Annotated in this window: 61 protein-coding genes (2 of these 61 only partly in view); 16 read left to right on the plus strand and 45 right to left on the minus strand. The window is 68.0% G+C overall.

Going from position 1 to position 55008, the window contains the following annotated elements:
• The 4 genes from AC6EKW_RS08445 to groL form a co-directional block, all read right to left on the minus strand.
• A protein-coding gene (locus AC6EKW_RS08445) for a 4Fe-4S dicluster-binding protein (RefSeq protein WP_498514155.1) crosses the window boundary here: on the minus strand, nucleotides 1-170 show its start. The gene continues 1015 nt to the left of window position 1, outside the view; the window shows 170 of its 1185 coding nt (coding positions 1-170); it begins with the start codon at nucleotides 168-170; its stop codon lies off the left edge, out of view.
• Between the two features lie 107 nt (nucleotides 171-277).
• Nucleotides 278-589: a helix-turn-helix domain-containing protein gene (locus AC6EKW_RS08450; RefSeq protein WP_498514156.1), complete on the minus strand. Its 312-nt coding sequence runs from the start codon at nucleotides 587-589 to the stop codon at nucleotides 278-280.
• Nucleotides 590-620: 31 nt separating this feature from the next.
• Entirely contained in the window at nucleotides 621-1166 is a 546-nt protein-coding gene (locus AC6EKW_RS08455) for a universal stress protein (protein WP_498514157.1), read from the minus strand.
• A gap of 136 nt (nucleotides 1167-1302) precedes the next feature.
• Nucleotides 1303-2919 (minus strand): chaperonin GroEL, encoded by a 1617-nt coding sequence (gene groL, locus AC6EKW_RS08460; protein ID WP_273888612.1) that lies wholly within the window; start codon nucleotides 2917-2919, stop codon nucleotides 1303-1305.
• A gap of 112 nt (nucleotides 2920-3031) precedes the next feature.
• Here groL and AC6EKW_RS08465 point away from each other — a divergent pair, with 112 nt between their 5' ends.
• Nucleotides 3032-3292 carry a hypothetical protein gene (locus tag AC6EKW_RS08465; protein WP_498514158.1) on the plus strand — a complete coding sequence of 87 codons (261 nt, stop codon included), beginning with the start codon at nucleotides 3032-3034 and terminating at the stop codon, nucleotides 3290-3292.
• A gap of 46 nt (nucleotides 3293-3338) precedes the next feature.
• Here the strand turns inward: AC6EKW_RS08465 and AC6EKW_RS08470 are convergent, their stop codons facing one another.
• Both AC6EKW_RS08470 and tsaD read right to left on the minus strand, forming a co-directional pair.
• Entirely contained in the window at nucleotides 3339-4694 is a 1356-nt protein-coding gene (locus AC6EKW_RS08470) for a S53 family peptidase (protein WP_273888610.1), read from the minus strand.
• Between the two features lie 209 nt (nucleotides 4695-4903).
• On the minus strand, nucleotides 4904-5893 hold the full coding sequence (gene tsaD, locus AC6EKW_RS08475) for a tRNA (adenosine(37)-N6)-threonylcarbamoyltransferase complex transferase subunit TsaD (protein WP_498514159.1): 990 nt from the start codon (nucleotides 5891-5893) through the stop codon (nucleotides 4904-4906).
• A gap of 47 nt (nucleotides 5894-5940) precedes the next feature.
• Here tsaD and AC6EKW_RS08480 point away from each other — a divergent pair, with 47 nt between their 5' ends.
• Nucleotides 5941-6189, plus strand: coding sequence for a hypothetical protein (locus AC6EKW_RS08480; protein WP_273841423.1), 249 nt, complete (start codon nucleotides 5941-5943; stop codon nucleotides 6187-6189).
• Here the strand turns inward: AC6EKW_RS08480 and rimI are convergent.
• From rimI to alr, 8 genes are read right to left on the minus strand one after another with little or no spacing between them, the layout of a single operon-like run.
• Nucleotides 6164-6601, minus strand: a complete 438-nt coding sequence (gene rimI / locus AC6EKW_RS08485) for a ribosomal protein S18-alanine N-acetyltransferase (protein WP_273888608.1) — start codon at nucleotides 6599-6601, stop codon at nucleotides 6164-6166. The two genes, AC6EKW_RS08480 and rimI, sit on opposite strands and share 26 nt — an antisense overlap.
• Nucleotides 6598-7284, minus strand: coding sequence for a tRNA (adenosine(37)-N6)-threonylcarbamoyltransferase complex dimerization subunit type 1 TsaB (tsaB, locus tag AC6EKW_RS08490; RefSeq protein ID WP_498514160.1), 687 nt, complete (start codon nucleotides 7282-7284; stop codon nucleotides 6598-6600). The genes rimI and tsaB overlap by 4 nt, the downstream gene beginning before the upstream one ends.
• Nucleotides 7278-7727 carry a tRNA (adenosine(37)-N6)-threonylcarbamoyltransferase complex ATPase subunit type 1 TsaE gene (tsaE, locus tag AC6EKW_RS08495; protein ID WP_273888606.1) on the minus strand — a complete coding sequence of 150 codons (450 nt, stop codon included), beginning with the start codon at nucleotides 7725-7727 and terminating at the stop codon, nucleotides 7278-7280. The genes tsaB and tsaE overlap by 7 nt, the downstream gene beginning before the upstream one ends.
• 20 nt (nucleotides 7728-7747) lie before the next feature.
• A complete protein-coding gene (locus AC6EKW_RS08500; RefSeq protein WP_273888605.1) occupies nucleotides 7748-8380 on the minus strand; it encodes a uracil-DNA glycosylase in 633 nt (210 codons plus the stop codon).
• 11 nt (nucleotides 8381-8391) lie between these two features.
• On the minus strand, nucleotides 8392-8592 hold the full coding sequence (locus AC6EKW_RS08505; protein ID WP_273888604.1) for a PspC domain-containing protein: 201 nt from the start codon (nucleotides 8590-8592) through the stop codon (nucleotides 8392-8394).
• 60 nt (nucleotides 8593-8652) lie between these two features.
• Complete coding sequence (locus AC6EKW_RS08510; protein ID WP_498514161.1) at nucleotides 8653-9414, minus strand: HD domain-containing protein; 762 nt, start codon at nucleotides 9412-9414, stop codon at nucleotides 8653-8655.
• A 22-nt stretch (nucleotides 9415-9436) separates the two neighbouring features.
• Nucleotides 9437-9778, minus strand: coding sequence for a hypothetical protein (locus AC6EKW_RS08515; RefSeq protein WP_273888602.1), 342 nt, complete (start codon nucleotides 9776-9778; stop codon nucleotides 9437-9439).
• A complete protein-coding gene (gene alr, locus AC6EKW_RS08520) occupies nucleotides 9771-10868 on the minus strand; it encodes an alanine racemase (RefSeq protein ID WP_498514162.1) in 1098 nt (365 codons plus the stop codon). The genes AC6EKW_RS08515 and alr overlap by 8 nt, the downstream gene beginning before the upstream one ends.
• A gap of 228 nt (nucleotides 10869-11096) precedes the next feature.
• On the opposite strand from alr, the gene AC6EKW_RS08525 reads away from it, so the two are divergent.
• Nucleotides 11097-12008: an SCO4651 family lipoprotein gene (locus tag AC6EKW_RS08525; RefSeq protein WP_498514163.1), complete on the plus strand. Its 912-nt coding sequence runs from the start codon at nucleotides 11097-11099 to the stop codon at nucleotides 12006-12008.
• A gap of 1 nt (nucleotide 12009) precedes the next feature.
• Nucleotides 12010-13089, plus strand: a complete 1080-nt coding sequence (locus tag AC6EKW_RS08530) for an AbrB family transcriptional regulator (protein WP_498514164.1) — start codon at nucleotides 12010-12012, stop codon at nucleotides 13087-13089.
• 4 nt (nucleotides 13090-13093) lie between these two features.
• Here AC6EKW_RS08530 and AC6EKW_RS08535 read toward each other — a convergent pair whose 3' ends face one another.
• Genes AC6EKW_RS08535 through AC6EKW_RS08550 form a run of 4 tightly spaced genes read right to left on the minus strand, consistent with a single transcriptional unit; the run spans nucleotide 13094 to nucleotide 17638 of the window.
• Entirely contained in the window at nucleotides 13094-14038 is a 945-nt protein-coding gene (locus tag AC6EKW_RS08535; protein ID WP_498514165.1) for an amidohydrolase family protein, read from the minus strand.
• Entirely contained in the window at nucleotides 14035-14508 is a 474-nt protein-coding gene (locus tag AC6EKW_RS08540; RefSeq protein ID WP_273888596.1) for a (2Fe-2S)-binding protein, read from the minus strand. Before AC6EKW_RS08540 ends, AC6EKW_RS08535 begins: the two co-directional genes overlap by 4 nt.
• Entirely contained in the window at nucleotides 14505-15377 is an 873-nt protein-coding gene (locus AC6EKW_RS08545; protein ID WP_498514166.1) for an FAD binding domain-containing protein, read from the minus strand. Before AC6EKW_RS08545 ends, AC6EKW_RS08540 begins: the two co-directional genes overlap by 4 nt.
• Nucleotides 15374-17638: a xanthine dehydrogenase family protein molybdopterin-binding subunit gene (locus tag AC6EKW_RS08550; RefSeq protein WP_498514167.1), complete on the minus strand. Its 2265-nt coding sequence runs from the start codon at nucleotides 17636-17638 to the stop codon at nucleotides 15374-15376. The genes AC6EKW_RS08545 and AC6EKW_RS08550 overlap by 4 nt, the downstream gene beginning before the upstream one ends.
• A gap of 178 nt (nucleotides 17639-17816) precedes the next feature.
• On the opposite strand from AC6EKW_RS08550, the gene AC6EKW_RS08555 reads away from it, so the two are divergent.
• Nucleotides 17817-18044, plus strand: coding sequence for a hypothetical protein (locus AC6EKW_RS08555; protein WP_273888593.1), 228 nt, complete (start codon nucleotides 17817-17819; stop codon nucleotides 18042-18044).
• A 4-nt stretch (nucleotides 18045-18048) separates the two neighbouring features.
• Here the strand turns inward: AC6EKW_RS08555 and AC6EKW_RS08560 are convergent, their stop codons facing one another.
• Genes AC6EKW_RS08560 through acpS form a run of 5 tightly spaced genes read right to left on the minus strand, consistent with a single transcriptional unit; the run spans nucleotide 18049 to nucleotide 22408 of the window.
• The gene (locus AC6EKW_RS08560) at nucleotides 18049-18690 is read right to left on the minus strand and encodes a pyroglutamyl-peptidase I (protein WP_498514168.1); all 642 of its coding nucleotides are present in this window, start codon (nucleotides 18688-18690) and stop codon (nucleotides 18049-18051) included.
• On the minus strand, nucleotides 18690-19925 hold the full coding sequence (locus AC6EKW_RS08565) for a CynX/NimT family MFS transporter (RefSeq protein ID WP_498514169.1): 1236 nt from the start codon (nucleotides 19923-19925) through the stop codon (nucleotides 18690-18692). The genes AC6EKW_RS08560 and AC6EKW_RS08565 overlap by 1 nt, the downstream gene beginning before the upstream one ends.
• 16 nt (nucleotides 19926-19941) lie before the next feature.
• Nucleotides 19942-20439 carry a CBS domain-containing protein gene (locus AC6EKW_RS08570; RefSeq protein WP_498514170.1) on the minus strand — a complete coding sequence of 166 codons (498 nt, stop codon included), beginning with the start codon at nucleotides 20437-20439 and terminating at the stop codon, nucleotides 19942-19944.
• A 50-nt stretch (nucleotides 20440-20489) separates the two neighbouring features.
• A complete protein-coding gene (locus AC6EKW_RS08575; protein WP_498514171.1) occupies nucleotides 20490-21995 on the minus strand; it encodes an NAD(P)H-hydrate dehydratase in 1506 nt (501 codons plus the stop codon).
• Entirely contained in the window at nucleotides 21992-22408 is a 417-nt protein-coding gene (gene acpS / locus AC6EKW_RS08580) for a holo-ACP synthase (protein WP_273888588.1), read from the minus strand. Before acpS ends, AC6EKW_RS08575 begins: the two co-directional genes overlap by 4 nt.
• 53 nt (nucleotides 22409-22461) lie before the next feature.
• Here acpS and AC6EKW_RS08585 point away from each other — a divergent pair, with 53 nt between their 5' ends.
• On the plus strand, nucleotides 22462-23358 hold the full coding sequence (locus AC6EKW_RS08585; RefSeq protein WP_498514172.1) for a diacylglycerol/lipid kinase family protein: 897 nt from the start codon (nucleotides 22462-22464) through the stop codon (nucleotides 23356-23358).
• 3 nt (nucleotides 23359-23361) lie between these two features.
• Here the strand turns inward: AC6EKW_RS08585 and glmS are convergent, their stop codons facing one another.
• On the minus strand, nucleotides 23362-25200 hold the full coding sequence (gene glmS / locus AC6EKW_RS08590; RefSeq protein ID WP_498514173.1) for a glutamine--fructose-6-phosphate transaminase (isomerizing): 1839 nt from the start codon (nucleotides 25198-25200) through the stop codon (nucleotides 23362-23364).
• 428 nt (nucleotides 25201-25628) lie between these two features.
• Here glmS and AC6EKW_RS08595 point away from each other — a divergent pair, with 428 nt between their 5' ends.
• The gene (locus tag AC6EKW_RS08595) at nucleotides 25629-26120 is read left to right on the plus strand and encodes a GNAT family N-acetyltransferase (protein ID WP_498514174.1); all 492 of its coding nucleotides are present in this window, start codon (nucleotides 25629-25631) and stop codon (nucleotides 26118-26120) included.
• Here AC6EKW_RS08595 and AC6EKW_RS08600 read toward each other — a convergent pair.
• From AC6EKW_RS08600 to AC6EKW_RS08615, 4 genes are read right to left on the minus strand one after another with little or no spacing between them, the layout of a single operon-like run.
• Nucleotides 26099-26563, minus strand: a complete 465-nt coding sequence (locus AC6EKW_RS08600) for a GNAT family N-acetyltransferase (protein WP_498514175.1) — start codon at nucleotides 26561-26563, stop codon at nucleotides 26099-26101. The genes AC6EKW_RS08595 and AC6EKW_RS08600 overlap by 22 nt on opposite strands.
• Nucleotides 26553-27572 carry a low-specificity L-threonine aldolase gene (ltaE, locus tag AC6EKW_RS08605; protein WP_498514176.1) on the minus strand — a complete coding sequence of 340 codons (1020 nt, stop codon included), beginning with the start codon at nucleotides 27570-27572 and terminating at the stop codon, nucleotides 26553-26555. Before ltaE ends, AC6EKW_RS08600 begins: the two co-directional genes overlap by 11 nt.
• On the minus strand, nucleotides 27569-28480 hold the full coding sequence (locus AC6EKW_RS08610; protein ID WP_273888580.1) for a ribonuclease H family protein: 912 nt from the start codon (nucleotides 28478-28480) through the stop codon (nucleotides 27569-27571). Before AC6EKW_RS08610 ends, ltaE begins: the two co-directional genes overlap by 4 nt.
• Nucleotides 28477-28758, minus strand: coding sequence for an acylphosphatase (locus AC6EKW_RS08615; protein WP_498514177.1), 282 nt, complete (start codon nucleotides 28756-28758; stop codon nucleotides 28477-28479). The genes AC6EKW_RS08610 and AC6EKW_RS08615 overlap by 4 nt, the downstream gene beginning before the upstream one ends.
• Nucleotides 28759-28832: 74 nt before the next feature.
• Between AC6EKW_RS08615 and AC6EKW_RS08620 the strand changes: the two genes are divergently transcribed.
• The 5 genes from AC6EKW_RS08620 (at nucleotide 28833) to AC6EKW_RS08640 (ending at nucleotide 34574) form a co-directional block, all read left to right on the plus strand.
• Nucleotides 28833-30404 (plus strand): glycosyltransferase, encoded by a 1572-nt coding sequence (locus AC6EKW_RS08620; RefSeq protein ID WP_498514245.1) that lies wholly within the window; start codon nucleotides 28833-28835, stop codon nucleotides 30402-30404.
• A 430-nt stretch (nucleotides 30405-30834) separates the two neighbouring features.
• A complete protein-coding gene (locus tag AC6EKW_RS08625) occupies nucleotides 30835-31917 on the plus strand; it encodes a type IV pilus twitching motility protein PilT (RefSeq protein WP_273888578.1) in 1083 nt (360 codons plus the stop codon).
• A 108-nt stretch (nucleotides 31918-32025) separates the two neighbouring features.
• Nucleotides 32026-32991: a lipid II:glycine glycyltransferase FemX gene (locus AC6EKW_RS08630; RefSeq protein ID WP_498514178.1), complete on the plus strand. Its 966-nt coding sequence runs from the start codon at nucleotides 32026-32028 to the stop codon at nucleotides 32989-32991.
• 28 nt (nucleotides 32992-33019) lie between these two features.
• Entirely contained in the window at nucleotides 33020-33847 is an 828-nt protein-coding gene (locus tag AC6EKW_RS08635) for an SAM hydrolase/SAM-dependent halogenase family protein (RefSeq protein ID WP_273888576.1), read from the plus strand.
• Nucleotides 33831-34574, plus strand: a complete 744-nt coding sequence (locus AC6EKW_RS08640) for a hypothetical protein (protein ID WP_498514179.1) — start codon at nucleotides 33831-33833, stop codon at nucleotides 34572-34574. Before AC6EKW_RS08635 ends, AC6EKW_RS08640 begins: the two co-directional genes overlap by 17 nt.
• 6 nt (nucleotides 34575-34580) lie before the next feature.
• On the opposite strand, the gene AC6EKW_RS08645 is transcribed toward AC6EKW_RS08640, so the two are convergent.
• The 6 genes from AC6EKW_RS08645 to dnaK all read right to left on the minus strand — a co-directional run bounded on the left by AC6EKW_RS08645 (nucleotide 34581) and on the right by dnaK (nucleotide 39914).
• Nucleotides 34581-35111: a hypothetical protein gene (locus AC6EKW_RS08645; RefSeq protein ID WP_273888574.1), complete on the minus strand. Its 531-nt coding sequence runs from the start codon at nucleotides 35109-35111 to the stop codon at nucleotides 34581-34583.
• A 175-nt stretch (nucleotides 35112-35286) separates the two neighbouring features.
• Nucleotides 35287-35772 carry a B-box zinc finger protein gene (locus AC6EKW_RS08650; RefSeq protein WP_273888573.1) on the minus strand — a complete coding sequence of 162 codons (486 nt, stop codon included), beginning with the start codon at nucleotides 35770-35772 and terminating at the stop codon, nucleotides 35287-35289.
• Nucleotides 35769-36170 (minus strand): heat shock protein transcriptional repressor HspR, encoded by a 402-nt coding sequence (locus AC6EKW_RS08655; protein WP_498514180.1) that lies wholly within the window; start codon nucleotides 36168-36170, stop codon nucleotides 35769-35771. The genes AC6EKW_RS08650 and AC6EKW_RS08655 overlap by 4 nt, the downstream gene beginning before the upstream one ends.
• Nucleotides 36171-36185: 15 nt before the next feature.
• Nucleotides 36186-37289: a molecular chaperone DnaJ gene (gene dnaJ / locus AC6EKW_RS08660; protein WP_498514181.1), complete on the minus strand. Its 1104-nt coding sequence runs from the start codon at nucleotides 37287-37289 to the stop codon at nucleotides 36186-36188.
• A gap of 12 nt (nucleotides 37290-37301) precedes the next feature.
• Nucleotides 37302-37946, minus strand: coding sequence for a nucleotide exchange factor GrpE (locus tag AC6EKW_RS08665; RefSeq protein ID WP_498514182.1), 645 nt, complete (start codon nucleotides 37944-37946; stop codon nucleotides 37302-37304).
• Nucleotides 37947-38003: 57 nt separating this feature from the next.
• On the minus strand, nucleotides 38004-39914 hold the full coding sequence (dnaK, locus tag AC6EKW_RS08670; RefSeq protein ID WP_498514183.1) for a molecular chaperone DnaK: 1911 nt from the start codon (nucleotides 39912-39914) through the stop codon (nucleotides 38004-38006).
• Nucleotides 39915-40121: 207 nt separating this feature from the next.
• Here dnaK and AC6EKW_RS08675 point away from each other — a divergent pair, with 207 nt between their 5' ends.
• On the plus strand, nucleotides 40122-40829 hold the full coding sequence (locus AC6EKW_RS08675) for a response regulator (RefSeq protein ID WP_273888567.1): 708 nt from the start codon (nucleotides 40122-40124) through the stop codon (nucleotides 40827-40829).
• Nucleotides 40830-40840: 11 nt separating this feature from the next.
• Complete coding sequence (locus AC6EKW_RS08680) at nucleotides 40841-42730, plus strand: ATP-binding protein (RefSeq protein ID WP_498514184.1); 1890 nt, start codon at nucleotides 40841-40843, stop codon at nucleotides 42728-42730.
• Here the strand turns inward: AC6EKW_RS08680 and AC6EKW_RS08685 are convergent.
• The 5 genes from AC6EKW_RS08685 to AC6EKW_RS08705 are packed head-to-tail and all read right to left on the minus strand — an operon-like array spanning nucleotide 42718 to nucleotide 46809.
• Entirely contained in the window at nucleotides 42718-43386 is a 669-nt protein-coding gene (locus tag AC6EKW_RS08685) for a hypothetical protein (RefSeq protein ID WP_498514185.1), read from the minus strand. The genes AC6EKW_RS08680 and AC6EKW_RS08685 overlap by 13 nt on opposite strands.
• 2 nt (nucleotides 43387-43388) lie before the next feature.
• Nucleotides 43389-43727 carry a YtxH domain-containing protein gene (locus AC6EKW_RS08690; RefSeq protein ID WP_273888564.1) on the minus strand — a complete coding sequence of 113 codons (339 nt, stop codon included), beginning with the start codon at nucleotides 43725-43727 and terminating at the stop codon, nucleotides 43389-43391.
• A 60-nt stretch (nucleotides 43728-43787) separates the two neighbouring features.
• Nucleotides 43788-44738 carry a 2-phosphoglycerate kinase gene (locus AC6EKW_RS08695; protein ID WP_273888563.1) on the minus strand — a complete coding sequence of 317 codons (951 nt, stop codon included), beginning with the start codon at nucleotides 44736-44738 and terminating at the stop codon, nucleotides 43788-43790.
• A gap of 41 nt (nucleotides 44739-44779) precedes the next feature.
• The gene (locus AC6EKW_RS08700; RefSeq protein WP_273888562.1) at nucleotides 44780-45352 is read right to left on the minus strand and encodes a DUF4126 domain-containing protein; all 573 of its coding nucleotides are present in this window, start codon (nucleotides 45350-45352) and stop codon (nucleotides 44780-44782) included.
• 35 nt (nucleotides 45353-45387) lie between these two features.
• Nucleotides 45388-46809, minus strand: a complete 1422-nt coding sequence (locus tag AC6EKW_RS08705) for an L-lactate permease (protein ID WP_498514186.1) — start codon at nucleotides 46807-46809, stop codon at nucleotides 45388-45390.
• A 20-nt stretch (nucleotides 46810-46829) separates the two neighbouring features.
• Between AC6EKW_RS08705 and AC6EKW_RS08710 the strand changes: the two genes are divergently transcribed.
• Both AC6EKW_RS08710 and AC6EKW_RS08715 read left to right on the plus strand, forming a co-directional pair.
• Nucleotides 46830-47414, plus strand: a complete 585-nt coding sequence (locus AC6EKW_RS08710; RefSeq protein ID WP_498514187.1) for a helix-turn-helix domain-containing protein — start codon at nucleotides 46830-46832, stop codon at nucleotides 47412-47414.
• A 119-nt stretch (nucleotides 47415-47533) separates the two neighbouring features.
• Nucleotides 47534-48916 (plus strand): glycine--tRNA ligase, encoded by a 1383-nt coding sequence (locus AC6EKW_RS08715; RefSeq protein WP_273889424.1) that lies wholly within the window; start codon nucleotides 47534-47536, stop codon nucleotides 48914-48916.
• 12 nt (nucleotides 48917-48928) lie between these two features.
• Here AC6EKW_RS08715 and AC6EKW_RS08720 read toward each other — a convergent pair whose 3' ends face one another.
• The 6 genes in view from AC6EKW_RS08720 to AC6EKW_RS08745 are tightly spaced (at most 12 nt apart) and all read right to left on the minus strand, a layout consistent with a single transcriptional unit that may run on beyond the window.
• Entirely contained in the window at nucleotides 48929-49600 is a 672-nt protein-coding gene (locus AC6EKW_RS08720; RefSeq protein ID WP_498514246.1) for an SRPBCC family protein, read from the minus strand.
• A 12-nt stretch (nucleotides 49601-49612) separates the two neighbouring features.
• Nucleotides 49613-50095, minus strand: coding sequence for a (2Fe-2S)-binding protein (locus AC6EKW_RS08725; RefSeq protein ID WP_498514247.1), 483 nt, complete (start codon nucleotides 50093-50095; stop codon nucleotides 49613-49615).
• On the minus strand, nucleotides 50095-50970 hold the full coding sequence (locus AC6EKW_RS08730; protein ID WP_498514188.1) for an FAD binding domain-containing protein: 876 nt from the start codon (nucleotides 50968-50970) through the stop codon (nucleotides 50095-50097). Before AC6EKW_RS08730 ends, AC6EKW_RS08725 begins: the two co-directional genes overlap by 1 nt.
• A gap of 2 nt (nucleotides 50971-50972) precedes the next feature.
• The gene (locus tag AC6EKW_RS08735; RefSeq protein WP_498514189.1) at nucleotides 50973-51776 is read right to left on the minus strand and encodes an enoyl-CoA hydratase/isomerase family protein; all 804 of its coding nucleotides are present in this window, start codon (nucleotides 51774-51776) and stop codon (nucleotides 50973-50975) included.
• Complete coding sequence (locus tag AC6EKW_RS08740) at nucleotides 51773-53347, minus strand: class I adenylate-forming enzyme family protein (protein ID WP_498514190.1); 1575 nt, start codon at nucleotides 53345-53347, stop codon at nucleotides 51773-51775. The genes AC6EKW_RS08735 and AC6EKW_RS08740 overlap by 4 nt, the downstream gene beginning before the upstream one ends.
• Nucleotides 53344-55008, minus strand: partial view of a xanthine dehydrogenase family protein molybdopterin-binding subunit gene (locus AC6EKW_RS08745; protein ID WP_498514191.1) — the 3' portion only. The gene runs 774 nt beyond the window's last position; the window shows 1665 of its 2439 coding nt (coding positions 775-2439); the start codon falls outside the window, past its right edge; it ends in the stop codon at nucleotides 53344-53346. Before AC6EKW_RS08745 ends, AC6EKW_RS08740 begins: the two co-directional genes overlap by 4 nt.

The raw sequence follows: 55008 nt of genomic DNA on the forward strand, positions 1-55008 counted from the left end.
CACTCACGCCTGCGGTTGGCCATCACCACGTGCTTGCACAAGTTCGCCGCGAGCGTCTTCTGGAAGATCCCGCGATACGTGAACTCCACGCTCTTGGCTTCCTCGAGTACCTCCGTCGAAGCCCTCCCCTCCACAGCCTCCGCGGCAGCACCGGGTTCCCTTCCAGCCACCTCAGTCATCCTCTCTCCTTCCCTTTTTGGCAATACCATTTGGTATGACCAAATTTCGGAGCGAATGTTATCATCGTTTCCGGTCGAGGTCAACATCTTTTGGGGGTTTAGTTCCGAGGGGGGCGGAGCAGGGAGTCGGGTGAGAACAGGGTCGCACCGGTGGGCTCCTCTGCGAGGAGGACATCCTCGGGTGGGTCGGGGTAGGCGGTGAGCTCAGAGAGCCCAACGCCGAGCGCCGCGGCAATCCTGCGGCCTATGGTTTCGAGGACGTGCACCCTGGGCTGGCGTTCGAGTTCCTCTATGAGCCGGACGCCGTCCGGGTTGTAAGGGCCGGTGGCGCGGGAGAGATCCTCACGCGAGAGCCCCCTCTCCTCGCGCAGTCTACGCAACCTCGCACCATCGATGAGATAAAGGTTCACCGCTGATCACCCCGTTTCTCGGATCCCGGGTTCACACCCTCTCTCCGACGCCCTCCTTCCGGTCCATCCCGATCGTCTTCTCATCCATGCAGGGCAGAACCAGGACCGGACAGGGAGCGCAGGCGAGTACCCTGTGGGTCGTGGAGCCGGGGCGGAAACGGTGTCTGATCCCCCTGCCGTGGCGGCCCAGGACTACGAGATCGAACCCCCCTTCCTCGAGGAGGTGCAATATGACGCCGGCCGGGCTCCCACCGCAGACTTCCAGGCTCTCCACGTGCACCCCGCACCCCTCCAGAGCCTCGCGGATCCGCGACCGGACCTCCTCCAGGTGCTCCTCGAAGACCTCGCGCGGGGTCTCGCCCAGGATCTGCGTCTGCAGAGCCGGCGGCGGTTCCTGCACGCACACCACGTGAACCTCCGCCCCCAGCAGCTCCGCGAGCTCGTCCCCCCGCTCCAGAACCCCGTGGGTCAGCTCACACCCATCCAACGCCACGAGCACCCTGCGGTACGGGAGGTCGTTCCCACCCCTCGAAACGCCCGCCGAGCTTGCCGGAGAACTGCCCGAGAAGGCGCTCACCTCTCCCTCCTTCACCCAAAGGTATGACCAATATCAATGATAAAAGCCCGACCTGAGAATGTCAAGAGAAGCACAAACAAAGAGGGCGGCCCCGAACGGGGCCGCCCTGCAGAGGGTAAGTTCTAAGCAGCGGGTCTTACATCATCCCGCCGCCGGGCATGGCGGGCTGCTGCTCCTCCTCGGGCTCGGCGACGACCACGTCGGTGGTGACGATGAGGCTACCGATGGAGGCTGCGTTCTGCAGCGCCGAGCGGGTGACCATGGCAGGGTCGATGATCCCGGCCTTCACCAGGTCCTCGTACTCGCCGGTGAGGGCGTTGAACCCGATGGAGTCGCTCTGGGCACGCACCTTGTCCACCACGATCGAGCCGTCGGCGCCGGCGTTCTCCGCGATCTGACGGATGGGCTCCTCGAGCGCCCGGTAGACGATCCTCGCGCCGGTCCGCTCGTCACCCTCGAGCTCATCGAGGAGCTTCGCGACCTTCTCCTGAGCCTTCAGGAGCGCCACCCCGCCGCCGGGGACGATGCCCTCCTCAAGAGCAGCCCGGGTAGCCGAGAGCGCGTCCTCGACCCGGTGCTTCTTCTCCTTGAGCTCGGTCTCGGTCGCCGCACCGACCTTGATGACCGCCACGCCGCCGGCCAGCTTGGCCAGCCGCTCCTGCAGCTTCTCGCGGTCGAAGTCGGAGTCGGTCGTCTCGATCTCGCTCTTTATCTGGTTGATGCGGCCCTTGATCTGCTCGGGGTCACCCGCGCCGTCGACGATGGTGGTGTCGTCCTTGGTGATGACGACCCTGCGGGCACGGCCGAGCTGGCTGAGCTGGGTGTTCTCCAGCTTGAGCCCCAGCTCCTCGGTGATGACCTCGCCGCCGGTGAGGATCGCGATGTCCTCCAGCATCCTCTTGCGCCTGTCGCCGAAGCCCGGGGCCTTGACCGCAGCCGCGTTGAACGTCCCGCGCAGCTTGTTGACGATCAGGGTCGCGAGCGCCTCACCCTCGACGTCCTCGGCGATGATCAAAAGCGGCTTGCTCGCCTGCATCACCTGGTTGAGGATCGGCAAGAGATCCTGCACGTTGCTGATCTTCTGGTTGGCGATCAGGATGTAGGGGTCGTCCAGAACCGCCTCCATCCGGTCCTGGTCGGTGACGAAGTACGGCGAGAGGTAGCCCTTGTCAAACTGCATCCCCTCGGTGAACTCCAGCTCCATCCCGAGGGTCTGCCCCTCCTCGACGTTGACCACCCCGTCCTTGCCGACCTTGTCGATCGCCTCGGCGATGACGTTGCCGACTTCCTCGCTGCGCGCGGAGATCGCGCCGACACGCGAGATCTCGTCCTTGCCCGAGATCTCCACGGCCTGCTCCTTTATCGCCTCCACCGCAGCGTCGACGGCCTTCTCGATCCCGCTCCGGAGGATCACCGGGTTCGCACCCGCCGCCACGTTCTTCAGGCCCTCGCGCACGATGACCTGCGCCAGAACCGTCGCCGTGGTCGTCCCGTCACCGGCGACGTCGTTGGTCTTGGTCGCGACCTCCTTGACCAGCTGGGCCGCCTGGTTCTCGAAGATGTCCTCGAGCTCGATCTCGCGCGCAATCGTTACACCGTCGTTGGTGATCGTCGGCGAGCCGAACTTCTTGTCCAGAACTACGTACTGCCCCTTCGGACCGAGCGTCACCCTGACCGCGTCGGCCAGCTTGTTCACCCCGGCCTCGAGCGCCCTCCTCGCCTCGGTGTCGAACTTTAGCTCTTTGTGCGCCACTCCAGATACCTCCTCTGATAAACTCACGTTCCGGAGCCTACATGTTTTGGCACTCTACCCGGTAGAGTGCCGACGCCCGAAGTATATTCCGCAGAAGGTTGGAATTCAAACCATGAACAACGCGAGCATCTTCCGTCCGGAGCGCATCCCGAGCCTCAGCCGGCTGCCGAAGGAGATAGGCAGGGAACGGCGTTCCTGCGAGCGCTGCTCGAGGGAGACGGAGCACATAATCTATGTGGTACCCAGGAAGGTTGCCGTCTTCCTGTACACGAGGGATCATCCGGAGAGCGTGCACGCCACCTGTGTGGAGTGCGCGCGAAGCGTGATCCTGCGGGGAGAGGAGCGGGAGAAGGCGCTGGGCAGGACCGGGTGAGAGGGGGGCGAGGGGCCCCTGCCCCCCCTCTCTCTCTGCCGGCATCCTAGCGCCGGGCGCCCTGGTGTGAGAGGTTGCGGATCAGGGCGGAGACCTTCGGCGTACCGAGGCCGGTCGGCAGGTCGTAGCCCTTCTTCGCCCGGTAACCGCCGCCGTAGAAGACGTTGCCGCCGCGGGTCACGTCGTGGAAGCTCGCCCGGTAGGCGGCTCCGTTCTTCGCGAGGGCGTAGAGCCTGGGGTTCAAAAACCCGAGCGGCCTTCCGGCGGCCTGGTTCGCGAGCGCCCCGATACCAGCCCACTGCGGAGCCCCGGAGCTGGTGCCGCCGAAGAAGTAGAAGCCTTCGGGGATGCCGGGGATGCTCAGGTACACCAGCACGCTGGTGTACACGGAGGCGTCGTAGCTCACGTCCGAGGTCGTGCGATGACGCGTGGGCTGGAATCCTCTCTGGTAGGCAGGTTTCTTGAACACCCGGCTCGGGGCACCACCGGTAGCTCCGAAGATCCCCTGGGTGCACCCGAACGGGCACAGCGCCGGGTTCGAGTCGTTCCAGACCGTCTCCCGCCGGTAAACCCCGCGGTCGCTCGCGAACAGGTTGGTCCCGCCGACGGCCGTCACCAACGGGTCGGAGGCCGGGTAGAGCGCGTTGGGTCTTCTGAAACCGTTGCCCGCCCCCGAATCACCCGCGGAGGCGAAGACGCTTATGCGCTGCGCCCGGGCGTTCACGTAACCGTTGTGCGAGAGCCTGAGCTGGACGTTGCTCTCCACGCTCTTGATCGCGGCCTCCGGCGTACCGTAGCTCTGCGACCAGACGTGTCCCAGACCACGCCCCAGCGCCCAGGTCTGGGCGTAGTTGAACGCCAGATCCGAGTTGTCGCGGGCTATCACCAGGTTGATCCTGGCCTTCGGCGCTATGGCGTGCGCCCACTGGGTGTCGAGCGCTATCTCCTGCGCCCACCCCTGCTGGTTGGAGTTTCTGGGGTCGAACTTCGGCCTGCCCTGCGGATAGTAGATGTGCAGATCGGGCTTGGGGAGACCGAAAGTCTCGCTGAAGGTCTCGAGATCCCGTCTTACGGAGGGACTCCCATACGCGTCGAAGATGACGATCGACTGCCCCTCGCCTTCGAGCGAGGACGGGATGTCGTACGCCCGTCTGATCTGCTGCGGTGAGTAGCAGGCCACCCCGTAGCGGGCCACACACTCGGACGGGGTGTACGGGAAAGCCCGGGCGTTCGCCGCGAAAGCGTACCTCTTCGGTGGATGCGCCTGATACCTCCACGGCTCGTTGACCAGCCTGCGTGCTGCGGCGTCCCTGCTCCCGACGACGCCGACGGACAACACGGCCGCCAGAAACGCTAGCATGAGGCAGGCGAAAACCCGCCTCGGGAAGCATCTACCCCTCATGTGTTGCATTCTCCTTCTTGAGCGTGGACCGGCAGGTACTCGATCTGCCACAAAGCCGCCTGCATCCCCCTCCCTCTGTTCGGATCTCCGTACCAACCGCCCGTTCCCCCTCCCCGCTCCGCAAAGAAGGGAACGCGCAAAAGGCAGCCGCGCTGGCCACCGGCCAGCAGTATAGAGCAGGGAAGAACCCCCTCGCAACGCCCGCGGCCTCAGATGCTGCGGGCGTTGAGGCCGAGGTAACCGGGGAAGGGTATCTTCCGGGAGTGGGGCGCGGCGGCCCCGATCATGGCGGCGTTGTCCGTACAGAGCGCCGGGGCCGGGATGACGATCCCGATGTCCCTCTTCTCGCACTCGGTCCTGAGACGACCGCGCAGCCGGGCGTTCGCCGCGACGCCCCCCGCGACCACGAGGGAGCGGGAATCCGTCATCTCCGCGGCCCGCAGCAGCTTCCGGGAGAGAGCCTCCACCACCGCCGCCTCGTAGCTCGCCGCCAGGTGGGGCAGCTCCTCTTCTACCCTCTCCTCCCCCAGGCGCTGCAGCGTGTAGAGCAGGCTCGTCTTGAGGCCGGAGAAGCTGAAGTCGAGATCGTCTTTACCCTTGAGGGCCACCGGAAACTCGTAGCGTCCCGGGTCACCCCCCTCGGCCGCCCGCGAGAGCGCGGGGCCTCCGGGGAACCCCAGCCCGAGCATCCTCGCCCCCTTGTCGAGGGCCTCCCCGGCGGCGTCGTCCAGCGTCTCGCCGAGCAGCGACATGCTCCGGTCGCTCCCGACCGAGTAGAGCGCGGTGTGCCCTCCGGAGGCGACGAGCGCGACGAACGGCGGCTCGAGCGCCGGGTCCTCCAGGTACGCCGCGGCGACGTGCCCCTCGAGGTGGTTCACCGGGATGAGAGGCAGCCTGCGGGCATAGGCCACGCTCTTGGCGGAGGCCAGCCCGACGAGGAGCGCCCCGATGAGCCCCGGACGCACCGTAACCGCGACGGCGGTCAACTCTTCGAGGGTCGCCCCCGCATCGGCGAGCGCCTTCTCCACCACGCCGTCGATGCGTTCTAGGTGGGCCCTCGAGGCGACCTCCGGCACGACCCCGCCGTAGCGGGCGTGCTCGGTCTGAGTGTGGACGACGTTCGAGAGGGCCCTGTGCCCGTCGTCCTCCACCACGGCCGCGCAGGTGTCGTCGCAGGATGTCTCTATCGCCAGTATCACGCTCGAGGGGTTATTTTATCTCCGGCACGCGAGGATATACTCCTCCCATGAGAGCATTCTCGCTCATGTTCGCCTTCATCGCGCTCGTGCTGCTGCTCGAGCTCGCCCTCTACCTGGCCCGCGGCCCGGGGGACCTGCGCGTCGCGGCCTTCATCTTCGCCGGGTTTCTGGTCTGCCTCGCCCCGGCCGTCTACCTGCTCAGGCCCTTCGAGGGTAGAGAGGATCTCGAGCGCCGTCGGGAGGAGCGGCGTCGGGAGCGTGAGCAACGGGCTAAGAAGAAAGGTCGAGGGTCATGAGCATGGCATCCTCGTCCCCGTAGTAGCGGGGCCGCCGCCCGACCTCCCTGAAGCCGAGCGAGCGGTAGAGTGAACGGGCCGGGGAGTTGCTGGGACGCACCTCGAGGTGGACCCTGCGGACTTCGGGGAAGGCATCCATCGCCGCCCGGACCAGAGCCCGGGCGTAACCTCTGCGCCGGCACTCCGGGCGCACGGCGAGCGTGGTCACGTGCAGCTCCTCCGAGGTGCGCTTGACCCCGATCTGGGCAACGATGCGCCCTTCCTCTTCCAGCGCCAGGTAGAGCCCGAAGGGGCTCTCCAGCTCTTCCCGCCAGACGGCGGCGCTCCAGGGGCGCGAAAGACACTCCGCGTCGACCTCCACCGCCTCCGGAAGATCGTCCCGCGTCATCCGCCTTATCCTGTGGTCGCTCAAGGCCGGCTCCAGGGGTTCCGCTCCCTGCGCACCTCGGCGTCCGGCTCGCGCACGTAGAGCGGCACAACTTTCTCCGGAGGGACCGGTTCGAGATCGCCGGCCCCGAGGTGCCCCGCGGCAGAGACCCTGTTCAGGGGAGAGGAATCTTCGGGTATGTGCCCGAGCGAGGAGAGCTCCTCCCGGTAGCGCACGGCCCCGTCTCCCACGAGGAGAAGATCGCCCTCACGCGGCAGATGCCGTGAGAGCTCGCCCGGTCTCACGCAGAGCACGCCCGTGCTCTCCCTGCCGGCCGCGAAGAGCTCGGCGAAGACCTGGCGGCGCCGGGCGTCGATCACCGCCACCACCCTCTCCCGGCCCGAGGAGAGCGCCGGGTGGGCGAGAGCATCCAGGGTGGATGACGCGCAGATCTCGGCCCCGAGCGTCCCCGCGAGAGCTCGGGCGGTGGCCACCGCGATGCGGATGCCGGTGAAAGTCCCCGGCCCCACACCAACCACGATCCTCCCCACATCCCCGAGATCCTCTCCCGCCAGCTCGAGCACCTCGTGCACCGAGGGGAGAAGTGTCTCCGAAGCCCCCCGCGCCGAGCAGGAGACCTCGGCCAGAACCTCCCTGTCGTGTCCCTCGAGACGGGCGAGCGCCACGCTCACCTCCGCCGTCGAGGCGTCCAGAGCGAGCGTCAGCATCCTCCGAGCCGCTCCTCCAGCGGGCCCGTGATCCGTACGCCCCGCAGCCCCTCTCCCTGGTGTGAGAGCTCGACGAGAGAGGGGGCCTCGAGCGAGCCGAGCGCGGGGTCCGCCCACTCGATGAACGTTATCGCCCCAGGCTCCAGGTAGTCCTCGAGCTCCAGCACGTCCGCGCTCCCTATCTCCTCCAGCCGGTAGAGGTCGAGGTGGTTGAGGGTCACACTGGATCCCGCCATCTCACCCTCGTAGCTGCGGGCGAGCTGGTAGGTCGGGCTCGTCACCCGCTCGCGTACGCCGAGGGCGTGCATGGCGGCGCGCACGAAGGTGGTCTTGCCCGAGCCGACCTCCCCGGAGAGCACCACGACGTCCCCGGGTTCGAGCAGCGCGGCGACCCTGGCCGCCAGCCTCTTCAACTCCCCCTCATCGAGCTTCTCCCACTCCATCGAAAGGCGGACCTCGTCTGTCACCACAGGCCCGGTTGCACGGGCTCCCTGCCGTCATCCGGCTGGTGCGGGACGTTCAGGGTCTCGTAGGTGGCCGGGCGCTCGGCGGCGAGCAGCTCCGGCAGACGCCCGAAGTCGGAGATGAGAAGAGCGCGGTCGGCCGGGGTGTAGAGCGCCTTGCGCAGCGAGAGCGTCGGGAAGACGTATCTCCCGTCGAGCGGCACGGCCCGGCCGCGGATGCGCGAGAGAGGATCCTTGCGCCCGGTCAGGACCCTGGTGGCCAGCTCGCCCAGAGCGACGATCACCCGGGGGTCGACGGCCGCGATCTGGACCATCAGATAGGGCCGGCAGCTGCTGACCTCCGAGGGGCGCGGGGAGCGGGGAGGGGTACCGGGCGGCCGGCACTTGACCAGCGTGGTGAGGTATACCTGATCCCGCCTCATCCCGACCGAGGCGAGCAACCGATCGAGTAGCATCCCGGAGGCACCCTGGAAGGGACTGCCCTCGCCATCCTCGTTGAACCCCGGGGCCTCCCCGACAATGAAGAGCTCGGCGTTGAGCGGCCCCTCACCGAAGACGACCCGGGTGCGCGAGTGGGAGAGCGCACACCTGGTACAGCCCAGTGCCTCCTTCTGCGCCTCGGCGAAATCCATCTGAGCCCGGGCTAGTACTCGGTGCTCTCCGGAAGCAGATAGCCGAGGATCACGTAGACGATGGCGACCGGGATGACGCTGAACCCCGGGATGAAGATCGCGAGCAGGACCGTCGCGAGCCTCACGACGAGCGAGTTCCATCCGAACCTGTGGGCGATGCCGCCACAAACCCCGAAGATCCAACGATCCCTACTCGAACGCTCTATACCCATCTCCGACCCCGCTTCCTCGTTTCGCTCTCCTGCACGACGAACCACACCCCGATGATATCTTCACCGATCCTCTTTGTGAAGCACCCCGGCGGCCGACCATACGCGTCCGAAGGCCTCTTCCTCCTCCATCCCCCCGGCCCGGAGGATGCGAAGCCTGCTCGCGGCGGCACCGACCACGGCCCCCGGAGGATGGGCGAGCTTCGAGGAGAGCCCCTCGTAGTCGGGCTCGCGGCAGGGCCCGAGGGTACGGCCCACCTCGATGAACCGGGCGCACAGCCTGCGGTGGCGCTCTATGTGCTCCTTCCGGAGACGTGGTCCACGCGCGGCGAGCCTGTCGGCCCACGAGAGCACCGCCAGCTCCTCGCAGAACGGCCCGGCGGCGCGGACGATCCTCTCCGGCGGGTAGTCGGTGCGCGGGTTCTCCATGAACCCTATCTTCAGGTGCAGGTGGGTGAGCGTCCGGGCGAGATCCGAGAGCATCGCCGGAGTTCCGAGCCGGAGGCATACCCTCTCGACCATCCTGGCCCCCAGGGTATCGTGGGCGACGAAGACGACCCTCCCCTCCACCTCACCGCGGGTCAGGGGCTTGGCGACATCATGCACGAGCGCGGCGAAGAGCAACGCCTCCTCCCGACCGGGAGGCACCCGCGCCCCGAGGCTGCCATCCTCCAGCTCCCGCCGCACGCAGCGTACCGTCTCCAGAACGTGACCCAGGGTGTCCAGGTGGTGGTAGGGGCTCTGCGTGAGCCCCCTGGCAAGACCGAGCTCCGGCACCAGCCGGATGAGCAACTCCAGATCCAGAGTCCCTCGGAGGACCTCCACGACCTCCCGGACGGGAACCACCTCAGCGCCGCCGCCGGGCCTTCCTGCGGCTGGTGTTGGGGTTGAACCGGCCCTTGAGCGAGCCGTTCGTACCCTCCTCACCCTCCTTCCGGTCCTTCTTGTTCCTCTTGCGCGTCTGCTCCCTGCGCCGCCTCTCGGAGAAGGCGAAGAGCACCGCGTACAACAGGAAGAAGAGCACGGCGTAGACGGCGAGGATGAGGATCTGGCCGGCACCGTGCAGGCTGAAGGACTTCGGGAAGACGCGGCTCAAAACGTAGACCAGGACCACCCACAGCGCGGTGAACCACAGGGACCGCCTGAACGCCGGCCCCCACCTTAGATCCCTGAAGAAGCCTCTAAACACCTGAAACGTATCTCCTCTCGACCCGCCTGGGATTCAACCCCGTCGTCACCTCGTAGTTTATCGTGCCGCCGAGCCTCCCGAGCTCTTCGGCCCCAACCCTCTCCTCCCCCTGCTCGCCGAGGAGCACCACCTCGTCGCCCACCTCGACCTCTCCATCGGCCTCGAAGACGCACGCGTCCATCGTCACCCGTCCGAGCAGACGCCGCCTGCGGCCACGGATCAGAGCCACCCCCCTGCCCGAGAGCGCCCTCCGGTAACCGTCGGCGTACCCGACCGGCACGGTCGCAACCCACATCGTACGCTCCGCCCTGAAGGTGGCCCCGTAGGAGACGCACTCTCCGGCCCGGAGGCGTCTGATCCCGGCCACGTAGCTCTTGAGGGTCAGCGCCGGACGCAGGCCCTCGTCGGCGGGGTCGCCCGCGTCCCCGCGCGGGTGCAGCCCGTAGAGCGCCACCCCGGGCCGGACGCGATCGTAGCGCGCCTGCGGATACCAGAGGGTGCCGGCGGAGTTGGCGGCGTGCACGAGCACGCCGCCGAACGGATGGGCCCCAAGCACCCGATCGAAGCGCCGGAGCTGCTCCCTGGTGAACTCCGGGTCCGAGTCGGCGCAGGAGAGGTGTGTGTAGACGCCCACCAGCCGCTCCCCGAGCACCCTGCGCGCCTCGCCCGCCTCCTCCGGACCAACGCCCCACCGGTTCATGCCGGTATCGACCTCAAGATGCGCCCGCAAGCCGGGCAGGGAGGCGGCGAGGCGTGCACCAGCGAGCGAGTGCACCGTCACTTCCAGCCGCAGCCTCCCGGCCTCCTTCAGCTCCCCGGGGAGGAGGTTCCCGAAGACGAGCACCGGGGCTCTTACCCCTCCCCCGCGCAGCTCGGCCCCCTCGGCGAGCGTCGCGACCGCGAGTGAATCCGCCCCGGCCTCGAGCGCCGCCCGCGCCACCGGCAGCGCCCCGTGGCCGTAGGCGTCGGCCTTGACGACCGCCATCAGACGGGCACCCGCCGCCCGGCGCCGCAGCGTGCGGACGTTTCGCCTGATGGCTTCGAGGTCTATCTCGGCCCAGAGGCGGCCCGGGACTCCCTCTCTCTCCATCGGTCCTCCATACTACAAAAGGAAGCTCGGCAGGACGCACGGAGTCTACTGTGCGTCCTCCCACACCTCAAGCCGGCCGGAGAGGGCGTCCCCGGACCGAGCGGCTAGAATAACCCCTCGTGGAACGAAGCGATCGGAGAATACCCCCGCAGCCTCTCGCAGGAGGGGCAGCCCCTTCATGGAGGGATGGGCATGAGAGTACACCGTTCGGGAGCCGCTCCCGGAAAGATGACGCTTCTGCTCCTCGGGCTCTGCACGCTCGCCTTGAGCGTCGCGGGATGCTCTTCAGGAAACTCCTCCAGTAGCCGGACATCCAGCACCGCCCCGTCGACCCATGTCTCTCCCGGCACCGGCCAGAAGACCCGGCCCGCGGCGCCACCTCTGGCCCTGAGGGCCTACCGGGCCACCACGCGGGAAGAGAGCGCCAGGGTCAGAATCGAGGAGGTCGAGCACGGGTTGCCGCTCCATCCCGGCCAGAAAGCGTCCCCGTCCACCATAAGGATATCCGGCTCCGGCGCGGTCAGCTTCGCCGAAAGCCGGGCGAAGGTGAGCATAGGCACCTCCGGGGCCGGGCGCGCCGAGATCCGACAGATCGGCTACACCATCTACGAGAAGCTACCGGCGAACGGTTCGTCCGGCCAGCGGGGACGGTGGGTGCGGCTGGACCTCCTCGAGCTCGCCGGAGGCCGCGGGGAGTACCTGGCCCAGCTCGCGAGCTCTCAACTCAACGACCCCGTCCACCAGCTCGCCTATCTGGAGGGTGTGATCCCCGCAAAGACCCGCAAGCTGGGGCGGGGGGAGGTGCGCGGGGTGACCACGACCCGCTACCGCATGGTCGTGGACCTCGACAGGGTGGCGAGGCAAAACCCCGCAGGACGAAAACTCTACGAAGATCTCAAGAAGGACCTCGGCTCTTCGACGCTGCCGATCACGGTCTGGCTGGACGGTAAGGATCGTGTGCGCCGCTTCGAGGTCACCGTCCCGATAGAGATCCCGCGCACGAAGCCCGGGAAGGGCGTCGGGAGCGAACGGGGGAGGATCAGGATCTCCAACGAGTACTACGGCTTCGGAGCCCCGGTGAGCGTAAAAGCGCCCCCGAAAGATGAGACGACGAACGTGAAGATACCGACCTCCGGCTGAGATGCCCGGCGCCGGGGCCCTCCGGAGATCCTGCACCTGGATCGCCCTGCTCGCGAGCGCCGCCTGCGCCGGGTTCCTCGGGGAACACGCCGGCGTTCCGGCGGCCTGGCTGGTCGGCCCGATGCTCGTCGCGATAGCATTCGCGCTGGCGAGCAGGAAGCGCCTCGAGATGCCCCGGAGCACGAGAACGTTCTCCCAGGCCATCATAGGCACGCTGCTGGCCTCCACCTTCCGTCCATCGTCCCTTCCCGTGCTCGCCGACGACTGGCTGCCGGTCTCGCTGGTGCTCGCCGGCACTCTGCTCGCGAGCCTGGCCTCGGGTCTGGTGCTCGCCCGGCTCACCTCGCTCGACGGGCAGACGGCCTCCCTGGGGACGCTCCCGGGAGCCGCCTCCGGCATGCTGGCGATGAGCCCCTCGCTCGGAGCCGACAGCCGGCTGGTGGCCCTGATGCAGTATGTCCGGGTCGTGGTGGTCGTGCTCTCGGCCACGCTCATCGCCCACTTCGGCCTGATGCCAGGAGGCTCGGGCGGCCCTTCGAGCGGGGGCCTCCCGACCGGCCTCTCCCCCCACACCACGCCCGCAGACTACGCCCTGAGCGCCCTGGCGGCCGTGGGGGGCACCTGGATCGGTCGCAGGCTGCACCTCCCGGCGGGCGCCCTCGTAGGCCCGCTGATCCTCGGGGCGCTGGCGAGCGAGTTCGGGCTCTTCCATCCCGTCCTTCCCCCCGGCGTCCCGCAGACCGCCTACGTCGCGCTCGGGCTCTACGTCGGGCTCCTCTTCGATCGGGGCTCGCTCGAGCACGCGGCGCACGTGCTGCCGGCCGTCCTCGCCTCGATGGTCCTGCTCATGGTCGTCTGCGCCGGGCTCGGGCTCGTCCTCTCCGCTTTCACCCCGGCCGACCCCTTCACCGCCTACCTCGCGACCACCCCCGGCGGGATAGATTCCGTCTCGATCATCGCGCTCGGAGGTGGAGCGGACGTCTCGCTGGTCCTCGCGGTGCAGATGCTCCGCGTCTTCGCCGTGGTGTTGCTCGGGCCACCGCTCGCCCGCAGGATGGCGCGCCTCGCGAACCGCGGCTGACGAATCAGAGTCCGAAGAGTCCTTCGGCGTTCCGGTGCGCGATCTTCGCGTACTCCTGCGGACCGAACCCGAGCCCTTCCAGGAAGCGTCGTCCCTCCGCGCTCGACGCGAACGGGTAGTCGACGGAGAAGAGGATTCTTTCGGCGCCGAACTCTTCCATCGCGGTCCGGAAGGGGGCCTCGAAGAAGAACCCGCTGATCGAGAGCCAGAGGTTGCGCCTCAAGTACCATGAGGGTTGCCTCTTCAATCCCGTCACCTCCGGGGAGAGCCGGGCGTCGACCCGCCGCAGCATGAAGGGCAGCGCCTCCCCGAGATGCCCCACGACCACCCTGAGATCCGGCAGCCGCTCGAAGACCCCCGAGAGGACGAGCCGCAGCGCGTGCAGCCCGGTCTCCACGTGCCAGCCCCAGGCCGATGTCGCGAGCGCACCGTCCACCTCCGGCGAGATCCCCGAGTAGTACGCCTGCTTGACCGCAGACGGAGGCGGGGTCGGATGCAGGTAGATCGGAACCCCCAGGTGGGCCGCGAGCTCGAGCAGCGGCCGGAACTCCGGCGCGTCGAGGAAGCGCCCGCGGGTGTGCCCGTTGACGACCGCCCCCCTGAAGCCGAGCTCGCGCACCGCCCGCTCCAGCTCCGCACAGGCCGCCTCCGGGTCCGGGGTGGGAAGGGCGGCGAGGCCGGCGAAGCGGTCCGGGTGGCGAAAGACCGCCTCAGCGAGCACCTCGTTCGCCCGGCGCACGAGCGGGACGGCCCTTTTCGCCTCCAGCTGCTGCCCACCGGGGGCGGCGAGCGAGATGACCTGCAAGTCGACGCCCCCCGCGTCCATGTCCTCGATCCGCTTCTCGCCGAGGTCGAGGAGCCTCTCCGATGGATAGCCGGGTCCTCCGATGCCGTCCGCCTCCAGCAGCTCCCCGGTGGCAAAGTGCTCCTCCACCGCGATGACCCTCATCGCCCCATCTCCTCCGCCGCCCGCAGGGCCGCCCTCCGGATGCCTTCGTAGCCGGTACACCGGCACAGGTTCGAGGTGAGAAGCTCCCGCAGACGCTCCTCGTCGCGGAAGACGCCGGGATCCCTCTCGAGCGCCGCGGCGAGCAGCATCAGGAACCCCGGCGTGCAGAAGCCGCACTGCAAGGCGTGCTCGGCTCGGAAGGCCCGCTGCAGCGGGTGCTCGGCCCCGTTTCCAGAGGCGAGCCCCTCGACGGTCCTCACCCGGCCCCCGTCCGCCTGCGCGGCGAACATCAGGCACGACCGTACGGCATCGCCGTCGAAGATCACGGTGCAAGCCCCACAGACCCCGTGCTCGCACCCGAGGTGGGTCCCGGTGAGACCGAGCTCCTCCCGCAGGACGTCGGCGAGCGTGCGGCGCGGCTCGACCTCCAGGGCCCGCCTCTCCCCGTTCACCTCCATCTCGATCCTCACGAGTTCACCTCCAGGTCCTCCACCGCCCGTTCGAGCGCCCGGCGCACCAGCACCCCGGCGGCGTGGCGTCTGTACTCCACCCCCGCGTGCGGCTCCGGGACCGGGTCGGCTTCGAGGGCGGCGCGCCTCTCCGCCTCGGCGAACGTCTCGTCCGACGGTGGGTTCCCGGCGATCGCCTCCTCCGCCCCTCTCGCCCTCAGCGGGCGGTCCGCGGCCCCGGCGAGGGCGATGCGGGAGGAGGTGATGACGCCTCCCTCGACGGTGATCGCGGCGAGCGCCGCCACGAGCGCGAAGCTCGCCCCGGTCCGACGCAGCTCGACGAAGCCCACGCCGCTGCCCTCCCCGAGAAGCGGCAGGCGCACACCCGTGATCATCTCCCTCGGCCGGCGGGCGGTCGCGAACGGCCCCCGGAAGAACTCCCCGGCGCGAACCGTCCGCACGCCCTCCGGGCCGGCCAGCTCCAGGCGGGCGTCCAGGGCGACGGCCACGGCGGGCCACTCGGCGGCCGGATGGGCGTAGGCCAGGCTCCCGACCATCGTCCCCCGCGCCCGGATCGGGGGGTGGGCGATGTGGCGGCTCACCCGCTCGAGCAGCCGGCCCAGGGGGTCACGCGCGACCGGTTCCTCGAAATCGCGGTGGCGGGCGAGCGCACCGACCCGTAGCTCACCGCCCTCGACCTCTATCCCATCGAGGTCGGGGACGTGGTTTATGTCCACGAGCAGCGCCGGACGTTCGCGCCGGTAGTTCATCTCCAGCACCAGGCTCTGTCCGCCGGCGAGTACGCGCGCCCGGGAGGGGCGCTCCGCGAGCGCGGATACGGCCTCCCGCACGCTGCGTGCGACCAGGTAGTCGAAAGGTGCGGGCTTCACTTCTCTACCTCCTCCCGGACCCCCGTCTTCATCCAGCAGGCCTGCGGCGTCAGCGGCATCTGGAGCCCGTCGGGGTGGCCGAGGGCGTCCGCGACGGCGTTCACCACCGCCGGGGGCGCACCGATGGACCCGGACTCTCCAACTCCCTTCGCGCCGAGAGGGGTGTTCGGGTTCGGGGTCTCCATCTCGACCGTGCGGACTGATGGAAGCTCGGAGAAGGTCGGAAGCAGGTAGTCGAGGAGGCCGTGGTCCACGAGCGGCCGCCCCCGTGCGTCGTAGGGCACCTCCTCGTAGAGCGCCTGCCCGAGACCCTGCATCAGGGAGCCGTAGATCTGACCATCCACCACGAGCGGGTTGACGACGACCCCGCAGTCGTCGGCGGCGACGAGCCGCAGGACGCGCACGACGCCGAGCTCGGGATCGACCTCGACCACGGCGACGTAGCAGCCGTAGGGGAAGGACTGCGGCGGCTCGAAGTCCTCCTCCACCCGCAGCGTACCCGTCCTGGAGGCGAGACGGACGAGGTCCATCTCCTCCTCCCCGGCACGCAGGATACCCTCCTGGTAGGAGACCTCCTCGACGGAGACGCCGCAGAGGTCGGCCATCCTGCGCCGGGCCTCCTCGACGAGCCGGAGCGAGGCGCGGTGGAGCGCCGCCCCTCCGACCTGCATCGAACGGCTCGCGTAGGAGCCCACGCCGCGGGGAACGGCGGCGGTGTCGGCTTCGACGACCCTGATCCTCCCCACCTCCACCCCGAGGACCGAGGCGACGACCTGGGCGAAGGTCGTCTCGTGTCCCTGCCCGGTCGAAGAGGCGCCGGAGAGGGCCAGGATCTCCCCGTCGGGACGGACCTCGACCGCGCCGTACTCACCCATCACCCCGGCGCTCTCCACGTAGCAGCAGATCCCGATGCCGAGCGGAGGCCCGCCCTCCCTCCGGCGGCGCGCCTGCTCGGCGCGCCAGCCCCCGTAGTCCGCGGCCTCGAGCGCCTTCTCGAGCGCCGCCGGGTAGTCGCCGCTGTCGTAGCGGGCCCCGACCGGCGTCTCGTGAGGAAGCTCTCCGGGGCGGATCATGTTCAGTCGCCTCACCTCCGCCGGGTCCTCCCCGAGCCTGGCGGCGAGGAGATCGACCGTGCGCTCGACGGCGTAGGCGGCCTCGGGCCGGCCCGCGCCGCGGTAGGGGGCGGTCGGGGTGGTGTTGGTCACGACGGCGCGCGCCCTGGCATGGATGCGGGGAATGCGGTAGACGCCGGAGAGGAGCCTGAGCATGTTGAAGATGGGCGCCACCCCGTAGTGCGGGTAGGCCCCGGTGCTCGCGTCGGCCTCGACCTCCAGCGCGAGCATCCTGCCATCGCGGTCGGCGGCGAGCCGGACCCTCTGGTTCTGCCCCCGCCCGTGCACGGCGGCGGTCAGCGCCTCCGTCCGGTCCTCGATCCAGCGCACCGGACGCCCGAGCCGCAGCGCCAGGTGGACCACGGCGAGGTACTCCGGGAAGGTCTCGCTCTTCCCGCCGAACGCCCCCCCGACGTCCGGGACGACGACCCGAACCTTCTCCTGCGGGATACCGAACAGCTCGGAGAGGTCCCTTCTCAGCCGGTGGGGGGCCTGGTGCGAGACCCACACCGTGAGGGTGCCGCCCTCCCCGGGCTCGGCCAGGATCACGCGCGCCTCGATCGAGGCGTGTGAGAGCGGCGGTACGCGGTAGGATGCCTCGACGACCACCGGGGCTTCGCTCCAGAGATCCTCCCCGACAGGCTCCCCTGCCTCCCATTCACCCACGACGTTGGAGAGCCCCTCGAAGAGCTCCGGCGCCGAGGTGGAGGCCGCCTCCGTCGGGTCGATGACGCAGGGAAGCTCTTCGATCGCGACCCCGGCGGCCTCCACCCCGTCCTCGGCCGCGTACCGGTCCCCGGCGAGGACGACGGCGATGGTCTGACCGAAGAATCGCACCCTTTCCCGCGCGAGCGCCGGCCACTCCCTGCCTTCGAGCACGTCGGACTGAAAGAGCGGCCGTGCCGCCGGGAGGTCGGGCAGATCCTCCGCCGAGTATGCCCCGACGACCCCCGGCACCGCCCGCGCGGCGTCGAGGTCCACCCCCTCGAGCCGCCCGTGCGCGACGTGGCTGCGGACGAAGGCCGCCTCCAGGCAACCTTCGGGCCTCATGTCCGCGACATAGGTTCCCTCACCGCGCACCAGCCGCCCGTCCTCGATCCGGACGACCCGGCGTCCGACGTAACTCCCTCCATCCCGCTCCGGACCCAAAACGAACCCCCGTTCTGCAAAATCACCTTCGCAAACCGCCCGCGGGGAGCCAGACCCCGTGCGGGCATACCCCTTTTTGTATACCCGTATCTCCCACCCGATCCACCCTTTCGGCGGGGCCGGAGATGGTCTAGAATCCGGCCAAGTATCGCGGCGAACAAGGGGAGGATGGCACGCGATGTTGAGAGAAGGAGACCGCGTCGTGGTGGTCTACCGCGAGGACGCGCCGCTGACGTGGAGGTACGCCGGCCGCGAGGGTAGGGTCGTGAGGGTCATCCCCACGACGCTCCACGAGGAAGCGTTCTACGTCGAGATAGACGGCAACACCTCGATACACACGGCCTTCAGGGAGAGGGAGGTGCAGCCGGCCGAGGAGCTTCGGACCGCATCCCGGCTCGGAGCGTAGCGGGTCAGGGTCGGGGGACACCCGCTCTCAGCACGACCTCGACGGCGACGCTAAGGGCCTCTTGCATCATCTCGAAGGGCAGGCTCGGCAGCAGAGGGTTCTCCAGCGCCAGCTCCGTCGAGGCCGGGAAGTGTATGAAACCGGCCAGGGTGGGGAGGTCCTCGCTCCTTACGTGATCGAGCAGCGCGTAGAGCGTGTTGTTGCAGATGTAGGTTCCGGCGGTGTTCGAGACGTAGGAGGGGATCCCTCGGGAGAGCAACGCCTCCGAGATCCTGCGGCAGGGTAGCGTCGAGAAGAGGGCATCGGGACCGTCGGGGGTTACGGGTTCGTCCCGCGGCGCCCGCCCGCGGTTGTCCGGCAGGGAGCGTCCCGGAGCGGTATCCTTGACGTTCAAGCCGACGCGCTCCGGGGTTATGGCGGTTCTGCCGGGGGCGAGCCCGCAGGCGATCACCGCGTCGGGACGGAGGCGGTCCACCTCCCCGATCAGGATCTCCGCGCACCGGTCGTACTCGACCGGGAGCACGATGGAGGACACCTCCACGCCTTCGAGCCCGAGTCCCGGCGCCTGCTCGGCGAGATCCCGGGTGGGGTTGTGCCCGAGGTCGCCGTACGGCTCGAAACCGGATACGAGTATCTTCCGTGCCACTATCCTTTCCTCCCGTCTCCAGGATCGCCGTCTGCGGGTGTGATCCGGGCGTCGCGCGCCGCCCCGAGACCTGCGAAGAACAGGGCGACGATCACCAGGAGCAAAAGCATGAGGGGGACCGTCCAGCCTCCGGTCGCCTCGTAGAGGTATCCGAAGAGAACCGGACCGATCGCAGCGAGCAGGTACCCGAAGGACTGCGCCATACCGGAGAGAGCGGAGACGCTCTGGGCGTCCGGGGCGCGCAGCGAGAAGAAGGTGTACGAGAGGCTTATGAAAGACCCCCCTCCGATACCCATCAACACCACCCACAGCGCGGGGGCGACACCGCCGGCCAGGAGCAGGCCCACTAACCCGAGCCCGGAGAGCGTGACGGTGAGCACCACGGGACCGCGCTGGCTCGGGCGGCGGCCGGCGAGCGCAGGGACGAGGAAGGTCGCCGGGAGCCCGACGAGCTGGAAGATCGAGAGCATCCACCCGGCGCTCGCTGCATCCATCCCCTCGGAGCGGAGTATCTCCGGGAGCCAGGTCACCATCACGTAGAAGATCACCGACTGCAATCCCATGAACATCGTCACCTGCCAGGCGAGCGGCGAGCGCAGCAGGCTGCGGAGGCTGCGCGAGGAGCCCTCGGGTGCGCGGCGTCCGTCCCTCAGCCGCACCAGCCACACCACCGCCGCAGCCGCCGCCAGAACCACCCAGCAGCCGAGCGCCCCCCGCCACCCGAGCCCGGCCCGCTGGGCGAGCGGTACGCTGATGCCGGAGGAGACCGCCCCCATGAAGCTCATCGTCGTCGTGTAGGAGCCGGTCATGACGCCGACGCTGCGGGGGAAATCCTGCTTGATCAGGCCGGGTAGCAGAACGTTTATGACGGCTATGGCGGTCCCCACGACCGCCGTGCCGAGGAAGAGAGCCGGGACGGTGGGCAGGGAGCGGATCACGAGCCCCGCGGCCAGGAGAACCACCGCGACGAAGAGCGAACGCTCCAGACCGAGCCTGCGGGCGAGCCCCGGAGAAGCCAGCGAGAGCACCGAGAAGGCCAGGAGCGGGATCGTGGTCAGCCACCCCGCCGCCCCGCTGGAGAGCCCGGTATCCCGCCGGATCTCGCCGAGCAAAGGGCCGACCCCGGTTATGGGGGCGCGCATGTTCGCGGCGATCAAGAAGACACCAACGACGACGAGCACCCCGGTGGTCTTCGGGCGGGGGATCCCTCTCCTCGGGCCGTCCGGCTCCTTCAAACGCCCGCCCGTCCCCTCAGCCCCCCTCTTCGGCCGAGAGATCGGGCCTGAGCACGTGAAGGAGCAGGATGTCTCGCCTGGTGATCACACCGCGCAAGACATCGCCCTCGACGACCGGCAGGAGCTTTATCCTGCGCTCGGCCATCGCCGTCGCCGCCTCCGAGAGCGTCGCGTCCGGGGAGACGACCACCGGGTCGCGGGTCATAACCTCGTCCATGGTGACGCCGGCGCTCTTCAGGGCCTCCCGGCGGTACTCTGCCCAGCTCCCCAGCGGGACCATCCCCCCGAGGATATCGAGGAAACCCGGGGCCCTCACATCCGCGTCCTGAAAGATGAGGTCCCCCTCCGTCACAACCCCGACGAGCCTTCCATCTTCCTCTACAGGCGCCCCGGAGATACCGCGCCGGGCGAAGAGCTTTATGGCATCCTCGACCGTATCGTCCGGCTTCAGCATCGGCCAGTCCTCGTGCATGACCTCGCCGACCTTCATGCCCCTGATATCACGCTCTTCCATGCTCGCCCCCGCTCTCTGGATGAACCTTCGTCCTCCGGCACCAAGAGATACTACACGAGCTCGCGTAGGGCACGCGGGAGGAGGGGTACGAGATCGGTGGCGACCATGCTCTCGGCGGGCCATCCGGTCTCCTCGAGCCAAAGGTGCGCGGCCCGGCCGTGCGCCCAGGCCCCCACCCGGGCCGCATCGTAGACGCCCATCCCGCGCGAGAGCAGGGCCCCTATCACCCCGGAGAGCACGTCCCCGGTCCCGGCGGTGGCGAGCGCGACGCTGCCCGTGGGATTCACCGAGACCCTCTCCCCTTCGGCGACTATCGTGTCGTTCCCTTTCAGGAGGACGCAGCAGCCGAACCTCCTCGCCGCCTCCCGCGCGTGGTGGAGGCGGCGGGCGGAGATCTCCCCCGCCCCCACATCGAGAATCCGCCCGAGTTCGCCGGCGTGCGGCGTGATCACGGTCGGAGCCTCACGGCGGGCGAGAGCGTCGGAGCCGGCCAGGCTCGTCACCCCGTCGGCGTCGAGGAGCACCGGCACCTCCACCTCGCGCAGAATGCCCTCGACCAGGCGGCGGCTCTCCTCGGTTCGTCCGATCGCCGGCCCCACGACGACCGCCGAGGCCCTCTCAGCCCTCTCGAGCACCTCCCCGAGCGCCTCCGGGGTCAGGTGTCCCTCCCCGTCCTCGGGCGCGCCGGAGACTATCGTCTCGGTGAGGCGCGCGTCCACCGCCGACGCGGCGCTCCCGGGCACCACCAGGAAGATGATCCCGCACCCCGCCCGCTGCGCTCCGAGGACGCTCATCACCGCGGCACCGGTCATCTGACGGGAGCCGGCGACGACAAGCAACGTCCCCGCCGAGTACTTGTGCGCCGGCTGCGCAGTGCGGGGGACGAGCCCGCGCAGCTCCTCGCGGTCGCCCAGGACGACGGAGGACTCTACCTCCGCTTCGGACGGGACGCCGATGTCCACCGCCACGACCTCCCCGGCGTGATCACAGCCCGGCGCGACCACGCACCCCACCTTCACCGCGTGCGCGCAGGCCGTCATCTCGGCCCGCACCGCCTCGCCGCCCACCTCCCCCGTCGAGCCGTCGACCCCAGAGGGCACGTCCACCGAGAACACGCGCGTTCCGGAGGCGTTGATCTCCCGGATGATCCGCGCTGCGTCCTCGCGCACCTCCCCGGAGAATCCGGTGCCCAAAAGCGCGTCGACCACGAGGTCCGCCGCGGCCAGCTCGTCGGCGAGCTCCTCCCTCCCGCAGAAACGCACCCCGAGGTTTTGCAGCGTCCGGAGGTTCGTCTCGGGGTCGCCCCGGTATTCCTCTCTCGTCGCGCAGACCACGACCTCGACCCCGGCGCGGTGCAGCTCCCGCGCCACGACGAACCCGTCCCCGCCGTTGTTGCCTCCCCCGGCCACGACGAGGGCCCTCTCGGGCGAGAACCTCTCGAGCGCGAGGCGGGCCATCGCCGAGCCCGCCCGTTCCATCAGCACGATGCCGGGGATGCCGAGGGATTGCGCGTTCGCGTCCGCCCGCGACATCTCGGATGCGGTGTAGAGCCTCAAGACGGTCCCCTCCCGTGCACGATGCACACCGCCACCGCCGAGAGCTCGGAGTGGGTTATCGAGATGGAGAGGTCCTCCTCCCTGACCCCGACCCGATCGGCGAACTCCTTTATCTTGCCCGAGAGCCTGACGGACGGGGGACGGCGCGGACGCCGGACGACCTCGACGCCGTTCCACTGGATCAGACCGCATCCCAGCGCCTTGGTCACCGCCTCCTTGGCCGCCCACCTGCCGGCGTAGTGGCGCACGGCGAAGCGGTACTTCTCGCAGTAGGCTATCTCCGCCTCGGTGAACAGGCGGCGTCGGATCTTGGGGGTGCGCCGGAGCGCGAGCTCCATGCGCCCCACGTCCACGACGTCCACCCCGATCCCCGGCACGACGAAATTCTCCGTAGGTGCTCCTTTCTCGCTCACGAAACGTATCTTAAGTCAGATGGGCATCCGACAAAAGGTCTATAGTTAGCCGCATGAGCCCACCAGTGGTCGTGATCGGCAACCCAACCTCCGGGCAGAAGGGCTCTCACGCGCTCCTCGAGTCCTGCGCGGAACACCTGCGCCGGCGGCTGGGCGACGTAGAGCTGCTGATGACCGAACGGCCCGGTCACGCGCGGGAGCTGGCCGCGGCCGCGGGGGACACCCTCGTCGTCGCCGCCGGGGGCGACGGCACCGTGAACGAGGTCGTCAACGGGCTCTCGTCCGGCGCCACGCTCGGCATCATCCCGCTGGGCACGGCGAACGTGCTCGCCCAGGAGCTCGGCATCCCCCTCGACCCGGAGGCGGCCTGCGAGCGTATAGCCGGACGCCGGGGCACGGTCATGGACCTCGGGGTGGCCACGGATGCGCGCGGCGCAAGCCGGCTGTTCGCGTGCATGGCCGGCATAGGTTTCGACGCCCGGGTGGTGCAGGCGGTGGACCCGGCCCTGAAACACCGCCTCGGCAAATCGGCCTTCGTCCTCACCGCCGTGCGGCTCTACCTCACCGGTCACTTCCCCCCTTGCAGGCTGCACATAGAACACGAGGACGGCTACGAGAAGGTCATAGAGAAGGTCCGGCTCGCCGTTCTCGCCAACGTCACCCACTACGGCGGTCCGTTCCTGGTCTCCTCCCGCGCCGACCTGATGCACAGCGGCGAGCTGGACCTGGTCGTGGTGGAGCGCATATCCTCGCTCCTGCGCCCGGACATCCTGCTCCCCTTCATGGCCCGCATGCCCCTCGATCACTCCATACGATCCTTCGACGTCACCCGGGCCCGGGCCTCCTCCATGGACGGCAGGAGCATCCCGGTGCAGCTCGACGGTGAACCCTGGGGCACCCTGCCGATGACCTTCGGCGTCCGACCAGGGGCACTGCGCGTGATCTGCTAGGGCTCACTCCACGGTGACGCTCTTGGCGAGGTTGCGCGGTTTGTCCACGTCGAGGCCCCTGTCCGTCGCGACCTCATGGGCCAGCATCTGCAGCGGCACGGTGAGGACGAGCGGGACGATCGTCTCGGGAACCCGGGGGACCGGCAGGACGACGGAAGCCACCCCAGAGGCCTCCTCGTCGTCCGGGAAAGCCACGGCGACGACCCGCGCCCCGCGCGCCACGGTCTCCTGCACGTTGGAGAGGGTCTTCTCGCGGTGGATGCCGCTCCCGAAGAGGGCCACCACCGGGCATCTCTCGTCGATGAGGGCGATCGGTCCGTGCTTCATCTCTCCCGCGGGGTACCCCTCTGCAGGCAGGTAGGAGATCTCCTTGAGCTTGAGCGCTCCTTCGAGGGCGACCGGATAAGCGACCCCCCGCCCGAGGAACAGCGAACAGCGGGCCTCCTCGAAGAGCGCGCTCGCCTCGTCGAGGCGCCCGGAGACCGACTCGATCGCCTCCTGCACCCGCTCCGGAGCGAGGCGCAGTTCTCCGACCAGCTCCCTCAGCCGCTCCTCTGCGAGGGTTTCGCGGCTCCGGCCGAGCTCCATCGCGAGCAGCTCGAGCGCCACCACCTGCGCCACGAAGGTCTTGGTGGCCGCGACGCATATCTCCGGTCCGGTCCGGGTCAACAATACGCCGTCGGCTTCGCGTGTGATCAGAGACCCACGCGTGTTGGTTATCGCGAGCACCCTGGCCCCGCAACCTTTCGCCGCGTCGACCGCCGCCAGCGTGTCGGTCGTCTCCCCGCTCTGCGAGATCGCGACGACGAGCGTGCCGGGATCTCCTACGGGATCCGAGTATCGGTACTCGCTCGCCACCGCCACCTCCACCGGAACCCGGGCGTAACGCTCGATGAAGTACTTGCCCAGCAGCCCGGCATGATAGGCGGTCCCGCAGGCGACCACCACGACCCGCTCCACCCCCGACAGATCGATCCCGACCTCGGAAAGATCCACCATCCCGTCCTCCCCGAGACGTCCGTCGAGGGTGGCCCTGATGGCCTGGGGCTGCTCGTGTATCTCCTTGGACATGTAGTCCGGAAACCCGCCGAGCTCGACCGCCTCGGGATCCCAGTCGACCTCGAAAGGTTCCCGCTCGACGGGCTCTCCTCCGAAACGGCGGAGCTCCACGGACGACCGGGTAACCACCGCCATCTCGTCGTTCTCGACGAGGACGAAACGGTGGGTGAACCCCAGCAACGCCGGCACCCCGCTCGCCAGGAAGTTCTCCCCCTCCCCGAGCCCCACGACCAGCGGGCTCTGGCGCCGGCCCGCGACCACCGTCCCCGGCTCGTCGGCGCTGATGGCGGCCACGGCGAACGCCCCCTCGAGCATCTCCATCACCTCACCGAAGGCCTCGGCCAGAGAGGCGCCCCCCTCCAGACGCTCGGCCAGCAGGTGGGCGATGACCTCGGTGTCGGTCTCGGAGCGAAACCCGACCCCCCTCCGCTCCAGACCTTTCCTGAGCTCGGCGTGGTTCTCCACGATGCCGTTGTGGACCACGGCGACCCGGCCATCACCTCCCACGTGCGGGTGGGCGTTCTCCTCGCTCGGGCGGCCGTGCGTGGCCCAGCGGGTGTGCCCTATGCCCGCCAACACCTCACCGAAGCCTCCGTTTTTCTCGGCGACGGCTCGCTCCAGCTCCCTGAGCGGCCCCACGCGCCGCAACACCTCGAGCCTGCCCTCACCGGGCTGCACCGCGAGCCCGGCGGAATCGTACCCCCTGTACTCCAGCCGCTGGAGCCCTTCCATGAGCACCTCTATGCTTCGGCTGCCGCCCACGTAACCTACTATGCCGCACAAAACCGACACCTCCCGTCGCAGTGGTGCACTACGGTCGGGCGGGATGGCGGAGAAGAGGGCAGCACGAGCCCCGATGGGGTTCGAACGGCCTTTTGTCCCCGGCGTCACCGCCGGGATTTGTAGCCGTCCTGACGACCACCCCGGGGGCCGAGACGCACCCGCCGAAAGACTCGATGAACGTCTACCTCGTCAACTCCCCGCTCTCTCCGAGAGGGGGAGTCCTGGCGCTTCCATGTTTTTTCGTGAGAGACGGCCGTGCCGAACCTCTCCCGATCCCGCCGTCTTGTCTTCGAGATCTCTCCGGATGTACCTCCGGCCGCATCACCTCCCCTCTGCGAAACCGAACGTTTCGTTACTTTACTGCAAATCTCCCCCACCAGCAACGTCTCCGGCCATGACGGCGTCGTTGGGTTACGATTTCGTGCGTGGTGAGTAGAGAGAACCTGAGGTACACCATCCGCCCGGGCAGCAGAGAAGACGCCGTCGAAGCCGCGAGGCTCTGGATGAAGAGCGCGGAAGAGCACGCCGCCTACGACAGCGTCTACGCCACCTCGCCGCAGTCGGAGAAGACCATGCGCCGGTTCCTGCTCGATCTGGTCGCCAGCAGCCACGCCTTCCTCATCGTCGCCGTCACCGAGCCGGAGGGCAGGATGATAGGCTTCATCTCCGGGGAGATCCGGGAAGGGTCCCCGGCGTTCAGCCCCAGGACGTGGGTCGCGGTGGACGACATCTTCGTCCTCCCCGAGTACAGGAGCCGCGGCGTCGGCCGGGCGCTCTTCGAACGGGCCCGCGCCTGGGCCGAGCAGCAGGGCGCCACCGGCATGTCGCTGCAGGTGGCCGCGGCGAACCGGCGAGGGCGCAAGTTCTACGAGAACCTGGGGTTTCGCGAGGTCTCCATCTACGAGGTGCTGGAGTTCTGAGAGAGCGCGGGCAGCCCGCGCGAGAGCACCAGAACCCCCTGCTCGACCTCGAACCCGCAGGAGCGGTAGAACCCGGCCTCTTCCGTCTGCACCTCCACGTAGGAGATACCCCTGGCGACGCACAGGCGTTCGACCTCCGAAAGGAGGGCGCGGCCCAACCCCCGGTCCCTCACGTCGGGCCTCACGCACAGATCCTCCACGCTGGCGAAGAGCGCGGCCCCCGAGAGGCTGGGGCGATAGCGGACCGTGGCCGCCCCGGCGATCCCAACTCGATCGTAGAGCGCGACGACCGAGGCGCTGCGCGCCCGCACCTCCCGGCGCACCAGGTCCACGAATCCTGCGGGAGGGGGTGGCATACCGTACAGGGATGTTCTCAAAAAGGAGAGAACCTCCCCGAGATCCTCCGGGCCGCACTCGACGGCCCGGAACCCGCTATCCGGCAACCCCGAACCTCGCGATCCCGGCGGCCGCCTCCACGGCGCGCTCGACGTCCTCGTCGGAGACGTCGAGGTGGGTACACATGCGCACGGTCGAGGAGTTGCGGGGTGTGGCGAGCACCCCCCTGGCTGCGAGCGCCTCGAGGAAGCGGGGGGCATCCCCCACCTCGACGAGGACGATGTTCGTCTCCGGGGGCACGACCTCGTAGCCGGCCGAGGAGAGTCCCCGGGCGAGCCGGGCGGCGCGTTCGTGGTCCTCGGTGAGGCGGTCTATGTTGTGCTCGAAGGCGTAGAGCGAGGCGGCGGCGATCACCCCGGCCTGCCGCATCCCGCCACCGAGGGCCTTGCGTGCCCGGCGGGCCTCCGCGATGGTCCCGGCGTCCCCCGCGAGCAGCGAACCGACCGGCGCGCCGAGCCCCTTCGAGGAGCACACCGAGACGGTGTCGCAGAGCGCCGCCCACTCCCGGGCCGGGATGCCGGTCGCCGCCTGGGCGTTGAAGAGCCGGGCCCCGTCCAGGTGCACCCGAAGCCCGAGGACGCGGGCCTCCTCGCAGACCGCGGCGAAGGCATCGATCGGGTAGACCCTGCCACCGGAGGCGTTGTGGGTGTTCTCGAGACAGAGGAGGCTCTGCCTGGGAAAATGGACGTTCTCCGGGCGGGCGGCGGCACGGAGCGTCTCCGGCGAGATCACGCCGCCCTCCCCCGGGAGCTGGCGCACCTGCACGCTGGAGACGAGCGCCGGAGCCCCCGCCTCGTAGTTGAAGACGTGGGCGTCCTGGTGCACCAGCACCTCGTCCCCGCGGGAGGTGTTGACGTACACCCCGATCTGGTTCGTCATCGTCCCCGAGGGAGCGTAGACGGCGTCCTCCTTGCCGAGCAGCCCGGCGACGTACTCCTCGAGGCGCCTGACCGTCGGGTCCTCGCCGTAGACGTCATCCCCCACCTCGGCCTCGAATATCGCGCGGCGCATCTGCGGGGTGGGTCGGGTCACCGTGTCGCTGCGCAGGTCTATCACGCCATCTCACCCTCTTCCTTCGATCCTTCCATCACCTGCGTCGTGGTGGCGAAGCTGACCTTCGCCACCTCGGCGAGCGCCTCCTCCCCCAGCTCCCGGACGATCCGGCGCGCCGTCGGGACGACCTGATAGGCTCCCCGCGGCAGCGTGAAGCCGACCATCTCGGAGAGCGCGTCGAGCTCCTCGAGCTGCCTGGCCCGGGCCAGCACGGAGGCCGCGGCCACGGCCGCATCGTCCTCGGCTCGAGGGCGGACCTCGAGCCTAACCCCGCCGGGGACGCGGGAGGCGAGCTCCTCCCGGAGGCCCCTCGAGAACTCGTCCACGACGACGAGTTCCACACCCACCCCGAGCTCGCGGATTATCCTCCCGTCGAGCTCGACGAGCAGGCGGTTCACGTTGCCGCAGCGTCTCCTCAGGCGTTCGTACTCCCGGGGGGAGAGCGCGACGACGCACACCTCCTTCGGCCCGAGGCGCCCGACGATCTCCTTCGCGAGCTCCCTGACCCTGCGCGGGCCGAGCGTCTTGGAGTCCCGAACCCCGAGCTCGGCAAGGGAGCGCGCCGCCCCTTCTCCCGCGACCCGCACCCCCGCGCAGACCAGCGGCCCGAAGTAGTCGCCCTTGCCCGCCTCGTCGATCCCGAGCCGGGGCGTGGCATCCTCTTCGGGCATCCCGGCGGCCGGGCGGGGAGGACGTCCGGAACGGGCCCTCCACCAGCCCTCGAGCTGTTCCCTGAGGGGAGAGGGCTTGCCGTCGACCGAGATCCTGCCGGTCCTGAAGACGTTGAGGTTCGCGGTGTATCCGTCCCGACGCAGGTGGTACTGGGTGCCGTGGGGAAGCTCCCGGCTCCCGAGCACCTCTATGGAGTGCTCCGAGAGCCTGCGCGCTATATCCTTTGGGATGGCATTCAAAGTACCTCGAACCCCCGTTCTCCCCGGGGCTCCTCGTAGCTGGACTCGACGTTCTCCACCCGGGCGTGGGGCGGGCCCTCGCCGCACCAGCGGACCATCTCTTCGACCGCATCACGGGTCCCCTCGAAGACGGCCTCGACCCTGCCGTCGGGGAGGTTGCGCACCCAGCCGCCGACCCCGAGCGAGCGAGCCTTACTGCGCGCCGAATCGCGGAAGAAGACCCCCTGGACCCTCCCCGAGACGTAGACGTGAGCTCTGATACGCCTGTCCTCGGCCAAACGGCGAACCTCCAGACCTGGTATACCTTCTCTCAGAAGCTTCTCAGAATATATATGCTAGCCTATTGGCCGCCATGAGGTCCCCCGAACAGCCGCCTTCGAGCTCCGCGGTACGCGAGAGGCCGCTCCTCACGCTCGTCGTCCCGACCCGGGACGAGGCCGACAACGTGGAGAAGCTGGCGCGCCAGCTCGACGAGAGCCTCTCCGGGATAGACTACAGGCTGCTCTTCGTCGACGACTCGAGCGACGAGACCCCCCAGATCATCCGCGGCATGGCCCGGCGCGATCCCAGGATACGCCTCATCCGGCGCGAGGAGCACGAGCGGGAGGGAGGTCTCTCCACCGCCGTCACGGTCGGGATAGAGGCCGCGGGGGAGAGCGTCTACACCTGCGTGATGGACGCGGATCTGCAGCACCCGCCGGAGAAGGTGCGGGAGATGCTCGAGGTGGCGCGCACCTCGGGAGCGGACGTGGTGGTCGCGAGCCGCTACGCCCCCGGAGGCGACTACGCCGGCCTGTCGGGCCCCACGCGGCGGGCCGTCTCCTGGGGGAGCAAGCTCCTGGCCCAGGTGATCTTCAAGGAGGCCCGGAAGACCACAGACCCCATGACCGGCTTCTTCCTCCTCAAGAACGAGGCCGTCTCCGGCATCCAGTTCAGGCCCAAAGGCTTCAAGATCCTGCTCGAGATCCTCGTGTGCGCCCCGGAGCTGAAGGTGGTCGAGCTACCCTTCCGCTTCCGGGCACGCAACGCCGGGGTCTCGAAGGCCACCGTCAGGCAGGGGCTGGAGTACCTGGCCCACATCGCGAGCCTGTTCTGGTACGTGCCCTCGGCCGGACGCTTCTGGAAGTTCGCCCTCGTGGGCGCCTCGGGCGTGCTGGTCAACATGATCACGCTGGTCTTCCTGGCCGAGGTCCTGCACGCGGACAAGGTGATCGCGTGGATGTTCGGCGTCGGCGTGAGCATCCTGAGCAACTTCCTGCTCAACAACGCGTTCACCTGGCGCGACGTCCGGCACTCGAGCCGCATCCACTTCCTGCTGCGCGGGGCCCTGGCCTACCCGGTCGCGATAATCGGGATAGGGGCGAACTTCGCCGTCTACTACCCGCTCATAAAGTACGTGAGCGATGCCTTCCCCTACTACCTGATCTTCAACTTCTTCGGCATCTTGGCCGCGACGGTCGTGAACTTCGTCCTGAGCTCCAGGTTCGTCTTCCGGCCTTCGTCCCCGCGAACGCTCGACCCCGACGCCTCGCCCGCGCAGGCGGAGGATGAGATAAGGCGGGAGCTGAGGGCCGAACGGGTGGGCCTGGTCTCCCTCCCGGAGAAGACGGTGCTCGGAGATCCCACCCCAGACCACCTGCGGGACGACGACCTCGACGCGATCGAGCTCGCTGTCCGCAAGAGACACCCCATACTCACCCTCACCGGACCGACCCGCCCCCAGCCCCGCACCAACACACGCTGGACCAACACCCTCGCCGTGCCGGTGATGGAGGGAGGCGAGATCCTGGGCGTCCTCTACGCCTCCCGGCGCTCCACCGAGCCCTTCACCGAGGACGACCTGCAGTGGCTCACCTCCTACGCGGGCGGAGCCCCCGCCCTCTTCCGCAAGCACTCCCGCAACGTCCTGAAAAAACTTCCCTGACGTCGAAACGAAAAGAGCCCGGAGAGATCCCGCCGCAACCGCGAGAACACGGCGGACTCCGGGCTCGCGGCCCCGAGTCAGGGGACCGCTTCCGGACTCCACCTTACCCCTCCCAATCGGTGGAGACCAACGCATGCTCCGACCGGAAGCCCGGCCGGGGGCACGCCCTGCTCAAGCTAGCACTCTTCGTTCCAGCATGCAAGCGCCCCCATACCTGCGATCTCCCACTCCCCAAACCCACAACACACCATATATTGGTACCAGGACCACCTCAAACGCCCCATCTTCGATCCGAGCGAACCCGCTACAGCGACCTCGTGTATACCTCTACTAAAGGTTCATGCAGCTAAAGGAGTCGGGCTTCCGTGACGATCACGGGCGAAGGAAGGACGGATCGGAGAGCGGAGGTCGGGATTGCTGAGGGAGCAGGATGATCGGGCTTGAGGAGCTGGTCGATGGCGTGGTGGAGCGGGGAGCGAGCGACCTTCACCTGAAGGTCGGCTCACCGCCGGTACGCAGGGTGGACGGTCGACTCGAGCGGGTGGGAGAGACGAAGCTTGCTCCTTCGGACACGGAGAGGATACTGGAGGAGATCCTCCCGGAGAAGCTGCGCCCGGAGTTCGAGGAGGAGGGAGAGGTCGACTTCTCGCTGGCGATTGCGGGGAAGGGCAGGTTCCGGGTCAACGCCTTCAGGCAGCGGGGTTCCGTCTCGATGGTCATGCGCTTCGTCCCCTTCGGGGTGCCGAAGCTGGAGGAGCTCGGGCTTCCGGAGGCCGTAAGCCGCCTGGCGCTCGAGGAGCGCGGCATCATACTCGTGACGGGGACCACGGGGAGCGGCAAATCCACCACCCTGGCCGCGATGATCGATCTCGTTAACCGCACCACGGCCAGGCACATCGTCACCATAGAAGACCCGATCGAGTACCTCCACCGGGATCACAAGAGCATCGTGAACCAGCGTGAGGTGGGCTCGGACACCGCCTCCTTCGCCCGGGCGCTCCGGCGGGTACTGCGCCAGGACCCGGACATCATCCTGATCGGGGAGATAAGGGACACTGAGACGGCCCAGATAGCGCTCTCGGCGGCGGAGACCGGGCATCTGGTCCTCTCGACCCTGCACACGGTCGACGCGGCGGAGACCGTCAACAGGCTCATAGACCTCTTTCCCCCGTACGAGAGGGGACAGGTGAGGGCGATGCTCGCGGGCACCCTGCGCGGGATCATCGGCCAGAGGCTCATCCGCAAGGCGGACGGGTCCGGGAGGGTCGCGGCCTGCGAGATCCTGGTGAGCACCGGCAGGATACGGGATTTCATACTGGACGAGAGCAAGACGGGTCAGATCACGCAGGCGATCGCCGAAGGCGAGTACTACGGGATGCAGACCTTCGACCAGGCGCTCCTGAAGCTCCTGCAGAATGGGGTGGTGGACTACGCAGACGCCCTGAAGGCTTCGAGCCGACCTCAGGACTTCCAGCTCATGGCACGCTCCCTGCAGCAGGCCCCCTCCCGTTGATAACATCTCTCCCCTCCGGGATAATCGCCCGGGAGGCAGCGAAGGAAGAGAAGGAGGTGCGCCGAGATCCTCGAAGAGGTAGCGCAGCGGGAGCGGTGGAACGAAGCCGTGAGAGAACTCGACGGGGGAGCCCTGCAGTCGTGGGAGTGGGGTGAGTTCAGACGCACCGGCGGCTGGGTCCCGCTCAGGGTGCTCGACGAAGACGAGGGGTTCGCGGCGCAGGCGTTGCTGCGCCGGCTGCCGGCTGGTCTCGGGGCCCTTGCCTACGTGCCCCACGGTCCCGTGCATTCTTCCTCCACCCCGGCGGGGAGAGCGGCCGAGAACCTCGCCGGCTACCTCCGCAAGAGCACCGACGCCTCCCTTCTCGTCGTCGAACCCAGGGTGGAGGAGAAGGACGGCTTCGAGGCCGACGGGTTCGAGAGGAGCGCGAGCTCCGTACAGCCCCGCTGCACCTTCATCCTCGACGTCCTCCCCGACGAAGAAGCGCAGCTCTCGGCGCTGCCCAAGGACGCCCGCTACTCGGTGCGGCGCGCCCGCAAGGAGGGGGTGGAGGTCAGCTCGCACGAAGGGCTCTCGGAAGAACTCGAGGAATTTCTGGGGCTCCTGGAGGAGACGGCCACGAGACAGCGCTTCGCCGTGCGTCCCCGAGACTACTACCGCACCTTCATGCGAAAGCTGCCGGCGACCCTGATCTGCGCCCGCCACGAAGGGAGGCTCCTCTCCGGAGCCATCATCCTCTGCTTCGGGGAAGAAGCATACTACCTGTACGGGGCCTCCGCCTCTTCGGAGAGGCTCTACGCCTCATACCTGGTGCAGTTCGAGGCCCTCACGGTCGCACGCCGCTCCGGCGCGCTCCGGTACGACATGTGGGGGCCGTGCAGGCCCCCCGAGGGGGATCCCCTGCTCGGTGTCTACAGGTTCAAGAAAAAGTTCGGGGGCGAGGAGAAGCACTACGTGGGCGCGCACGAGAGGGCCCTGCGTCCCCTGCCCGCCCGACTCACCCGCGTGGGGCTCGACGCCTACTACCGCCTGCAGCGCCTGCTGGGGAGAAGCCCGGGCCCGGCGGAAGGCTGAAGCGGCGGGCGCGGTTTATACTTTTCCCATGCGGCCCATCTGCTTCCTCTCGGATTTCGGGCTCGCCGACGATTTCGTCGGCTCGTGCAAGGGTGTGATCGCCTCGATCGCCCCCGAAGCCCACGTCATCGACCTCACGCACGACGTTCCCGGCTTCGAGATCGAAGCCGGCGCCGAGATCCTGCAGCACGCCACGCGCTACATGCCGCCCGACACGGTCTACCTCGCCGTCGTGGACCCGGGGGTGGGCACCACGCGGCGCGGGATAGCGCTCTCCACCGGAAGCGGCGCCCTCATGGTCGGGCCGGACAACGGGCTCCTTCTCCCGGCGGCGCGGTTTCTGGGTGGGGTTCGCGAGGCCGTGGTGCTCGACAACCCCCGCTACCAGATGCACCCGGTCTCGAACACCTTCCACGGGAGGGACATATTCTCGCCGGCCGCCGCCTACCTGGCCTCCGGCACCGGGCTCTCCGATCTGGGGAGTTCCGTCCCGCCTGCGGAGCTGGTGAACCTGGACCTGCCGGAATCCGGGGTCGAAGCCCCGGAGGATGGGTTCGAGGCCAGGATCATCTCCATAGACCGGTTCGGCAACGCGAGGCTCTCCGTCCGACAGGAACAGGCGGGCTTCGGATACGGCTCCCTGCTGGGCGTGGACGTCGGGGACGGGGAGATGAAGGTACGCTACGTGAACACCTTCGGAGCCGCCAAGCCGGGTGAGCTCGTGCTGGTCCCGGACTCGCACTGGCGCCTGAGCCTCTCCATAAACCAGGGCAACGCCGCGCAGGCTCTCTCCCTGAACTCCGGCGACCGGGTGCACCTCAGGCTGCTGGAGCGCAGGAATGCCGGGGAACGCTGAACGAAGGCCCGAGCTCTCGCGGGAAGAGCGACTCAGGGTGGTCAGAGCCGCAGCCCTGCGACCCTGGAATCTGGTGGTCCTCGTGGTCGGGCTCGGCATCTTCGCCACCACCCTCGCCTGGTGGATGCTTCCTCTCACGGCTACGGTCTACACGCTTCTGACGTTCCTGGCCTTCAGGGACCCCCTGCTCCGCGCCCGGGCACTCGGCAGGGCTCCCGAGCTCCCCGGAGAAGGCCCCGGGGAGCTCTCTCCGGAACGCAGGGCCCACTGGCTGCCCCGGGGCGAGACGCGCCAAAGGGTGGAGGAGGCGCTCGACGCCTACCGAAAGGTGCTCGCCGCGATCAGGGAATCCGACGAGGTGACCAGAGAACTGCTGGAAGACGCCGGTCCGAAGCTCGACGAGGTCGCGAACCACCTGGTCGAGGTGGCGCTCGCCAGGGAGCGGGCGGCCCGGACGCTGGACGAGGTGGGCGGACGGACGGAGGGAGCGAAAGGGGCACTCGAGGGGCTACAGGAGCAGATCGAACGGGCCGACGCCGAGATCTCGTCGATCTCGGAACGCCTCTTCGCCCTGCGAGCGCAGGTGGTCAGGATCTCGCTGGAAGGCAACCCCCTGGCCCGGGAATCCACGCGAAGGATCGGCTCCTCGCTGGACGAGATGCGCTTCAGGTTGCAGGCGTTGGAAGAGATCCTGCCGGCCGGAGAGGAACACCAGAACGGCGGCTGACCCGACCTAGGCCGAGCTGACCCTCCTCCACCCTTCGCCTTCCATCTCGGCGCGCCGGAAAGTCCGCCGCACCACGGGCATCTGAAGTTCCCTCCGAACCCCGGCCGTAGCCTCGACGGAATCCTCGAACCAGCTCTCCAGCTGCTCCATGACACGTCCCTGATAAGCCTCGGCCTGCCCGGCGACCTCCCGCGCATACCCGCGCGCGGCACGCACGACCCCCTCCGCCCGCCGCCGCGCATCCCTGTAGATCTCCGTCTCGAGCGCGAGAGCCCGGGCCTCTTCCTTCGCCTCCTCCACGATCCTCCGGGCTTCCTCCCGGGCAGAAGAGATCATGGCCTCACATTGCTCGTCCACGACGCCGGCCCCCATAACTTCCTCCGGCAGCTCGGCCCTCAATTCCGCCAGGAGCGACAGCAACTCAGCCCGGTCGACGATGGCTTTCCCCTCACCCACCGGAAGCACCGACGCCTCGCGGAAGATCCCCTCGACCTCGTCCAGCAACCTCTCTATGCGCTTCGCCTCTCCTCTCATCATGCCCACCAACCTAACACGCCATCTTTACGCATGCCAGCATTTCTAGAAGTATTTTTTGCAGCTTTACCTAAACCTGAGGTACAAATATATCTCCAGCACAGGTTTACCTTCTGGGGTGTGCAGAAGGCTCGTTTCTTCCTGGAAACGGCCTTTCAGCGCCTGGGAGAGCTCATATTCAGCGGTTGCTGGCAGCGGCGGCCGAGATGGTGGCGATGGCCGCGGAGAGGATGAGGAAGAGGGGTGGGTTCCCGGCGAGCAGCGGGGGGATCAGGTATGGGAGGTAGGCGAGCAGCACGGCGCCTCCTGCGATGAGCAGGGCCGCGGTGCCACCGTTGCGGCCTCCGGCGCGGTTGACGAAGGTCCCGGCCAGAGAACCCGCGATGAAGGAGAGGAAGAGGCTGGCGAAGTGTATGCCGGCCATGAAGTTCACGACCGCGAGTCCGACGAGCAGCACCACGACGCCGGCGAGCAGGCTCTTCGCGAGCTGGCTCGGTTTCATGACGCCCGCTCTGGCCCTGCGGGGCAGGCGTGCATCCTCCGGGCATTTTATCCCCACCTCGGTCTGCACCATGCAGTCGGTGCAGATGGGGCGTCCACAGGTGGCGCAGGTCACGCGGGTCTCGCGCTTGGGGTGTCGGTAACAGTGGAGGGGTTCGCTCATGACGGCGATGGGGAGCGGCGGACGAGCTCTCCCCGAGGGAGGAGGACGAGCTCACGCTTGTAGCTGCGGTGCACCTCCCGGATGGCCAGGGCGTGTTCGCGCTGCTGTTCTTCCAGCTTCTTCGTGAGGCGGGCGTTTTCTCTCTCCAGCCGCTCTATCCTGCGCTCGAGGTCCAGTACCATTCTGACCCCCGCGAGGTTCATTCCCATCTCCTGGGTCAGCTTCTGTATGTAGCGGCCGCGCTCTATGTCCTCCTGGGAATAGAGACGGGTGTTCTTTATGCTCTTGCGCGGTACCAGAAGCCCTTTCTGCTCGTACATGCGCAGGGTCTGGGGGTGTACGCCGATGAGCTCGGCGGCGACCCCGATCATGAACACCGGTTTCTTCCTGATCTCCATACCCTCATCACCATCCTAGCGCACCTCCCCGACCCTGCGGAAGAGTTCCTCACGCACGTTATCGTCGTGGACGTCCGCGAACGCCTCCAGTATCTCACGTTCTCTGCGCGTGAGCTTCGCGGGGACCACCACGCGGACCCGCACGATCAGGTCGCCCCGCCCCCCTCCGCGGGGATGCGGAGCCCCCGCGCCCCGCACCCGAAACTGCTTACCATCCTGGGTTCCGGCCGGGATCTTCAGCCTGACGGTCCCGCCCTCCGGGCGCGGCACATCGACCCGCGCTCCGAGCGCCGCCTCGGTGAAGCTGACGGGCAGCTCCACGACGAAGTCGTCCCCGCGACGTTCGAAGACGGGGTGTTCGGCGACACGGGTCACGACGTACAGGTCGCCGCGGGGCCCACCGTTCCGTCCGGCGCTCCCGCGTCCGGGGATCCTGATCTTCATCCCGTCCTTCGCCCCGGCCGGGATGCGTACGGTCACCTGGCGGGCGTTCCGGACCCGTCCGTCGCCGTGGCAGGTCGGGCACGGCCGGTCTATGACGGTACCGCTACCCCCGCACCGCCGGCAGGTGGAGGAGAAGGCGAAGAACCCCTGGTCCTGGGTGCTCGTCCCCTTTCCCCCACATTCGGGGCAGGTTCTGGGGAAAGTGCCCGGAGCCGCGCCGGAGCCCCCGCAGGTGGAGCATTCCTCCTCCACCGGTGCGCTCACCCGGGTCGTCACGCCGCTGAGCGCCTCCCTGAAGCCCAGGTTGACGCTCACGGTCACGTCCTGCCCCCGGGACGAAGGGCGCTGTCCCCTTCCGCCGCGCCCGAAGACGTCACCGAAGGTATCGAAGATGTCCGAGATGTTGGAGAATCCCCCGAATCCGCCACCGTTGCCGGAAACCCTCTCGCCGCCGAAGAAGGCGCTCGGCCCCTGATCGTAGCGGCGACGTCTCTCGGGGTCGGAGAGGACCTCGTAAGCGTGCTGTATCTCCTTGAAGCGCTCCTCGGCGGATGGATCGTCGGGGTTGGCGTCGGGATGGTATTTGCGCGCCAGACGGCGGTAGGCGCGCCGTATCTCCTCCTGCGACGCCCCCCTGGATACGCCCAGAATCCTGTAGAGGTCCTTGGTCTCCATCTCCCCTTCTTCTCAGGCCTCTCTTGCCACCACCACCTTCGCGGGGCGGATCGGCTTCCCGTTGAGCAGGTAGCCCCGCTGGAAGGTCTGGACGATGACCCCCTCCTCGTGCTCCTCGGAGGGCTGGCTCATGACGGCCTCGTGCACGCTGGGATCGAAGCGCTGCCCGTCGGAGGCGACCGGGATGAGCCCCTCCTCCTCGAGGACCCCGAGCAGCTGGTCCCGGGTGGCCCGGACACCTTCCCGGATGTCCCCTTCGGACTCGAGCGCCCGCTCGAGGTTGTCCAGAACCGGGAGAAGCTCCCTCACCAGCCGCTCGGAGGCGAGCTCGACGATCCTCTCCCGCTCGCGCTCCTGGCGCTTGCGGCTGTTCTCGAACTCCGCCTTGAGGCGCTTCAAGGTATCCAGGTATTCGTCCCGCTCACGCCGGACGGCCTCGAGCTCCTCCCGCAGGCGGGCGATCTCCTCACCGGAACGGTCCTCATCACCGGAGGAGTCGGCCGGGTGTTGATCCTCCGCGGCCGGAGCGGGCTCTCCGCCCGCCGCCTCTTCCCGCCGGTCAGCCTCCGCTGAGGGAGCGGCCTCTTCGCTCTCCGATTCCCGCACAGGCTCCTCTCGGATCTCGCCTTCCCTGTCGTTCCTCTCTTCGCTGCTCAAAGCCAACCTTCCTCCCGTGCGCGGGGGCGGCGGCACGCCGCCCCCGGAGAACAAGTCCTACCCGTTGCGCTTCTCCTCGTCGTCTTCCTCGTCTATGACCTCGGCATCCTCGACGACGTCCTCGTCGGAGCCGCCCTCCTGCTGGCCTCCGGAGGACTGCTGCTCCTGGGCCTGCTGGTAGAGCACCTGCGAGAGCTTGTGCGAGGCTGCGAGCAGGGCCTCCTGCTTCTGCTTTATCTGCTCTATGTCGTCCCCGGCGAGCGCCTCCTTGGCCTCCTTGAGGGCTTTCTCGATCTCGTCCCTGGTCTGCTGGTCGATCTTGCCGTCGAGTTCCTTGAGGTTGCGCTCGATCGAGTAGACCAGGTTGTCCGCGTTGTTGCGGACCTCGGCCTCCTCGCGGCGGCGCCGGTCCTCCTCGGCGTGTGCCTCCGCGTCGCGCACCATCTGCTCGATCTCCTCGTCGGAGAGCCCGCTGGAGGCGGTTATCGTGATCTTCTGCTCCTTGCCCGTGCCGAGATCCTTGGCGCTCACGTTGAGGATGCCGTTCGCGTCGATGTCGAAGGTCACCTCTATCTGCGGCACCCCCCTCGGCGCCGGCGGTATCCCGACGAGCTGGAAGTTGCCGATCAGCTTGTTGTGCGCCGCGATCTCCCGCTCGCCCTGGTACACCTTGATCTCGACCGACGACTGGTTGTCCTCGGCGGTGGTGAAGACCTCGCTCTTGCGCGTCGGGATGGTCGTGTTGCGTTCGATCAGCTTGGTCATCACCCCGCCCTTGGTCTCGATGCCCAGAGAGAGCGGCGTGACGTCGAGCAAAAGCACGTCCTTGACCTCGCCGGCGAGCACCCCGGCCTGGATGGCCGCGCCTATCGCGACGACCTCGTCGGGGTTTATGCCCTTGTGCGGGTCCTTGCCGGTGAGCTCCTTGACCTTCTCCTGCACCGCCGGGATGCGGGTGGAGCCGCCGACCAGGATCACCTGGTCCACGTCACCCTTGCTGAGCCCCGCGTCCTCCATCGCCTGGCGCACCGGACCGGCCGTCGCCTCCACCAGATCGGCGGTCAGGTCGTTGAACTTGGCCCGGGTGAGCGTGAGATCGAGGTGCTTGGGGCCGTTGGCATCGGCCGTGATGAACGGCAGGTTGATGTTCGTCGTCGTCGTCGAGGAGAGCTCCTTCTTGGCCTTCTCGGCCGCCTCGACCAACCGCTGCACGGCCATCTTGTCCTTGGAGAGATCTATCCCCTCGGCCTTCTTGAACTCCTGCACCATCCAGTCGACGATCCTGGCGTCGAAGTCGTCGCCGCCGAGGTGGTTGTTGCCGCTCGTGGCCTTGACCTCGAAGACCCCGTCACCAAGCTCCAGGATGGAGACGTCGAACGTCCCCCCACCGAGGTCGAAGACCAGGATCGTCTGGTCGTTCTCCTTGTCGAGACCGTAGGCAAGAGCAGCAGCCGTCGGCTCGTTGATGATCCTCTTGACGTTGAGCCCGGCTATCCGGCCGGCATCCTTGGTGGCCTGCCGCTGCGCATCCTCGAAGTACGCGGGCACCGTGATCACCGCGTCGGTGACCTCCTCCCCCAGATACTCCTCGGCGTCCCGCTTGAGCTTCTGCAGGATCATCGCCGAGATCTCGGGCGGCGAGTACTCCTTCTCACCTATCTTGACCCGCACGTCCCCGCCGCTGCCGGAGACCACCGGATACCCGACCCGCTCGATCTCGGATTTCACCTCCGAAAAACGCCTGCCCATGAAGCGCTTTATCGAGTAGATCGTCCGGTCCGGGTTGGTCACCGCCTGCCTGCGGGCGAGCTGACCCACCAGCCGCTCCCCGCTCCGCTTGTCGAAGGCCACCACCGAGGGCGTCGTCCGCTCCCCCTCGGCGTTGGGGATCACCACCGGATCCCCACCCTCCAGTACCGCCACACAGCTGTTGGTCGTCCCAAGGTCTATGCCTATGCTCTTGCCCATCCAAACACCTCCATCGAGGGATACGTTCGATCTCAGTCGGGAGCGATTATAAAATCTTAGTGTGCAATATACAAGTTTTGCATCGCAAGATCGGATGTGCGGTGGGGGAGGCTGGGGTAGTATGTTGCGGTAGTATCTGTTGAACCCGTACGGTTTGATAGCTTTGGCTCAGGGAGGTCTTCGAGGAGAAGCGGAGGGGCTCTGGGGTTGGAAGAGCGGGTTCTGATAGTCGACGACGACGAGGCTCTGCTCGAGGTGATCTCGATCGTGCTCGCCTCGGAGGGCTACGGGGTTCTGACGGCGAAGGACGGCTCCGAGGCTTTGAGGATAGCGGGTCGGGAGCGGCTCGATCTGGTGATCCTGGACATCATGTTGCCGCAGATGAGCGGGTTCGAGGTGTTGAAGAAGCTCCGGCAGCAGAGCGACGTCCCGGTGATCATGCTGACGGCCAAGAGCCAGTCGGTGGACAAGGTCGTGGGGCTCGAGCTCGGGGCGGACGACTACATAACCAAGCCGTTCGACACCAAGGAGCTTTTGGCGCGCATCCGGGCCATCCTGCGTCGGTTCGGCCGGCAGGAGGGCAGGGTACGCGACGGCGTCCTGCGTCACGGGGGGATAGAGCTCGACCTGGAGGGATACACGGCGACCAAGGACGGCAAACCGGTGGACCTCACGCCCACGGAGTTCAAGATACTTGCGCTTCTCATGCGGCGGCCCGGGCAGGCGTTCACCCGCACCCAGATCTCGAACGCCGTCTCGACCGGCTCGCACTACCTGGCGAGCAGATACATAGACGTGCACATCTCGCGGTTGCGCTCCAAGATAGAGGACAACCCCTCGCGGCCGGAGATCATCCAGACCGTCCCGAGCGTCGGTTACCGGGCGGCCAAGAACCCTCCGGAGAGGCGCGAGTAGGAGGTTTGCGGGTGAATCCCGGGAAGATCGCCAGGAGAGTCTTCTTCTGGGCCGCCTCCTTCAGGACCAGGATCTTCATCGCCCTCGTCGGCATCTCGGCCACGGTCAGCCTGCTCATAGGCGTCTCCTTCTACTACTTCGCCAAGGCCCGCCTGATCGAGGTGGAGAGCCGGCTCCTGCTCCAGCGCTCGCAGGCGGCCAACCAGGAGGCGGAAGGCATGCTCATCAGCCTGATCCGACCGAAAGCTCCGGGGGCCATCTCCCCCAAGAACTTCACCCTGCCCCCGCCCCGCTCGTACGCGGGGCGGCTGGTCGACAAGATCGCGGCTCCCACGGGCCTGCTGGTCCTCTACATAGGCCCAGACGGGAGACCGCTGGCCGCGCGTGACAGCTCCGGACGCACCATCTCCCCGAAAAACGCCTACGCGGAGCTAGGTCTGAACGCCAGGCTGGTCTCCCGGGCCGAGCAGGGCAAGCTGAAAGGAGAGGGGCGTCTGGTGCGAAACGGGTTCCGCTACGTCGCTCTCTGGCCGCTGGAGGACCCGGTCGGCCGGGTGCACGGCGTCATGGCCTACCGGGCGCCCTGGGACGGGCTCTACAAGGCGCTCGCCTACCTGCGCTACGGGATAATGGGGGCCGTGGCCGGGAGCATCGTGTTCTCGGGGGCGGCGAGCCTGCTGCTCACGCGCAGGATAACCCGCCCGCTCTCGGACACCCGCGACGCAGCGATAAAGCTCGCCTCGGGCAGCTACACCAGGATACCGGAGAAGCGGCGGGACGAGCTAGGCGAGGTCGCCCGCGCCTTCAACTACATGGCCGAGGAACTCGAACACTACGTCGGCGAACTCCAGGAGCAGAAGAGCCGGCTGGAGGCCGTGCTCGAAGCCTCCCCGGAGGCGGTCCTCTCGACCGACCTCGAGGGCCGCATCACGATGACCAACCGCGTGGCCACCCGGATGCTCGGCGTGCGCAAGGCCGACGTGGGAAGGAACATAGAAGAGGTGGGGCTGCCCCGGGAGATCATGCAGTGCATAAACGAAGCCTCCACCAACGGCGTGGCCGTGCGAGAGACCTCCTGTGGGGACAAGATCTACTGGGCCTACGCCGCGCAGATGAGCCGGGAGGAGGATACCGGGTCGTCGGGGATAATCCTCGCCGTGCGCGACATCACGGAGCGCAGGATCCTGGAGAGGACCAAGACGGACTTCGTCTCCGACGTCTCGCACGAGCTGCGCACCCCCCTGACGACCATCCAGAGCGCCGTGGACCTCGTCTCGGGAGGGGCTAAAGAGAAGCTCGGCCCGATGGAGCACAGGGCCCTCGAGCTCGCGCAGGGCGAGCTCAAACGCATCCGCTCCATGGTCGAGGAGCTTCTCACCCTGAGCCAGATGGACTCCTGGCAGTACTCGCTGGAAGTTGGGCAGGCGGACCTCAGCACCATCCTGCACAACTCGCTGGACAGCGTGCGGACCAAGGCCGAGCGCTTCGGCATCTCGCTCAGCCTCGAGAACGACTCCCCCCACCCCTGCGTCTGCGACGCTCAGAAGATCTACCAGGTCTTCCTGAACCTGCTCGACAACGCCATAAAGTACTCCGAGTCGGGCGACAGCGTGCACGTCTCTGTCGAGGAGGACGAACACTTCCTGACCGTGCACGTGAGCGACACCGGCATCGGCATCCCGGAAGAGGACATTCCCCAGCTCTTCGAGCGATTCTACCGGGTGGACAAGACCCGCTCGCGCTCGACCGGCGGGACGGGGCTGGGGCTCGCTATAAGCAAGAAGATCGTCGAGCTACACGGCGGGAACATCTCGGTGAGGAGCAAGCCCGGAGAGGGTTCGACCTTCAGCGTCCAGCTCCCGAAGACCCCTCTGCCGCGCTCCTCGAGCTACGCGATGTAGCCGCAGCCGGTCCCGGCTTTCTCCAGATGTTCGCTGGCGGGACGGCTACGCGTGAGCGTGCCCGGGATGAGCCCTCCCCTCGGCTTGAGCGACGGCATCTTGACCCGCCCCAACAACCCGCGGGCCAGCTCCCTGACCTCCACGCTGCTCGCAAGGTCGGTACGCACCAGCGTGTAGAGCTGTCCCCCTTTCCAGCCCTGACGCACGGGCCGCCAGCCGCACTCGAGCAGGAAGCGCGTCGGCAGATGCCAGCCGGTCCCGAGGTCGCTCGCGATCGCATCCACTCCCCCGACACCCCGGCCTTTGAGGTCCCCGAGCACGCGCACCAGGAGGTGCCGGCGGATCCTTGCATCCCCCTCGGCATAGGCCAGGAACACCCTCCCCTCCTCCAGCGGCCCGATAGGGTACTCTTCCACCCGAACGAGGCGACTCCTCGGACCGTAGAGCGCGAACCCGAGGAGCTCACCATCCTTCCGCGCGGTGAACCCGGCCTGTCCCCACTCTTCGAGAACTTCGCGCAACCACTCGTCCCCGCGGCGGTGGCCGGACCAGTAAGAGACGGCCCCCGCGATACGCGGCACCGAGCGCACGTCCTCGGGGGTGAGGGCCTCGATGCCCGGCACGGTGAGATACCCACGCCCTATCCCACGCCGCACGGTTATCCAGACCTCCCGTCACGGTCGGCGGCATCCTCGCGCAGTCGGGCTCTTATGCGCTCCTGAGTACGCCGTACCCGCTCGTAGAGCTCTTCTTCGTCCGGGAGGGTGGTGCCACCATTCCCTCCGGACACCCGGTGACCGGCGCGGCCCGCGAACCTCTCCCTCATCCTCTCCTGGGCCTCGAAGTACCCCTCGCGGCTCCGCTCCCGCATCTCACCGACACGGTCGGCCAGCAAATTCCTCAGCTCCCTGCCGCTCCTGGGGGCAAAGAACATCCCCGTGACGATACCCGCGACGGCGCCGAGCACGAAGGTTCCGAGCCGCTCCCTATTAGACATCTCCGGCTACCTCCTGTAGCTCGCCACCGAGTATTTTACCTTCAAGCCTCCGCCGTATCTTCACGCCCTCCCCCCGGCGTCGATCAGCAGGGAGCTCTTCTTCCCGCGAGCCTTCTCCGCCATCCCCGAGATCCTGTTGGCCACGAAAGCGACGGCCGCATCAGAAGTCGCCTCTATCGAGATGTTCTCCACGGCATAAGTCCCGAGCCGGCGGGCGCTCTCGCGGATGTAGTCGTGGATCTTGCGTATCTGCTCGAAGTGGGCGATGTACTCCTCCGCCGGACGGCGCATAGAGGTCCCGAGCGCCCGGACGTGGAAGCGGTCGCGGTGGACCTCCGGGTCCGAGAGGTAGACCACGAGCGAGCAGACGTTCGGGTGATCGCGATACCTGTCCAGTACGATCTCGGGGGCCAGGTGTACCCCTTCTATGACCAGGTTGGTCCCCTCCTTGAGCCCCCGCTCGACCAGCGCCTCGACCCCGACGGCGACCTGGGAGGCCTGCGAGCGGTAGCCGTAGAGCACGAGCTCCTCGTCGGCCACCGGAACCCGTATGTCCTCCCGCGCCACGTTGTACGAGCTCTTGTGCAGCGTGGGCAACAGATCCGGGCTTATCGCCCGCCGCAGGATCTCACGGATCGAATCCGTCCCGATGACGCTCTGGATGTTCAGCCGGCGCGCCACGTCGGCAGCAAGGGTGCTGGTGCCCACCCCGGTCGCCCCACCGATGAGCACGATGACCGGCTCCGTCGTCTCCCTCAGGATGCGCCACTTGTCCAGGCGGCTGACGACCAGAGCGTCGTAGATCTGGAGCTTCGCCCGGGCACGGGCCAGGACCTCTTCTTCCTCGACCAGATAGCGTTCTTCGGCGAGAAGCTCGGCCCTGACCTCGCTCGCGATCCTGTAGGCCATCTCCATCCGGGCTCCGGCCTGGGCCAGCACCTGCGCGAGGATACCCCGCGAGAACACGGCCCTGCGGTCCCCCTTGACGATGGTGATCTCCTGCTCCGCCATAGACACCCCCGCGTGAGAGAGCGGTTGCGTCCGGCAGTCCCCTAGTCCCCGAGGATGCGCAACCCCCGGTACTTCCTCTCCCGCCGGCGCTTCACACGATAGTAGAAGAACAACAGAAAGGCGACCAGCGCGAGGGCGATGTAGGGCACGAACACCGAGACGACCCCGCCTATGAGGCCGGTGAGATCCTCGCACAGGCTGAGAAACCCCGCGGAGACCCCGGTCCCTCCCCCGACCGGACGCAACACCATCTTCAGTGCGGCGACGATACCCGCGATGACACCCCCCGCGACGAGCTCCGGAACGGCCGCCTGCCCCACGCCCACCCCGAGCGCAACCGCGAAAAGTACCGCACCCGCGGCCATCCGAACCGGAAACTGCACGTAGTCGAGAACCCGGCTCACCCGTCCCGCCTTGTCGAGCCCAACCTCGAGCAGCGCCAGCACGACCAGAGCCCCGAGCGCCACTCCTCCGTCCAGCACACCGAAGGGCCGGTGTAACGCGAGCGTGCCGATGAGGGCGAAAACCCCGACGACGAGTACCGGGATGTAAGCCCTGACCCCGGCCGCCGCCGCGAGCCCGACCCCTATTCCTACCGCCAGAATCTCGCTCATGCCGGGCATTATAACCCCTGCACGACACGGGGCTCTCAAAAGACCACCCCCAAAACCCCGACCACGACGAGCACCAGCAGAGAGACCGCCACCGGCGGCGCGACCATCCGGACGACCTTGCTCTCCTGCCCGAGCAACCCCGTCGCCGTCGCCGCGAGCACGACCCTCTGAGGAGCGAGCATGTTCGACTGGCTCCCCGCGACGTTCTGCAGGGCGGCCACGAGCTCCTCCCGGCCACCCGTGCCGTGGGCGGCCCCGATCTGAAACGGCATGAAGAGCGCGTTCGACCCGGTGTTCGAACCGGTCAGGAAACCCCCGAGCGCCCCCACGAGCGGGCTCGCCGCCGCGTAAGCCCCGCCCAGCAGCGCCGCCGCACCCCCCGCGAGCAGCGCCGCCGCCCCGCTCTCGGCGACGACCTCCCCGGCGAGGATGAAGGCGAAGATCGTCCCGGCCACCGGAAGCCACTGGCCGGCAGCCCTCCCGAGGGCACCGGCGAACGCCCTCCTCCCCACCCCGAGCAGGAGCGCGGCGAAGGCGGACGAGAGCAGCAGCCACGGCCCCGGCCCCTCGAACACGAAGGCCCCGCCGAGAAAATCTCGCACCGGACCCACCCCGTTCGCAAAGGCGAGCGAGGCGAGCAAAAACCCGTACGGCGCGAGCTCCCTCACGGGCACCCCCGTCCTCCCCATCCTCCTGGCACGCAGTCCGAGCAACACCGCCGACACCGCGAGCCCTCCCGCCACCCCCGAAAGCTCGGGCACCGCATACAGGCTGCACAGCAATGCCGCCGCCCCCATCACCCCGCCGTAGAAGAGCGCCTCCGCCCCCCTCCGCCAGAGCCCCTCCCTCCCACCGGTGAGCGCGACCGTCGCGAGCGCGTAGACCACGAAGACCGGCAGGCTCACCCACGCGCTCGCCACCGAGAGCCGCCGGAAACTCTCCCCCGCGATCTCCGCCCCGATCAGCGTCCCGACCCCGAGCGCTCCCCACGGGACCGCAAGCTGCCCCCAGCTCGCCAGAACCGCCGACTTCAGCCTCGAAAAACCCGCCGCGAGCAGTATCGGGGCGCTTATCACCACCCCGACGCCGAAACCCGTCACCGACTCGAAGAAAGGCGCCGCACCGAGCACGACCAGCAGCGCCAGCACCTCCCTCTCCGAAGCCACCTCCCCCAGAAACACCGAGACGGTCCTTATCGCACCACCGGCCTCGAGCACGTTGTAGAGCAAAAGCCCCCCGAACAGAACGTAAACCACCTCACCCGCGGTCCCCAACCCCTTCCACATCGCCCCCGGAATGCCCCCACCCGAAAACCCCGGCCACAGAACGGCCGCCATCACGGCCCCGACCAGCGAGGCCACCCCGACCCACACCGCGGGCCAGCGGAACACGATGAGCCCCACCCCCGCCACCAGAAACGGAGCCCCCGCCACCACGTAACCGAGTATTTCTATCATGGTAGAATTTATTCTCACATATGAACGAGAAGGAAGCAACGGAGCTGGTTTCGGCGGAGAGGCTGGGGGCTCGCATCCGGGAGTTGAGGAGGGTGCGGGATCTCACGCTGGTCGAGCTTGCGGAGCGCAGTGGGGTGAGCCGGGCGATGCTCTCGAAGGTGGAGCGGGGGGAGAAGAACCCGACGCTGGTGGTGGCGGCCAGGATCGCGGGGGGTTTGGGGATGTCGCTCTCGCAGCTTGTGGGCATCGAGGAGCGGCGCGAGCTGGTGGTCGTGCCGAAGGAGCGGCAGATGGTGATGCGTGACCCGGAGAGCGGGTTCGAGCGTCGCCTTCTCACCCCGGCTTTTGCCGGACGCGGGGTGGAGTTCATAAAGAACGTCATCCCGGAGGGAGAAAGCTCCGGGGAGTTCCCGCCGCACAGGAAGGGCGTGGTCGAGCACCTGGCGGTCGAGCGCGGGAGGCTGAGGGCCGTGCTCGGCGGCGAGGAGTATCTCCTGCGGGAGGGGGATGCGATGTACTTCGAGGCCGACCTGCCGCACCGCTTCGACAACGCCGGAGAAGGCGAGTGCAGCTACTACCTGATCATAGACGCCGGCAGGGCGTAGCCGGGGAGGCCGGGTATCGAGCGGGGCGCCGTCGGGTCTGTCGTTCCGATCGACCGGTCCCTCTGAGCTATACTTGCGCGGAAGTTCTCTGCCAGATCACAGGAAGACCGGAGGGTTAGATGTCGCAGACCGTCTCGATGGACAAGATCGTCGCCTTCTGCAAGCGGCGGGGGTTCGTGTACCAGAGCTCGGAGATCTACGGCGGCATCCGCTCCTCCTACGACTACGGCCCTCTCGGGGTCGAGATGAAGCGCAACATCAAGGACGAGTGGTGGCGCAGCATGGTCTACGCCCGCGACGACGTGGTGGGCTTCGACTCTGCGATCATCATGCACCCGAAGGTGTGGGAGGCCTCCGGGCACGTTGAGACCTTCAACGACATGCTCGTCGAGAGCCGGAGTTCGGGGAGGCGCTACCGGGCCGACCACCTCATCGAGGAGGCGACCGGGATGGAGGTCGAGGGTCTCTCCCCCGAGGAGCTCACGCGCATAATCCAGGAAGACGAGCGCATCAAGGACCCGGTGGACGGCGGGCGAGACTTCACGCCGGTCAGGCCGTTCAATTTGATGTTCGAGACCTACACCGGTCCGGTCAAGAGCCCGGAGAACGTAGCGTATCTCAGGCCGGAGACCGCGCAGGGCATCTTCGTCAACTTCAAGAACATCCTGCAGACCAGCAGGGTCAAGGTTCCCTTCGGGGTAGCCCAGCAGGGCAAGTCGTTCCGCAACGAGATCACGCCGGGCAACTTCATCTTCCGCACCCGGGAGTTCGAGCAGATGGAGATGGAGTTCTTCGTCAAGCCGGGTACCGACGAGGAGTGGCACGAGTACTGGATCGAGGAGCGCTACGAGTGGTATCTCAGGCTCGGGATGAACCCTGAGAACATCCGCAAGCGCGAGCAGAGCGACGAGGAGCGCGCCCACTACGCGACCCGCGGGGTGGACATAGAGTACAACTTCCCGTTCGCCGGGTGGTCGGAGCTCGAGGGCATCGCCAACCGCACCGACTACGACCTCAAGAAGCACGCCGCCTACTCCGGCACCAACTTCACCTACACCGACCAGGCGACGGGCGAGAGCTTCATCCCCTACGTCATCGAGCCCGCCGCCGGTCCTGACAGGATGATGCTCGCTTTCATCGTCGACGCCTACACCGAGGAGGAGGTCGCCGGGGAGAAGAGGGTGGTCCTCAAGCTACATCCGCGCCTCGCGCCGACCAAGGCCGCGGTCTTTCCCCTGACCAGAAAGGAGCCCGTCGCGACCATAGCCCGCAGGCTCTACGAGGATCTGCGCGGCGACTACCGGGTCTTCTACGACGAGTCCGGTTCGATCGGCCGGCGCTACCGTCGGCAGGACGAGGCGGGCACGCCTTACTGCGTCACGGTCGACTTCGACACGATAGAGGACCGCAAGGTGACGATCCGCGACCGCGACACCCTGCAGCAGGAGCGCATCCCGATAGAAGGGGTGCGCGAGCGGCTGAAAGAACTCATCTCCGGCTAGAGCGAACCCGGATCACCCGCGGCGGGGCTTCCCGACTTCGAGCCTGAGAAGATGGCTGCGCCGCCTGCGCGCGAGGACTCCGGCGAGGGCCGCCCCGAGCACGAATCCTCCCACCCCCGTCAGCAGAGGGAGGGCCCGCCGCAGGACGGCCCTCCCTCCCACCCCGGCAAGATCCAGGCCCTCCTCCCCCGGAGACGAACCGGAATCCCCTCGCTCCGACGCGGGAGCGGCCGGCTCCCGGGCTCCCTCACCCAGGATCTCCCGCTCCAGACAGGAGGCGAAGCGGGACATGATCTCCGAGGCCACATCCTGCATGATCCCGCGCCCGAACTGCGCCACACGGCCGGAGACATCCAGGTCGGTCTCCACTCGGACCCTGGTTGTATCCCCCTCTCCGCGCATCGTCGCGGTTATCGTCGCGGAGGCGGTCCCCTGCCCCCTGGTCTCTCTGCCGCTCGCCCGGAGGTGGGCCCGGCGGTTCTCTTCGTCGGCCTCCTCGAGACGAACCGTCCCGCGGTAGCGGACCGAGATCAAACCGAGCCTCACCGCCATCGTCCCGAGGTACTCGCCGTCGGCGGACTCCTCTATCGAGGCCCCGGGCAGGCAGGGCGCGATGCGCTCCAGATCGAGCATCGTCTCCCACACCCTCCCGAGCGGGGCCTTCACGGCAAACTCGTTCTCCATCTTCACGGTCGCCTACCCCCTGTCCCAGGTCCTGTCCGCCGCGCGCACCGCCTCTACGATCCCCTCGTAGCCGGTACAGCGGCAGAGGTTTCCCGAGAGTGCCTCCCGGATCTCCTCTTCGCCCGGGTTCTGCTTCTCCGCCAGAAGCTCCAGGGCGCTCATCAGGAACCCCGGCGTGCAGAAACCGCACTGCAACCCGTGGTGCTCGTGGAAGGCCTGCTGCAGCGGGTGCAGCGGCCCCTCCGGCGAGGAGAGCCCCTCCACGGTGAGAACCTCCTGCCCGTCGGCCTGAACCGCGTACAGGATGCAAGAGCGGACGCTCGCATCCCCGAGCATCACCGTGCACGCCCCGCACACCCCGTGCTCGCACCCGACGTGGGTGCCCTTGAGCCCCAGGTCGTAGCGCAAAAAGTCCGCGAGGGTCTTTCTCACCTCGACCTCCCGCTCGTAGCGGGTGCCGTTCACCGTAAGCCGGATGGTCCTCCTCCGCTCCATCATCCCTCCTCCCGCGCGCGCCGAACCGCTTCTCCGAGCGCCCTCTTCGTGAGGACGCGGACCAGGTGCCTCCGGTAGGCCGCGGAGGCGTGTACGTCCGAGCCGGGCTCACAATCCCGCGCGGCCCGCTCGGCGGCCTCCCCGAAGAGCTCCTGGGTCGGGCTCTCCCCGGAGAGCATCTCCTCCGCATCCCCCGCCTCGAACGGTGTGGGGGCCACGCCGGTGTAGACCAGTCGCACCCGCTCGCACCTCCCGTCCCGCGCGAGCGTCACGACCGCCGCCACCCCGACGAGCGCGAAGTCACCGTGGCGGCGGGCGACCTCCTTCCAGGAGGTGCCGGTGCGCGGCGGGAGAGGTGGGAATCTCGCCTCCACCAGAAGCTCGTCGGGGGCGAGGTCCGTGGTCATGTAGTTCACGAAGAAGTCTCCGGCCTCAACCTCACGCTCGTCTCGCGCGCCGCGGATGCGCAGCCGGGCACCGAGGGCGACGGCGACGGCCGGGAGCTCGGCGGCGGGATCGGCGTGGGCGAGGCTGCCGCAGATCGTGCCCCGGTTGCGGATGGCGACGTGCCCGATGTACGGTGCGGCCTGATGGAGCAACGGCCATCTTCGGGGGATGGAGATGGAGCGTTCTATCGACCGCTGGCGGGCGAGCGCTCCGACCGCGAGCATGCCTTCGCCGCTGCGCAGGTAGGAGAGCCCCTCCACCCGGTTTATGTCCACGAGCACCCCGGGTGTGGCCAGGCGCATGTTCAGAAGCGGCCCCAGGCTCTGCCCCCCGGCGAGGACCTTGGCCTCCTCGCCGTGCTCACCGAGGAGCTCCAACACCTCCTCGACGCTCTCCGGGGCTGCGTACTCGAACGGTGCGGGCTTCATTGCTAACGCCCCCTGAACTCGGGCTTACGCTTCTCGACGAAGGCCTCGACCCCCTCGGCGAAATCCTCCGTCGAGCGGAGCATCCCGTAGGCGTAACCCTCCATCTGCAGCGCGGCCTCGAGCGGAGCGTCATACCCCAAGTTCAGCACCCGCTTGGCGTGCTCGAGGGCGAGGCGGGGCCGCGAGAGCAGCTCGTCCGCGAGCTCCTCCACCGCCTCGTCGAGCCTCTCCGGTTCGACCACCGAGGTCACGAGGCCCCACTCCAGGGCCTCGCGGGCGGGCACCCTGCGGCCCCGCAGGATCATGTCCTTCGCCCGCGTCATCCCGACGAGGCGCGAGACCCTCTGGGTGCCGCCGCTGCCCGGGATCATCCCGAGCCCGACCTCCGGCAACCCGAAGACGGCGCGCTCGGTGGCGACGCGGAAGTCGCAGGCGAGCGAGAGCTCGAGCCCCACCCCGAAGCAGTAGCCGTCGATGGCGGCTATGACCATCCCCGGGAACCGCTCGGGGGCGGCGACGTTCTCGTGCAGCAGCGAGAGCCTGCCCGGGTGCTCCTTCAGGAAGCCCGCGATATCCCCTCCCGCGGTGAACGCCCGCTCACCCTCGCCGCGGATGACGACCACCCGCGCCCGGCCGTCCCTCTCCAGCGCGCGGAAGAGGTCCGAGATCTGATCCCGCATCCCCATCGTGACGCGGTTCATCTTTTTCGGGTCGTCGAGCACCAGACGCGCCACGCCGCGCTCCTCCTCGAAGGAGAAACGCATGTTCTCGAGTTCGAGCCCGAAATCTTCAGCCTTGAGCGTCAAACCCTGCTCCCCTCGTCTCTGTCCGTCGTTTTCAGCTCCTCGTACTCCCCGGCCAGAAGCCGCCTCCTGAGGAGCTTTCCGACCGGGCTCTTCGGCAGCTCCTTCACGAGCACGATCCTCTTCGGCCGCTTGAAGCGAGCCAGCGAGGGGCTCTTCCTGCAGTGCTCGTCTATCTCCTGCGGGGTGAGGTCTTCTCCCGCGGGGACGATGAAGGCGGTCACCGCCTGGCCCCACCGTTCGTCCGGAAGCCCGACCACGGCGACCTCCTCGACGCCCGGGTGGCGCGAGATGACCTCCTCGACCTCGACCGGGTAGACGTTCTCTCCGCCGGTGATGATCATGTCGTCGACCCGGCCCGTCACCCACAGGTCTCCGTCCTCGTCGATGTACCCGGTGTCCCCGGTGAAGTGCCAGCCCTCCCGGATGGTCTTGGCCGTGGCCTCGGGTCGGTTGTAGTAGCCGGAGTAGGCGTCGTCACAGAGCCTCACGATTATCTCCCCCGTCTCCCCCTGCGGGACCACCTCGTCCGGACGCACGTTCGGCTCGGGGTCTGCGCGCACCACCCTTATCTCGGTGTGGAAGGCGGCCCTCCCGGCGCACCCGGGTTTCTTCCGGGGCTCGGGGTAGACGGCGAAGATGTACACCTCGGTCGAGCCGTAGTGGTTCACGAAGACCTCGGGGTCGAAGCTCTCGAGGCACCTCTCGACCAGCGGACCGAGCATCGGAGAGCCGGCGTAGGAAAGTTTCTTCACGCTCGTGGTGTCGTGCTCGTCGAACTCGGGGCTGCCCACGAGGTCGTGGAAGAGGGTCGGGATGAGGTAGAGGGCGCTTATCCGCTCGCGCTCTATGATCTCGAGCGCCTCCCCGGCATCCCAATCGGGCATGGCGACGAAGAGGCCGTTCAGCGAGATCATGCTGGTGAGCGAGTGCATCCCCATCGTGTGGTAGAGCGGCATACACCCGAGGGTCTTCTCCCAGAGGCTATACCCGTGGTGGATGACCTGCCCCACGGTCGCCGCGTACTCGGCCCTCTGGCTGCGCAGCACCCCTTTGGGACGCCCCGTCGTCCCGGAGGTGTAGAGCATGAGCGCGATGTCTTCCTCCTCGATGTTCTCCTCCGGCCTCTCGCCGGAGGCCGCCCCGATCACATCGTCGAAGGAGAGCGCGTCTTCGGGTGGGTCTTCCCCCACGTAGAGCAGCACGGGCTCGAAGCCGAGCCCCTCCCGCGCCCGGAGCACGACCTCCCGGGTAGCCTCCTCGAAGAGTACGACGCGTGGAGAGGCGTCGCCCAGGCAGTAGCGGACCTCCTCCTCCGCCCACCGGAAGTTCAGCGGGGTGTTTATCGCCCCGAGCTTCTGGCAGGCCATGTGCACCGCGCAGTTCTCCTCCCGGTTCTTGAGCAGCTGCACCACCCTATCGCCCTTGCGGACCCCGAGCCCGCGCAGGGCGCATGCGACGGAATCGACCCGCTCGTTCCACTCCGCGTAGGTGTACCGCCGCTCTCCGTCCACCACGGCCAGGCTCTCCGGGTAGCGGGAGGCGGCCCGCTCGAGCATGTCTCTCAGGATCATGCGTCCTCCTTCCGCCCGTAGAGGAGTTCGAACACTCTCTCCGGGGTCACCGGAAGCCCGGTTATCTCGACCTCCTCGGGCTGCAGGGCGTCGGAGATGGCGTTCGCCACCGCGACGGGGACGCTCATCGTCGAGCCCTCCCCGAGCCCCTTGGCTCCGAGCAGCGAGTAGGGCGAGGGGGTCTCGATGTGGTCGATGTTGAGCCCCGGCACCTCGGCCGCGGTAGGACAGAGGTAGTCCATGAAGCTGGCGTTTTTCAGCTGTCCCTCCTCGTCGTAGAGGAATTCCTCGTAGAGTGCCCCCCCAAGCCCGTGGGCGGCGCCGCCGTAGATCTGCCCCTCCGCGAGCATTGGGTTGAGGAGCCTCCCGGCGTCGTGGACGGTGAAGTAGTCGAGAACCTTCACCTCGCAGGTCTCCCGATCCACCTCCACCACGGCGACGTCGGCGAGGAACCCGTAGGTGGCCGAGGAATCGACCCGGTCGTCCTCGCCCGGAGGGCTCGTCACGGAGAGCGAGAAGAAGGCCGTCTCGTGGAGCCCCGGGTCCACGTCCTCGGGTAGCGCGGAGGAGTTCCAGTGGGCCGCCCCGGCGGCCCGACGCAACGAGACCTTCCGCTCCGGATCGCCGCGCACCACGAAGGCGCCCTCCTCGAACTCGAGCTCCTCCGGCGCTGCGTCGAGCAGGTGGGCGGCTATCCGGGCGAGCTTCTCGCGCAGCCTGCGGGCCGCGAGCGCGATCGCGCTCGCCGAGAGCGGCGCGAAGCGGCTCGAGTAGGAGCCGGTGGTTATGGTCCAGGGCATCGTCGAGGTGTTCATCTCGGCCACGACCCGCACCCGCTCGGGCGCGACGCCGAGCTCGTCGCAGACGATCTGGGTCGCCACCGTCTCGTGGCCCTGGCCTTGCGGGGTGGTGGTTATGCTGACCGTGACCCCGCCGCTCGGATCGACGCTCACGGTCGCGGCCTCGGTGCACCCGGAGAGGTCGTTGGAGGAAGCCCTCTCCTCGCGCGTCTTGGCCAGGGTGACGTAACCCATGTTCGTCCCGGAGGGGTCGACGATCGTGGCGAGCCCCACCCCGATGCGCCGCCCTTGCTCCCTGGCTTTCTTCTGCTCTTCACGCAACCGCTCGTAGCCGCTCATCTCCAGCGCCCGCTCGAGCACGGCCTGGTAGTTTCCGGAGTCGTAGACGCCGCCGAAGGGCGTGCGGTAGGGGAACTCATCGGAGGCGATGAGGTTGCGGCGTCGGATCTCGGCCGGATCGAGCCCGAGCCGGCGCGCCGCGAGGTCCATCGTCCTCTCGAGCGCGAAGTAGAGCTGCGGGCCACCGAAGCCGCGGTTGAGCCCCGTCGGGGTCTTGTTGGTCATGACCGAGATGGTCTCGGCCCGCACGTCCTCGACCCGGTACGGTCCGGTGAAGTTGCCGAAGCAGCGGTACATCGTCGCCGGCTCCGGCGAGCGGATGTATCCTCCCACATCGTCGGCGAAGCGGTAGTCGATCCCGAGGAGCCTCCCGTCCTCGCGGAAGGCCGCCCTGACCCGCGAGACCCGACCCGTCCCCGAGCTGCTCCCCAGCAGGTGTTCGATCCTGTCCTCGATCCACTTCACCGGCCGACCGAGAGCGCGGCTCGCAATCCCCATGAGCGCCATGTACGGGTAGACGGC

Source organism: Rubrobacter sp. M3-4, from assembly GCF_059772285.1.

Bases quoted from the DNA above. Each gene is read 5' to 3' on its own strand.
- AC6EKW_RS08555 (WP_273888593.1), top strand. From the start codon at position 17,817: ATGTTGAGAGAAGGAGACCGCGTCGTGGTGGTCTACCGCGAGGACGCG.
- tsaB (WP_498514160.1), bottom strand. From the start codon at position 7,284: ATGCTGACGCTCGCTCTGGACGCCTCGACGGCGGAGGTGAGCGTGGCG.
- AC6EKW_RS08535 (WP_498514165.1), bottom strand. From the start codon at position 14,038: ATGAGGGTCATCGCGGTGGAGGAGCACTTTGCCACCGGGGAGCTGCTG.
- AC6EKW_RS08720 (WP_498514246.1), bottom strand. From the start codon at position 49,600: ATGGAGAACGAGTTTGCCGTGAAGGCCCCGCTCGGGAGGGTGTGGGAG.
- AC6EKW_RS08645 (WP_273888574.1), bottom strand. From the start codon at position 35,111: ATGATGAGAGGAGAGGCGAAGCGCATAGAGAGGTTGCTGGACGAGGTC.
- tsaE (WP_273888606.1), bottom strand. From the start codon at position 7,727: ATGGAGTGGGAGAAGCTCGATGAGGGGGAGTTGAAGAGGCTGGCGGCC.
- AC6EKW_RS08730 (WP_498514188.1), bottom strand. From the start codon at position 50,970: ATGAAGCCCGCACCGTTCGAGTACGCAGCCCCGGAGAGCGTCGAGGAG.
- AC6EKW_RS08640 (WP_498514179.1), top strand. From the start codon at position 33,831: ATGCCGGGGAACGCTGAACGAAGGCCCGAGCTCTCGCGGGAAGAGCGA.
- AC6EKW_RS08695 (WP_273888563.1), bottom strand. From the start codon at position 44,738: ATGGCGGAGCAGGAGATCACCATCGTCAAGGGGGACCGCAGGGCCGTG.
- dnaJ (WP_498514181.1), bottom strand. From the start codon at position 37,289: ATGGAGACCAAGGACCTCTACAGGATTCTGGGCGTATCCAGGGGGGCG.
- AC6EKW_RS08585 (WP_498514172.1), top strand. From the start codon at position 22,462: ATGAGCCCACCAGTGGTCGTGATCGGCAACCCAACCTCCGGGCAGAAG.
- AC6EKW_RS08500 (WP_273888605.1), bottom strand. From the start codon at position 8,380: ATGGATTTCGCCGAGGCGCAGAAGGAGGCACTGGGCTGTACCAGGTGT.
- AC6EKW_RS08700 (WP_273888562.1), bottom strand. From the start codon at position 45,352: ATGAGCGAGATTCTGGCGGTAGGAATAGGGGTCGGGCTCGCGGCGGCG.
- AC6EKW_RS08530 (WP_498514164.1), top strand. From the start codon at position 12,010: ATGCCCGGCGCCGGGGCCCTCCGGAGATCCTGCACCTGGATCGCCCTG.
- AC6EKW_RS08655 (WP_498514180.1), bottom strand. From the start codon at position 36,170: ATGGAGATCAGGAAGAAACCGGTGTTCATGATCGGGGTCGCCGCCGAG.
- AC6EKW_RS08715 (WP_273889424.1), top strand. From the start codon at position 47,534: ATGTCGCAGACCGTCTCGATGGACAAGATCGTCGCCTTCTGCAAGCGG.
- AC6EKW_RS08650 (WP_273888573.1), bottom strand. From the start codon at position 35,772: ATGAGCGAACCCCTCCACTGTTACCGACACCCCAAGCGCGAGACCCGC.
- AC6EKW_RS08620 (WP_498514245.1), top strand. From the start codon at position 28,833: ATGAGGTCCCCCGAACAGCCGCCTTCGAGCTCCGCGGTACGCGAGAGG.
- AC6EKW_RS08710 (WP_498514187.1), top strand. From the start codon at position 46,830: ATGAACGAGAAGGAAGCAACGGAGCTGGTTTCGGCGGAGAGGCTGGGG.
- AC6EKW_RS08740 (WP_498514190.1), bottom strand. From the start codon at position 53,347: ATGATCCTGAGAGACATGCTCGAGCGGGCCGCCTCCCGCTACCCGGAG.
- AC6EKW_RS08470 (WP_273888610.1), bottom strand. From the start codon at position 4,694: ATGAGGGGTAGATGCTTCCCGAGGCGGGTTTTCGCCTGCCTCATGCTA.
- AC6EKW_RS08505 (WP_273888604.1), bottom strand. From the start codon at position 8,592: ATGGGTATAGAGCGTTCGAGTAGGGATCGTTGGATCTTCGGGGTTTGT.
- dnaK (WP_498514183.1), bottom strand. From the start codon at position 39,914: ATGGGCAAGAGCATAGGCATAGACCTTGGGACGACCAACAGCTGTGTG.
- AC6EKW_RS08465 (WP_498514158.1), top strand. From the start codon at position 3,032: ATGAACAACGCGAGCATCTTCCGTCCGGAGCGCATCCCGAGCCTCAGC.
- AC6EKW_RS08525 (WP_498514163.1), top strand. From the start codon at position 11,097: ATGACGCTTCTGCTCCTCGGGCTCTGCACGCTCGCCTTGAGCGTCGCG.
- AC6EKW_RS08690 (WP_273888564.1), bottom strand. From the start codon at position 43,727: ATGTCTAATAGGGAGCGGCTCGGAACCTTCGTGCTCGGCGCCGTCGCG.
- AC6EKW_RS08480 (WP_273841423.1), top strand. From the start codon at position 5,941: ATGAGAGCATTCTCGCTCATGTTCGCCTTCATCGCGCTCGTGCTGCTG.
- AC6EKW_RS08635 (WP_273888576.1), top strand. From the start codon at position 33,020: ATGCGGCCCATCTGCTTCCTCTCGGATTTCGGGCTCGCCGACGATTTC.
- AC6EKW_RS08625 (WP_273888578.1), top strand. From the start codon at position 30,835: ATGATCGGGCTTGAGGAGCTGGTCGATGGCGTGGTGGAGCGGGGAGCG.
- AC6EKW_RS08705 (WP_498514186.1), bottom strand. From the start codon at position 46,809: ATGATAGAAATACTCGGTTACGTGGTGGCGGGGGCTCCGTTTCTGGTG.
- alr (WP_498514162.1), bottom strand. From the start codon at position 10,868: ATGGAGAGAGAGGGAGTCCCGGGCCGCCTCTGGGCCGAGATAGACCTC.
- AC6EKW_RS08570 (WP_498514170.1), bottom strand. From the start codon at position 20,439: ATGGAAGAGCGTGATATCAGGGGCATGAAGGTCGGCGAGGTCATGCAC.
- AC6EKW_RS08725 (WP_498514247.1), bottom strand. From the start codon at position 50,095: ATGGAGCGGAGGAGGACCATCCGGCTTACGGTGAACGGCACCCGCTAC.